43 protein-coding genes and 1 pseudogene (1 of these 44 running past the window's edge) are annotated in these 57,671 nt (G+C 60.7%); 28 read left to right on the forward strand and 16 right to left on the reverse strand.

Translation table 11 applies throughout. The features are described from left to right. Positions 1-595: 595 nt before the first annotated feature. A complete protein-coding gene (locus A6A03_RS08595) occupies positions 596-1,459 on the forward strand; it encodes an alpha/beta fold hydrolase (RefSeq protein ID WP_066786435.1) in 864 nt (287 codons plus the stop codon). Between the two features lie 65 nt (positions 1,460-1,524). Then, entirely contained in the window at positions 1,525-4,338 is a 2,814-nt protein-coding gene (locus A6A03_RS08600; protein ID WP_066786438.1) for a helicase C-terminal domain-containing protein, read from the forward strand. Between the two features lie 1,054 nt (positions 4,339-5,392). Here A6A03_RS08600 and A6A03_RS19970 read toward each other — a convergent pair. Beyond that, complete coding sequence (locus A6A03_RS19970) at positions 5,393-5,623, reverse strand: type I restriction enzyme endonuclease domain-containing protein (protein WP_076798237.1); 231 nt, start codon at positions 5,621-5,623, stop codon at positions 5,393-5,395. Between the two features lie 169 nt (positions 5,624-5,792). Here A6A03_RS19970 and tcmP point away from each other — a divergent pair. The 3 genes and pseudogenes from tcmP to A6A03_RS08610 form a co-directional block, all read left to right on the forward strand. Further along, positions 5,793-6,296 (forward strand): annotated as a pseudogene (gene tcmP / locus A6A03_RS20830) (three-Cys-motif partner protein TcmP); the annotation flags it as partial. Positions 6,297-6,499: 203 nt separating this feature from the next. Next, complete coding sequence (locus A6A03_RS08605) at positions 6,500-7,234, forward strand: DUF5131 family protein (protein ID WP_066786440.1); 735 nt, start codon at positions 6,500-6,502, stop codon at positions 7,232-7,234. Between the two features lie 718 nt (positions 7,235-7,952). Continuing rightward, complete coding sequence (locus A6A03_RS08610; protein ID WP_066786444.1) at positions 7,953-9,251, forward strand: PQQ-dependent sugar dehydrogenase; 1,299 nt, start codon at positions 7,953-7,955, stop codon at positions 9,249-9,251. Here the strand turns inward: A6A03_RS08610 and A6A03_RS08615 are convergent. Then, entirely contained in the window at positions 9,225-9,989 is a 765-nt protein-coding gene (locus tag A6A03_RS08615; protein WP_066786446.1) for an alpha/beta fold hydrolase, read from the reverse strand. The two genes, A6A03_RS08610 and A6A03_RS08615, sit on opposite strands and share 27 nt — an antisense overlap. Before the next feature lie 69 nt (positions 9,990-10,058). Between A6A03_RS08615 and A6A03_RS08620 the strand changes: the two genes are divergently transcribed. Next, positions 10,059-10,709, forward strand: coding sequence for a Crp/Fnr family transcriptional regulator (locus A6A03_RS08620; protein ID WP_066786449.1), 651 nt, complete (start codon positions 10,059-10,061; stop codon positions 10,707-10,709). A 61-nt stretch (positions 10,710-10,770) separates the two neighbouring features. Here A6A03_RS08620 and A6A03_RS08625 read toward each other — a convergent pair whose 3' ends face one another. After that, the gene (locus A6A03_RS08625; RefSeq protein WP_066786453.1) at positions 10,771-10,953 is read right to left on the reverse strand and encodes a Flp family type IVb pilin; all 183 of its coding nucleotides are present in this window, start codon (positions 10,951-10,953) and stop codon (positions 10,771-10,773) included. A gap of 170 nt (positions 10,954-11,123) precedes the next feature. On the opposite strand from A6A03_RS08625, the gene A6A03_RS08630 reads away from it, so the two are divergent. The 9 genes from A6A03_RS08630 to A6A03_RS08670 all read left to right on the forward strand — a co-directional run bounded on the left by A6A03_RS08630 (position 11,124) and on the right by A6A03_RS08670 (position 20,119). After that, complete coding sequence (locus tag A6A03_RS08630; RefSeq protein WP_066786456.1) at positions 11,124-12,257, forward strand: DegT/DnrJ/EryC1/StrS family aminotransferase; 1,134 nt, start codon at positions 11,124-11,126, stop codon at positions 12,255-12,257. Beyond that, the gene (locus tag A6A03_RS08635; RefSeq protein ID WP_066786459.1) at positions 12,254-13,270 is read left to right on the forward strand and encodes an NAD-dependent epimerase/dehydratase family protein; all 1,017 of its coding nucleotides are present in this window, start codon (positions 12,254-12,256) and stop codon (positions 13,268-13,270) included. The genes A6A03_RS08630 and A6A03_RS08635 overlap by 4 nt, the downstream gene beginning before the upstream one ends. 79 nt (positions 13,271-13,349) lie before the next feature. Then, positions 13,350-14,300: a UDP-glucuronic acid decarboxylase family protein gene (locus A6A03_RS08640; protein ID WP_066786462.1), complete on the forward strand. Its 951-nt coding sequence runs from the start codon at positions 13,350-13,352 to the stop codon at positions 14,298-14,300. Between the two features lie 24 nt (positions 14,301-14,324). Continuing rightward, positions 14,325-15,098, forward strand: a complete 774-nt coding sequence (rfbF, locus tag A6A03_RS08645; protein WP_066786465.1) for a glucose-1-phosphate cytidylyltransferase — start codon at positions 14,325-14,327, stop codon at positions 15,096-15,098. 135 nt (positions 15,099-15,233) lie between these two features. After that, complete coding sequence (locus A6A03_RS08650; protein WP_066786468.1) at positions 15,234-16,262, forward strand: NAD-dependent epimerase/dehydratase family protein; 1,029 nt, start codon at positions 15,234-15,236, stop codon at positions 16,260-16,262. Positions 16,263-16,264: 2 nt separating this feature from the next. After that, positions 16,265-16,795: a dTDP-4-dehydrorhamnose 3,5-epimerase gene (gene rfbC / locus A6A03_RS08655; protein ID WP_066786473.1), complete on the forward strand. Its 531-nt coding sequence runs from the start codon at positions 16,265-16,267 to the stop codon at positions 16,793-16,795. Positions 16,796-16,945: 150 nt separating this feature from the next. Then, complete coding sequence (locus A6A03_RS08660) at positions 16,946-18,259, forward strand: NAD(P)H-dependent oxidoreductase (protein WP_066786476.1); 1,314 nt, start codon at positions 16,946-16,948, stop codon at positions 18,257-18,259. Between the two features lie 197 nt (positions 18,260-18,456). Continuing rightward, positions 18,457-19,245, forward strand: coding sequence for a DUF4397 domain-containing protein (locus A6A03_RS08665; protein WP_066786478.1), 789 nt, complete (start codon positions 18,457-18,459; stop codon positions 19,243-19,245). Between the two features lie 679 nt (positions 19,246-19,924). After that, positions 19,925-20,119, forward strand: a complete 195-nt coding sequence (locus A6A03_RS08670) for a hypothetical protein (protein WP_066786480.1) — start codon at positions 19,925-19,927, stop codon at positions 20,117-20,119. 15 nt (positions 20,120-20,134) lie between these two features. On the opposite strand, the gene A6A03_RS08675 is transcribed toward A6A03_RS08670, so the two are convergent. The 4 genes from A6A03_RS08675 to A6A03_RS08690 all read right to left on the reverse strand — a co-directional run bounded on the left by A6A03_RS08675 (position 20,135) and on the right by A6A03_RS08690 (position 25,405). After that, the gene (locus A6A03_RS08675; protein ID WP_066786483.1) at positions 20,135-21,097 is read right to left on the reverse strand and encodes an AvaI/BsoBI family type II restriction endonuclease; all 963 of its coding nucleotides are present in this window, start codon (positions 21,095-21,097) and stop codon (positions 20,135-20,137) included. After that, entirely contained in the window at positions 21,078-22,493 is a 1,416-nt protein-coding gene (locus A6A03_RS08680; protein ID WP_066786486.1) for a DNA methyltransferase, read from the reverse strand. The genes A6A03_RS08675 and A6A03_RS08680 overlap by 20 nt, the downstream gene beginning before the upstream one ends. Positions 22,494-22,545: 52 nt before the next feature. Continuing rightward, positions 22,546-23,604, reverse strand: a complete 1,059-nt coding sequence (locus A6A03_RS08685) for an ATP-binding protein (RefSeq protein ID WP_066786488.1) — start codon at positions 23,602-23,604, stop codon at positions 22,546-22,548. A gap of 91 nt (positions 23,605-23,695) precedes the next feature. Continuing rightward, positions 23,696-25,405 carry a peptide ABC transporter substrate-binding protein gene (locus tag A6A03_RS08690; RefSeq protein ID WP_245668912.1) on the reverse strand — a complete coding sequence of 570 codons (1,710 nt, stop codon included), beginning with the start codon at positions 25,403-25,405 and terminating at the stop codon, positions 23,696-23,698. Positions 25,406-25,525: 120 nt separating this feature from the next. Here A6A03_RS08690 and A6A03_RS08695 point away from each other — a divergent pair, with 120 nt between their 5' ends. Beyond that, on the forward strand, positions 25,526-26,182 hold the full coding sequence (locus A6A03_RS08695; protein ID WP_066786490.1) for a Crp/Fnr family transcriptional regulator: 657 nt from the start codon (positions 25,526-25,528) through the stop codon (positions 26,180-26,182). Positions 26,183-26,193: 11 nt separating this feature from the next. Here the strand turns inward: A6A03_RS08695 and A6A03_RS08700 are convergent, their stop codons facing one another. Then, positions 26,194-26,958 (reverse strand): glycosyltransferase family 2 protein, encoded by a 765-nt coding sequence (locus tag A6A03_RS08700; protein ID WP_066786492.1) that lies wholly within the window; start codon positions 26,956-26,958, stop codon positions 26,194-26,196. 449 nt (positions 26,959-27,407) lie between these two features. On the opposite strand from A6A03_RS08700, the gene A6A03_RS08705 reads away from it, so the two are divergent. The 5 genes from A6A03_RS08705 to gpmI are packed head-to-tail and all read left to right on the forward strand — an operon-like array spanning position 27,408 to position 32,386. Then, on the forward strand, positions 27,408-27,758 hold the full coding sequence (locus A6A03_RS08705; protein ID WP_066786494.1) for a hypothetical protein: 351 nt from the start codon (positions 27,408-27,410) through the stop codon (positions 27,756-27,758). Positions 27,759-27,798: 40 nt separating this feature from the next. Beyond that, positions 27,799-29,247 (forward strand): FAD-binding oxidoreductase, encoded by a 1,449-nt coding sequence (locus A6A03_RS08710; protein WP_245668913.1) that lies wholly within the window; start codon positions 27,799-27,801, stop codon positions 29,245-29,247. Positions 29,248-29,265: 18 nt separating this feature from the next. After that, positions 29,266-30,450 (forward strand): FAD-binding oxidoreductase, encoded by a 1,185-nt coding sequence (locus A6A03_RS08715; RefSeq protein WP_245668914.1) that lies wholly within the window; start codon positions 29,266-29,268, stop codon positions 30,448-30,450. Between the two features lie 54 nt (positions 30,451-30,504). After that, complete coding sequence (locus A6A03_RS08720; protein ID WP_066786501.1) at positions 30,505-30,753, forward strand: hypothetical protein; 249 nt, start codon at positions 30,505-30,507, stop codon at positions 30,751-30,753. A gap of 13 nt (positions 30,754-30,766) precedes the next feature. After that, positions 30,767-32,386, forward strand: coding sequence for a 2,3-bisphosphoglycerate-independent phosphoglycerate mutase (gene gpmI, locus A6A03_RS08725; RefSeq protein ID WP_066786504.1), 1,620 nt, complete (start codon positions 30,767-30,769; stop codon positions 32,384-32,386). 99 nt (positions 32,387-32,485) lie between these two features. Here gpmI and A6A03_RS08730 read toward each other — a convergent pair whose 3' ends face one another. After that, the gene (locus tag A6A03_RS08730; protein ID WP_245668915.1) at positions 32,486-35,566 is read right to left on the reverse strand and encodes a response regulator; all 3,081 of its coding nucleotides are present in this window, start codon (positions 35,564-35,566) and stop codon (positions 32,486-32,488) included. Then, positions 35,563-36,519 (reverse strand): polyamine ABC transporter substrate-binding protein, encoded by a 957-nt coding sequence (locus tag A6A03_RS08735; RefSeq protein ID WP_342673056.1) that lies wholly within the window; start codon positions 36,517-36,519, stop codon positions 35,563-35,565. Before A6A03_RS08735 ends, A6A03_RS08730 begins: the two co-directional genes overlap by 4 nt. A gap of 267 nt (positions 36,520-36,786) precedes the next feature. On the opposite strand from A6A03_RS08735, the gene recJ reads away from it, so the two are divergent. Then, a complete protein-coding gene (recJ, locus tag A6A03_RS08740; protein WP_066786507.1) occupies positions 36,787-38,508 on the forward strand; it encodes a single-stranded-DNA-specific exonuclease RecJ in 1,722 nt (573 codons plus the stop codon). Positions 38,509-38,568: 60 nt separating this feature from the next. On the opposite strand, the gene A6A03_RS08745 is transcribed toward recJ, so the two are convergent. Both A6A03_RS08745 and gmd read right to left on the reverse strand, forming a co-directional pair. Then, positions 38,569-38,772, reverse strand: a complete 204-nt coding sequence (locus A6A03_RS08745; RefSeq protein WP_066786510.1) for a hypothetical protein — start codon at positions 38,770-38,772, stop codon at positions 38,569-38,571. After that, on the reverse strand, positions 38,769-39,743 hold the full coding sequence (gmd, locus tag A6A03_RS08750) for a GDP-mannose 4,6-dehydratase (protein ID WP_066786513.1): 975 nt from the start codon (positions 39,741-39,743) through the stop codon (positions 38,769-38,771). The genes A6A03_RS08745 and gmd overlap by 4 nt, the downstream gene beginning before the upstream one ends. Positions 39,744-39,859: 116 nt before the next feature. Between gmd and A6A03_RS08755 the strand changes: the two genes are divergently transcribed. Beyond that, on the forward strand, positions 39,860-40,315 hold the full coding sequence (locus A6A03_RS08755) for a helix-turn-helix domain-containing protein (RefSeq protein WP_245668916.1): 456 nt from the start codon (positions 39,860-39,862) through the stop codon (positions 40,313-40,315). Between the two features lies 1 nt (position 40,316). On the opposite strand, the gene sucC is transcribed toward A6A03_RS08755, so the two are convergent. From sucC to A6A03_RS08770, 3 genes are all read right to left on the reverse strand, one after another. Continuing rightward, positions 40,317-41,459, reverse strand: coding sequence for an ADP-forming succinate--CoA ligase subunit beta (gene sucC, locus A6A03_RS08760; protein WP_066786516.1), 1,143 nt, complete (start codon positions 41,457-41,459; stop codon positions 40,317-40,319). A 223-nt stretch (positions 41,460-41,682) separates the two neighbouring features. After that, complete coding sequence (locus A6A03_RS08765) at positions 41,683-42,561, reverse strand: DNA adenine methylase (RefSeq protein WP_066786908.1); 879 nt, start codon at positions 42,559-42,561, stop codon at positions 41,683-41,685. Positions 42,562-42,623: 62 nt separating this feature from the next. Next, complete coding sequence (locus A6A03_RS08770; RefSeq protein WP_066786519.1) at positions 42,624-44,204, reverse strand: DUF885 family protein; 1,581 nt, start codon at positions 44,202-44,204, stop codon at positions 42,624-42,626. Positions 44,205-45,128: 924 nt separating this feature from the next. Between A6A03_RS08770 and A6A03_RS08775 the strand changes: the two genes are divergently transcribed. Continuing rightward, entirely contained in the window at positions 45,129-45,902 is a 774-nt protein-coding gene (locus A6A03_RS08775; RefSeq protein ID WP_066786524.1) for a hypothetical protein, read from the forward strand. 26 nt (positions 45,903-45,928) lie between these two features. Here the strand turns inward: A6A03_RS08775 and A6A03_RS08780 are convergent, their stop codons facing one another. Next, positions 45,929-48,367, reverse strand: a complete 2,439-nt coding sequence (locus tag A6A03_RS08780; protein WP_066786527.1) for a hypothetical protein — start codon at positions 48,365-48,367, stop codon at positions 45,929-45,931. Positions 48,368-48,585: 218 nt separating this feature from the next. On the opposite strand from A6A03_RS08780, the gene A6A03_RS08785 reads away from it, so the two are divergent. The 4 genes from A6A03_RS08785 to treZ form a co-directional block, all read left to right on the forward strand. Then, entirely contained in the window at positions 48,586-50,625 is a 2,040-nt protein-coding gene (locus A6A03_RS08785) for an alpha-1,4-glucan--maltose-1-phosphate maltosyltransferase (RefSeq protein ID WP_066786530.1), read from the forward strand. A gap of 75 nt (positions 50,626-50,700) precedes the next feature. Next, positions 50,701-54,063: a maltose alpha-D-glucosyltransferase gene (gene treS / locus A6A03_RS08790; RefSeq protein ID WP_066786536.1), complete on the forward strand. Its 3,363-nt coding sequence runs from the start codon at positions 50,701-50,703 to the stop codon at positions 54,061-54,063. Positions 54,064-54,909: 846 nt separating this feature from the next. Beyond that, positions 54,910-56,943: a 1,4-alpha-glucan branching protein GlgB gene (glgB, locus tag A6A03_RS08795; protein ID WP_066786539.1), complete on the forward strand. Its 2,034-nt coding sequence runs from the start codon at positions 54,910-54,912 to the stop codon at positions 56,941-56,943. Between the two features lie 319 nt (positions 56,944-57,262). Further along, on the forward strand, positions 57,263-57,671 hold the start of the coding sequence (gene treZ, locus A6A03_RS08800; protein ID WP_066786546.1) for a malto-oligosyltrehalose trehalohydrolase. Its footprint extends 1,367 nt past the window's final position; only the first 409 of its 1,776 coding nucleotides appear in the window; it begins with the start codon at positions 57,263-57,265; its stop codon lies off the right edge, out of view.

Raw genomic sequence — 57,671 nt, forward strand, 5'->3', positions numbered from 1 at the left:
CGGGCAAGGCCGTTACCCCGTGGTGCGGGCCAGCGGCCCGCGCTCCGTGCTGGTTGGGGCGCGGGCGGCTCGCCCGCGGGCAAGGCCGTTACCCCGTGGTGCGGGCCAGCGGCCCGCGCTCCGTGCTGGTTGGGGCGCGGGCGGCTCGCCCACGGGCAAGGCCGTTACCCCGTGGTGCGGGCCAGCGGCCCGCGCTCCGTGCTGGTTGGGGCGCGGGCGGCTCGCCCGCGGGCAAGGCCGCTACCCCGTGGTGCGGGCCAGCGGCCCGCGCTCCGTGCTGGTTGGGGCGCGGGCGGCTCGCCCGCAAGAATGGCCCATACCCTGTGCATGCGGGCCAGCGGCCCGCGCTCCGTGCTGGTTGGGGCGCGGGCGGCTCGCCCGCGGGCAAGGCCGCTACCCCGTGGTGCGAGCCAGCGGCCCGCGCTCCCCGTTGCAAACGTGCATCGCCACCTCTCTCCGCATTATACCCCGCCTTTCCTTCCTGTGCAGTCTTTGCATATAAAACAAATCATTGCATTTCATTTGATTTCAGCGCATAATAGCAGCGGGATCCGCATTCTTGCCTCCCGGCAGCCAACAGACAGGAAGATACTCTATGGCGCAAGATACTGCGTTACCCCTGTTACCGGTGGCCCCCACCTACTTCGGCTGGCGCGATCAACGGATTGCTACGTATCAGGCGGGTGCTGGCCGGCCAGTGCTGCTGATCCATAGCATCAATGCGGCGGCATCGGCATTCGAGATGCGCGAGCCGTTTCAACGGCTGAGCCGGCAATTTGCCGTCCATGCGATTGATCTGCTCGGGTATGGCAATTCGAGCCGCCCGCCTTGGCGGTATCGCGCTGCAATCTATGTCGATCTGATCACAGCAATGCTTGACCGGATCGGCGAACCAACCGCGTTGGTGGCTAGTTCGCTCGGCGCGGCCTATGCAGTGCTGGCTGCCGCGCGCCGTCCGCAGTTGGTGAGCAGGCTGGTGCTGATCTGCCCAACCGGGATCGGCCAGCTTGATCGCGGCCCCGGCATCGCGGCGTACACGGTCTACCAGTTGTTGCGCAGCCCGTTCGGGCGAGTGCTCTACGAGGCGCTCACCACTCGCGCCAGTATTCGCATCTTCCTCGCCAGCCAAGCCTACGCTAACCCAGATAACATCACTCCAGACCGGCTGGAAGGCTTCTACCAGACGTGCCGCCGCCCCGGTGCGTACTATGCGCCGATCTGTTTCCTCAGCGGCCTGCTCAATTGCGATATTGCGCCTACGTTTGCGACGCTGCCGCAACCCACGCTGGTGGTGTGGGGGAGTGACGCGAAGACCAGCCCGTTAGCCTTAGCCAGCAACTTTGTGCGGACGCGCGTGGCGACCAAGGTGGTCACGATCAACCAAGCCAGCCTGCTGGTGCAAGACGAGCAGCCGGAAGCGTTTATGGCGCAGGTCGGGCCGTTTTTAGCGTCACCGTGACCCTCGTGGTACAATTGCTCTAAATCGACCGGCCATCATCTGCCCGGCAGACGAGCGATGTACCCATGAATAACCGCATTTACGTTGCGATTGATGTCGAAACGACCGGCTTGCAGAGCGGCCTCGATGAGATTATCGAGGTCGCTGCGGTTACGTTTCGCGGGCGCGAGATTCTTGACCGCTTCGAGCGGCTGGTACGTCCGCGCCAATCGGTGCCGCTGAAGATTACCCGCCTGACCGGGATCGATCCGGCGGCGCTGGCGAAAGCGCCCCGCTTTAACGAGATTGGCGCCGAATTGGCCCGCTTTATCGGCAATCGCCCGATTGTCGGCCATTCGATCAGCTTCGACCTGACCATGCTGCGGGCGCAGGGCATGAATTTCAACCAGCCGGTGTACGACACGTTCGATCTGGCAACGCTGCTCTTGCCGCAGGCGACGAGCTATAAATTGTCGGCGCTGGCTGCCCGGCTCGGCATTCCCCATCCCGATGCCCATCGCGCTCTCAACGACGCCGAGGTGACGGCGCAGCTCTTTGCTGAATTGACCGAGCGCATGTTGCAGCTCGATTTGGCGACGTTGGGCGAGATGGTGCGGTTGATGGGCAAGATTGGCTTGCCGTTGCGCGATCTGTTTGAAGAGGCGTTGCGCCAGAAGGCGCGCAATGCGTTTCATGAGCCGATCGCCGCTCCGCCCGAACCGGCAGAGGCGCTCGCGCCTGATCTGCCGCCGTTGCGCCCGACCGGCGATGCCCGCCCGCTCGACCTTGAGGCGATTGGCGCATTTTTCAGCCCCGATGGCCCCTTTGGCCGCACTTTTTCCGGTTACGAACCGCGCCCGCCGCAGGTTGAGATGGCGCGCGCCGTGGCGCAGGCGTTTAACCAGAGCGAGCCGCTGATCGTTGAGGCCGGCACCGGCACCGGCAAGAGCATGGCTTATCTGGCGCCGGCGACGATGTACGCGGTGCAACGCGGCGAGCGGGTGGTCATCTCGACCAACACGATCAACCTACAAGATCAGCTCTACAATAAAGATATTCCCGATTTGCAGCGCATTTTCGCCGCCGCTGGCTTGCCCCCCTTTCGGGCGGCGTTGCTGAAGGGGCGCAGCAACTATCTCTGTCTCAAGCGGTATCACGAGCTGCGCCGCAGCGAGAATCTGGCGATCGAAGAGGTGCGCGCGCTGCTCAAGATTCAACTCTGGCTGCCGACGACTACGAGCGGCGATCGCACCGAGCTGCCGCTGGTTGATCGCGAGCAGGCGGCGTGGAATAAGGTGAATGTGTCGGTGGAGACTTGTACCGGCGCGCGTTGCCCCCACTTCCGCGAATGTTACTTCTTCCGCGCCCGCCGGGCCGCCGAGGCAGCCCATGTGGTGGTAGTAAACCATGCCTTGTTGATCGCCGATCTGGCCGCCGCTTCGCAAGTCTTGCCGCCCTACGACCATCTGGTGATCGACGAGGCGCACAACTTAGAGGATGTCGCCACCGACCAGCTCAGTTTTAATCTCGATCAAGCCGGTTTGCTCAAGTTTCTCGATGATCTGTTCCAGACCGGCGGGGCGCAGGTGGTGAGCGGCTTGCTCAGTGAGTTGCCGGTGGTCTTGACCGAGCTGGGGGGCGGGGGCGCAGCCGGCGAGCGGATTGCGGCGGCGATTGAGCGGATGCGCCCGACCTTGATCCGCGCCCGCACGGCAGTGTACGAGTGCTTTAACCTGCTCACCCGTTTCGTTCAGCTCGATACCGAAGCAGGCGGCCAGTACGACCCGCGGTTGCGGTTGACCAAGGGGGTGCGGCAACGGCCCGAATGGCAAGAGATCGAGCGGGCATGGCAGAACTTGAGCGATATGCTGGCGGCGATCGGCAACGAGCTGGCCGTGATCGAAGAGCAGGTGCGCGAGCTGAACGAGGCGAGCGGCGAGCTTGACGATGTGTTGGTGCGCACCGAGGTGTTGCGCCGGTTTGCCACCGATGCCCGCGTGCGCAGCGGCCACGTCATCTTCGGCGATGACGACAGCATCTGTTGGCTAACGTATGACCGCCAGCGCGATACGCTCACGCTGACTGCCGCGCCGCTGAGCGTGGCTGAAATCTTGCAGAGCCAGCTCTTTACGCAGAAACAGACCAGTATTCTCGCGTCGGCAACCTTGAGCATCGCCGGCGATTTCGCCTTTGTCAAGAGCCGGATCGGTCTCGCCGAGGGCCAAGAACTGATGCTCGATTCGCCGTTCGATTACGAGCAGCAGGCGTTGGTGTACATTCCCAACGACATTCCCGAACCGAACCAGCGCGGCTACCAGCAGATGATCGAACAGGCGATCATCGATCTGGCGCTGGCTTCCGGCGGGCGGATGCTAGCGCTGTTTACCGCCTCGAACGCGCTGCGCCAGACCTACACCGCGATTCAAGAGACGCTCGAAGATCACGGGATCGGCGTTATGGCGCAGGGGATCGACGGGTCGCGGCGGGCGTTGGTTGACCGGCTGAAAGAGTTTCCCCGCTCGGTCTTGCTCGGCACCAACAGCTTCTGGGAAGGGGTGGATGTGGTTGGTGATGCGCTGTCGGTGCTGGTGATTACCAAACTGCCCTTTGCCGTGCCGACCGACCCGATTGTCGCGGCGCGCAGCGAACAATTTGCCGACCCCTTCAGCGAGTACAGCGTCCCGCAGAGCATTCTGCGCTTTAAGCAAGGTTTTGGCCGCCTGATCCGGTCGCGTGACGATCGTGGGATCGTGGTGGTGCTCGATCGCCGGCTGCTGACCAAGAAGTACGGCCAGCAATTCCTCGATTCGCTGCCGCACACGCGGGTGCGCACCGGGCCGCTGGCCAACCTGCCGGGGTTGGTCGCGCGCTTTTTGCAGGCGAAGAATGGCGGGGCGTAGGTTGGGTGTTGACCGCCGCGGGCGTGGGGGAAAGCAATCGCCGCAAAAACGCGCAAAAGGCACAAAAAGATGATGTTACACTCTTGTGTCTGTTAGTGGCTGTTCCCACAATCTCTGTGCGCCCGCTGCGGAGGCGGACAGCCGTCCGGCTCTCCTGCGCCTTGGCTCACTTTGCGTCTTGGATAGTTGCCCCCACCCCAACCCTTCCCCGCTAGGGGAGGGAGGAGGTTGTTGACCGCAGAGAGCGCAGAGGATGCAGGGGATGATCCCATTCCCAAGCCTGTGCGTCCTTAGCGGCTTTGCGTTTACGTCCTCTACGCCTTGGCTTGCTTTGCGGCTTGAGTAGTTGCCCCCACCCCAACCCTCCCCCGCCGGGGGAGGGAGTAGGTTGTTGACCGCAGAGGGCGCAGAGGATGCGGGGGATGATCCCATTCCCAACTCGTTGCGTCCTCTGCGGTCTTGGCGGCTGTGCGTTTTCAGGCTTTGCGGCTGTGGGTCGGCCCTCACCCCCTTCCCCCTCTCCCAGCGGGAGAGAGGGCGCGACGTACTCCCTCCTCCAGCGGCTTGAGAGACAGACAGAACGTTTGATCGCGTACAACCGTCGATCGCTGTGCAATGCCGTGAAGTCCCGTGCTGCGCTCCCTATCACCCCTCCCCCAGCGGGGGAGGGGCAAGGGGTGGGGGCATCACAGAGTCGGAGGTTGTGTGGTACCCACCGGGAGAGGAGTCGTACGCCTCTCCCAGTGGGGGAGAGGGCAGGTTGTTTACCACAGAGAGCGCAGAGGGCGCGGGAGATGAGAATCAGTTCAACCCGCTGTGCGGCCTCTGCGGTCTTTGCGGCTATGCGTTCAGACTCTCTGCATCTTGGCTCGCTGTGCGGCTTGGGTAATTGCCCCCACCCCAACCCTCCCCCAGCGGGGGAGGGAGGAGGTTGTTGACCGCAGAGAGCGCAGAGGATGCGGGGGATGATCCCATTCCCAAGCCTGTGCGTTTACGTCTTCTACGCTCTCGGCGATTACGAGCGCGCTCGTAATGTTTTGAGCGCGCTCGAAAATTACGTTGCGCGCTCATAATAGGTTAGCCGCAACAGTCTAACCCCTGCTCGTGCTACCCACTTCAATGACAGCGCCTCGGCTTGTTCGAGCACGGTTTGGGGCACCCATTCTTGTTTGTCGGGCGGATAACCGTAGCGACGGAGTACCCGCTTCACCATTCTGCGCAAGTGAGCGCGAGCGGTTGCGCGCAGTGTCCAATCGAGGGTGACATTGTTGCGCACTGTGTTCACGAGATCACTACTTTTAGCTATGCAGGATACTCAACGACATTGTATAATAGCTCATTATCAAGTTTTAACCTGCTAAAACAAGAGGTATACTATGACGATTCAGCATCAATTTGGCGGCGATTGGACACGACAAAAACTGAACGTACTACGTAAGTATCTCGATGCGTACATGACCATCTTTACCAGTAATCCAAAAGCGCAATCTTTCCACACCGTCTACGTTGACGCCTTTGCCGGCACCGGTTACCAGACAATGGCTGAGCCATCCGAAGCGCCGCTATTCAAGGAACTAATCGAATCAGATACGCAAGCCTTCTTGCAAGGCAGCGCGCGGATTGCGTTAGAGATGAACAAACCCTTCGGCGAATATCTCTTTATTGAGAAGCAAGCCGGTCACGTCGCTGAATTAGAACGGTTACGCGCAGCATTTCCTGACCGGCGCATTCGCATTGAGCAAGGTGACGCAAACCACGTCTTACAAGCTTGGATTCAGCGCACCGACTGGAAACGCACTCGCGCGGTCGTGTTTCTCGATCCGTATGGCATGCAAGTCGAATGGTCACTGATCAAAGCAATTGCCGATACGAAAGCGATCGATCTCTGGTTACTCTTCCCGCTCGGCATGGGTGTCAATCGCCTGTTAACGAAAGAAGCGCCGCCGCCGCCGGCTTGGGAGGAAAAATTGACCCGCTTCTTCGGCATCGATACGTGGCGTGATCGCTTCTATCCACCCCGAACTGACATGTTTCGCTGCCGGCAATCCGAAGGGCGCTCGGACGGCGCTGAAGATCGCTCAGCATATTCTCAGCCATACACCTTAAACATTTGTGCTAAAATACAAACTGATCGGTTTGTTACGTATCCCGGAGTACGCCAATGGCGCGGAGCAGCATCGAGTGGACCGAAGCGACGTGGAATCCGCTCACCGGCTGCACCAAGATCAGTCCCGGCTGTAAGCACTGCTACGCCGAACGGATGGCGCTGCGCTTGCAGGCGATGGGGTTGGAAAAGTATCGCAACGGCTTTCGCCTGACCCTCCACCCGGCGACGCTAAGCGAACCGTTGCGCTGGAAGAAGCCACGTATGATCTTTGTCAATTCGATGAGCGATCTCTTCCATCGTGATGTGCCGGCAGCGTTCATTCAACAGGTTTTTGCGGTGATGGCGCAAGCCCATTGGCATACGTTTCAGGTCTTGACCAAGCGGGCCGAACGGTTGCGCGAACTCGATGCGTTGCTAGAGTGGCCGCCGAATGTGTGGATGGGGGTGAGCGTCGAGCGAGCCGATTATATCGAGCGGATTGATCTGCTGCGCGAGACTGGCGCGGCGACCAAGTTTCTGTCGTGCGAGCCATTGCTGGGGCCGTTACCCAACCTGCCGCTTGACGGCATCGACTGGGTGATTGTCGGCGGCGAGTCGGGGCCGGGAGCGCGGCCTATGGATCCGGCATGGGTGCGCGATATTCGTGACCAGTGTCTGGCTGCCGGCGTGCCATTCTTCTTCAAGCAGTGGGGTGGCCCGCGCAAAGATCGTACCGGACGCCTGCTCGACGGGCGGACGTGGGATGAATGGCCGCGACGCGCAGTCGCACCGGTGGCGCAAGATGGTTAGCTGGCTATCGGCTTGGGGTTGGCCCTCACCCCCGGCCCCTCTCCCGCTGGGAGAGGGGGCGGACAGAACATCTGTCCGGTACCCGGCCCTAAAGGGCCGGGCTATGGTTACGAAGCCCGCTGCGCGGGCTGCTGGCCCTCATCCCCGGCCCCTCTCCCACCTAACGGCGGGAGAGGGGAGCGGAGCGCCGGGCTTTGAAGTATCACACAGCGATCAATGGGCATGGTCGAACACATGTTCTGTCCATCCCTCAACCCCGCTGGGAGAGGAGGCGCGACGTACTCCCTCCCCCAGCGGGGGAGGGAGTAGGTTGTTGACCGCAGGGGATGTCGAGGGCGCGGGGATGATCCCATTCCCAACCCTTTGTGTCCTCTGCGGTCTTGGCGGCTTTGCGTTCAGACTCTCTGCATCTTGGCTCGCTTTGCGGCTTGGATAGTTACCCCCACCCCAACTCTCCCCCGCTGGGGGAGGGAGGAGGTTGTTGACCGCCGGGGACGCCGAGGGCGCGGGGGATGATCCCATTCCCAACCCTTTGCGTCCTCTGCGTTCTTAGCGGCTTTGCGTTTTCGTTCTCTGCGCCTTTACTCACTTTGCGCCTTCACGTTGGCCCCCGCGCCTCCATTCGCCCCGAGGTAGCGCGCCGCCGGCAAGGTGTGGTAAGAATAAGGTAGCAGCCTTTTTGCGTTCTGTGGCGATGCTTAACCTAGACAGGAAACTCATGCCGCGGTGGATATGGATCGTCTTGATCGGTCTCGTCAGTTTGGCGGCCTGCACCAGCGCAACCGGCAATCCGGCTGCGCAAGCGCCGTTGCCCCCCACAGCGCCGGTGATCACGCCGGAGCCACCTACGCCCACGACCCGGCCCACGACAGCGCCGGCCACCCCGGCGCCGTCACCATCGCCGGCGCCGACCACGCCGGCAGCAGTGGTTGACCCGACTCGCCTGACTTACGCGCTCGAACGGATTGCCGATGGCTTTAACCGACCCACCCATCTGACCCACGCCGGCGATGGCAGCGGGCGCTTGTTTGTGGTTGAACAGGCGGGACGAGTATGGATTCTCCGTGATGGGCAGCGGCTGGCTGAGCCGTTTCTCGATATTCGCGCACTGGTGGGATCGCGCGGCAACGAGCAGGGCTTGCTGAGTATCGCGTTTCACCCGCAGTTTGCCGCCAATGGCCGCTTCTTCGTCAACTATACCGATACTGGCGGCGATACGGTGGTGGCCGAATATCGGGTCAGCGCCGACCCTAACCGGGCCGATCCGGCTAGCGCGCGCGTGCTGTTGCAGATCGCGCAGCCGGCGGCGAATCACAACGGCGGCCTGCTGCTGTTTGGCCCTGACGGCTACCTCTACATCGGCACCGGTGACGGCGGCAGCGCCGGCGATCCGCTTGACGCCGGGCAGCGGCTCGATACGCTTTTGGGTAAACTGTTGCGGATCGATGTTGATAATGGCCAGCCATACGCCATTCCTCCCGATAACCCGTTCATCAACCGCGCCGGCGCGCTGCCGGAGATTTGGGCCTACGGTTTGCGCAACCCATGGCGCTTTGCCTTTGATCCGGCGGCGGGCATGCTCTTCATCGCCGACGTGGGCCAAAATGCGTGGGAAGAGGTGAATGTCGCGCCGGTAGACGCTGCTGGTCTCAATTACGGCTGGCGCTTGATGGAAGGCGATCAATGCTACCGGCCAACCAATTGCGATCCAAGTGGGTTAGTGCTGCCGGCAGCGGTATACGGCCACGACAACGCCACCGGCGGGTGCTCGGTGACTGGTGGCGAGGTCTATCGCGGGATGCGCCAGCCGGCGCTGGCCGGTGTCTACTTCTATGCCGACTTCTGCACCGGCAATTTGTGGGCCTTGTGGGAGAATGCCGGTGCATGGCAGCACGCGCTGGTGGCGCGGCTCACCATTCAGACCACCTCGTTTGGAGTGGATGAGGAGGGCGAGATCTATCTGCTGGATCGGGCAGGTGGCGTCTACCGGTTAGCTAGTCAAAAACTGCCGGATTAACCGGATCAACACCGCCGGTTGATCATCTTGAATGCTATGGCCGCTATTGGCGACAAACTCAAGGCGGCAATTGGGAATGGCGGCGGCCAGCCGTTGCACATCTTCCGGCAGATTATTCCGCTCGCCATCGCCGTTGATCAACAGCGTCGGGCAACGGATCTGCGGCGCTTCACGCAAGCAAATATCGCCGCCGGCAGCGACAATCGCCTCTGCTGCCCGCACCCACCCCTCGATCATCGGTTCGAGCTGCTCGCGCCCGTGCAGCTCGATAATCTCTTCCCGCCATGCGGCTCGCCGCTCATCCCACTCCGACACTGGCAACCAATCTTGCACTGCCTCGACCATCGCTTGGCTCATCACGCCGGCTACCCCCCACGCCACCACGCCGCGCACCAGATCGGGCCGGCGCGCCGCCAGCACCAGCGCGCTCTCGGCGCCGTCGCTGAATCCCAGCACCACCACCGGCCCCGGCTGCAGGATATCGAGCAGTTCGGCCATGTCAGCGGCATCGCGCTGATAAAAATCGGGCGGGAAGGTGCGGTTGGGCGGGCGGCTGGCGCCATAGCCGCGCAAATCGGGCGCAATCACACGATAACCGTGCTTGAGGTTGTCAATCAGCACCCCCATGTGCGAGCGAGCTGTGCCAGTGAAGCCGTGGATGAGCAGCAATGGCGGGCCGCTGCCGAGATCGTGATACGCCAACAGAGCGCCATCGTGGAGCGTAACATTGTGCATCATAAAAGTCTCTATAATGGTGTTGAGAAACAATGCCGGATCCAACGACGATCTGAGATTGAGAGCGGCGCAATGACGATTGAAGACCTGCGCGCCATTCCGTTGTTTGCCAGCCTTGATGAAACGACGCTGGCCGACACCGCGCGGCGCGTCCATATCTGCCATTACCGGCCCGGCCAACATATCATACACGAAGATCAGCCGGCGCATGCCATCTTTTTTGTGGTGCGCGGGCGGGTGCGTCTCGCGCGCACGGCCCCTGATGGGCGCGAGCAAGTCTTGGCGATGGCCGGGCCGGGGGAATATTTCAATGCAGTGCCGATCTTTGATGGTGGTCTGAGTCCGGCAACAGCACGGGCCATGAGCCATGTGACCTGTTTGTTGTTAGCCCGTGATGATCTGCTGGCCTTGATCCGCAAGCATCCCGATCTGGCGCTGGCCGCGCTCTCGGATTTGGCCGGCCAACTGCGTGAATTAGTCACCTTGGTTGAAGACCTTGCCTTTCGTTCGGTACGAGCGCGGCTGGCGCGGTTGTTGCTGGCCGAGGCTGCAGAAGGTGCTGCCGAAGTGACGCATCAAGAACTGGCCGAGCGCACCGGTACCGTGCGCGAGATCGCCGGGCGAGCGTTGCGCCAGATGGCTGAAGAGCGATTGGTGAAGTTGGAGCGGGGGCGAGTGATTGTGCTCGATCGCGAGCGCTTAGCAAAAGTGGCGGAAGAATAGCTGGCGCAAAGGCGTACATGCACAAAAGGGAGACATGCACTCCTTTGCGCCGGCCAAACCCTTACCGGAAAATGTCGGCAACGATGTTATACATATCCGACAGTGTATTGCCGAGGGTGCTGACTGCTGCAACAACAACTAGTGCAATTAACATGATGATCAGACTATACTCAACTAATCCTTGTCCGCGCTCGTGGTGAGTAACAGCCACACGCACGGTTTGGAGCCAATGGTTGATACTCATCTCTTGCTCACCTCCTTTCTACATAATGATGTGTGTCTCCACTGTACTGTGAAAATTGGCAACGTGCAACCAGAATCGGGTACTATTGCGCTATGGTACCGGCTCATTGAACGGTGACAATCTGGTGCATGTGCGGAAAAAGCCGCCGTTTGCAGCTCAGGAGTAAGCGTATGACCATCACATGGCGGGTGCCGTTTGGCGATTTGCAGCGCAGCCATCAGGCTTTGCAAGCCGAGTTGCTGGCTGCTGCCGGGCGGGTGATTGCGAGCGGCTGGTATATTTTGGGCGCCGAAGTGGCCGGTTTCGAGCGCGAATTTGCCGCGCTGTGCGGTGTTGCGCACTGTGTGGGTGTCGCCAGCGGCGCCGAAGCCCTCTATTTAGCGTTAGCCGCGGCTGGGGTTGGGCCGGGTGACGAGGTAGTTACGGTGGCGAACGCTTGTATGTACGATGTCGCGGCGATCCTCCAAGCCGGCGCGCGGCCAGTGTTAGTGGATGTCGATCCGGTGACGCAAACCATGGATCCGGCGGCGTTGGCAGCGGCGATCACCCCGCGCACCAAAGCTGTCATCCCAGTGCATTTGTTTGGGCGGCTGGCTGATATGCCGGCGATTCTGGCGATTGCCGAACAGCATGGTGTGACGGTAATTGAAGATGCGGCGCAGGCGCATGGTGCATGGCGGCCTGATGCCGGCGGCACGCCGCGCATGGCCGGGCAATGGGGGCATTTGGCTGCGTTTAGTTTCTACCCCAGCAAGAATCTCGGTGCATTGGGCGATGGCGGTGCGGTTGTTACAAATCATGCCGAGTTTGCTGAGCGCTTGCGCCGGTTGCGGATGTACGGCTGGGAGCGTAAGTACTATACGACCGAAGCGGGTGGCCGTAATTCACGGCTCGATGAGTTGCAGGCAGCGCTGCTGCGAGTGAAGCTGCCGCATCTTGCCGCCGCCAACGAGGCGCGGCGCGAACGGGCCGCTTGGTACGCCGCCGCGCTGGCCGATCTGCCGGTTGGGTTGCCGGTTGATGAGCCGGGGCATGTCTATCATCTCTACGTAATCACGCTGGCTGATCGGGCGACCCGCGATCGCTTGCGCGAACACCTGTTAGCGCACGGGATTGGGTGCGATGTTCATTATCCGGCGCCAACCCATCTCCAACCGGCTTATGCCGATCTTGGCTATCATCCGGGCAGTTTGCCAGTGACTGAAGATTTGGCCGGGCGGATTCTCTCGCTGCCGATGTATCCGGAATTGAGCTACGACGACGTAATGCTCGTCGCCGAAACGATACGCATGGGGTTCGTATGATTGATCGCAATCCATTTGCTGGCGCGCGGGTATTGATTACCGGTGGGCTGGGGTTTATTGGTTCAAATTTAGCCCATCGCTTGGTTGATTTGGGCGCGCAAGTGACGTTAGTCGACTCGCTAATCCCGGAATACGGCGGTAATCTCTACAATATCGCCGGGATCGAGGATCGGGTGCGGGTGAATATTGCCGATGTGCGCGATGAATACTCGATGGACTATCTGGTGCAAGGGCACGATTTTCTCTTTAATCTGGCCGGCCAGACCAGCCATCTCGACTCGATGCGCAATCCGTATATCGATCTTGATATCAATTGTCGCGCACAACTGTCGATTCTCGAAGCTTGCCGCAAGAACAATCCACGGATTACGATTGTGTACGCTTCCACTCGCCAGATCTACGGCACACCTGACTATCTACCGGTCGATGAGCGCCATTTGCTCCATCCGGTTGATGTCAATGGGATCAACAAGATGGCCGGCGAGTGGTACCACATCCTCTATAACAATGTGTACGGTATTCGCGCCTGCGCCTTGCGCCTAACCAATACCTATGGCCCGCGGATGCGGGTGAAAGATGCGCGCCAAACCTTCCTTGGCATTTGGATCAAGAATGTCATCGAAGGTAAGCCGATACAGGTGTGGGGCGACGGTATGCAATTGCGCGATTTTACCTATGTGGATGATTGTGTGGAGGCGATGTTGCTAGCCGCTGTCCATCCGGCAGCAGCCGGCCAGATTTTCAATCTGGGCGGGCTTGAGGTGATCAATCTGCGCGATCTGGCAGCGCTCACGGTCGAAGTGGCGGGCGGCGGCAGCTTTGAGATCATTCCTTACCCTGCCGATCGCAAGCCGATTGATATTGGTGACTACTACGCCGATGATCGCCGTATCCGGAGCATGCTTGGCTGGCAGCCGCGGATCGATCTGCGTACCGGATTGGCGCGTACCATTGCCTTCTATCGCGAACATCGCCAGCACTATTGGGAGTCATCCACTGCGGAAAGTGAATAAATAGCAGCCGGATGTTCATCAAACCTTCACGATCAACCACTACAATGCAAGCCGATAGCAACAGAGGAGAACGTCAGCTATGCGCGTGTTAATTACTGGTGGGGCAGGGTTTTTAGGATCGCACCTGTGCGATCGCTTTCTGGCCGAAGGGCATACGGTGATCGCGATGGATAATCTGATTACCGGCAGCACCGATAATATTGCCCATCTGGCCGGCCATCCCCGCTTCCTCTTCATTCATCACGATGTGACTAACTATATCTACATCGAAGGCGCGATCGACGCTGTCCTTCACTTTGCTTCGCCGGCGTCGCCGATTGACTATCTCGAATTGCCGATCCAGACCCTCAAGGTCGGCGCTCTGGGGACGCACAAAGCGTTGGGTTTAGCGCGCGCCAAGGGCGCGCGCTTCTTGCTAGCCTCAACCTCGGAGGTCTACGGCGACCCGCAAGTCCATCCCCAGCCGGAAAGCTACTACGGCCACGTCAATCCGGTCGGGCCGCGTGGCGTCTACGATGAGGCCAAGCGTTTTGCCGAAGCGATGACCATGGCTTATCACACCTACCACGGGGTCGAGACGCGGATTGTGCGCATCTTCAACACGTACGGCCCGCGCATGCGGCTGCGCGATGGTCGGGTCGTGCCCAACTTCATTGCGCAGGCGCTGCGCGGCGAGCCGCTGACCATCTATGGCGATGGCAGCCAAACCCGCTCGTTCCAGTACGTCTCTGATCTGGTTGAGGGAGTCTACCGGTTGTTGTTTAGCGATGAGGTCGAACCGGTCAACATCGGCAATCCCGGCGAGTTCACTATCGCCGAATTTGCGCAGATCGTCAACGAGATTACCGGCAATAAGGCCGGTGTGGTCTACCGCGATCTGCGTACCAAAGACGATCCGCAGGTGCGCCAGCCTGATATCAGTAAGGCGCGCCGGATCTTGAATTGGGAGCCAAAGGTGACGCTGCGCGAAGGTCTTGAACAGACCATCCCGTGGTTCCGCCAAGAGTTGCAGCGCCGCGGCGAATTATAACCAACGAGGAGGCAAGATCACGGTATGAAGGCGGTCATTCTAGCCGGTGGCTACGGTACGCGCATTAGCGAAGAGAGCGCCATTCGCCCCAAGCCAATGGTCGAGATCGGCGGCAAGCCTATTCTCTGGCACATTATGAAGATCTATTCGGCCCATGGCATCAACGAGTTCATCATCTGTTGCGGCTACAAAGGGCACATGATCAAGGAGTATTTTGCCAATTACTACCTACATCACGCCGATGTGACCTTTGACATGCGCGAAAACCGGATGACCGTCCATCAAACGCAGATCGAGCCGTGGCAGGTGACGCTGGTTGATACCGGTGAGCATACGATGACCGGCGGGCGGATCAAGCGCATCCAACCGTATGTCGGCAATGAGACCTTCTGCTTGACATACGGCGATGGCGTGAGCGATGTCGATATTCGCTCGCTGATTGCCTATCACCGCGAGCAAGGTGTGACTGCTACCCTCACCGCGGTGCAGCCGCCGGGACGCTTTGGCGCCTTTACCTTGGGTGAACACCAGACCTTGATCGAGAGCTTTAAAGAGAAGCCGAGCGGCGATGGCGCGTATATCAACGGCGGTTTCTTTGTGGTTGAACCGGCGGCGTTTGATCTGATCGCCGGCGATGAGACAGTGTGGGAACGTGAGCCGCTGGAGCTGTTGGCCCAAAGCGGCCAATTGGCCGCCTACCGCCATCACGGCTTCTGGCACCCGATGGATACCCTGCGCGACAAGAATTATCTCGAAGGCTTGTGGCAGAGCGGCCATGCGCCGTGGAAGATGTGGTAAACGTCTTTCCAGCGCTGGCGCGCCGGGATGGGAGATATCATTGCTCACCGTTCACTCAATGCGACAGCCAACCACTAGATCGCTGATGTTGTCACGATTGTACACCGGCAGCCTGCTCACACTAAGGAGACCAACATGAAAGTGCTCCTCACCGGCAGCGGCGGCTATATTGGCATCGTTACCGCGCCGTACTTAATGGAACGCGGCCACGAAGTCGTCGGGATTGATACCGGCTACTATGAAAGTGGTTGGCTATACCACAGCGGCCAGCGCCAACCCCAGTTGATCGTGCAAGATATTCGCCGGCTGGCAGCGGAAGACCTCGCCGGTTTTGATGCCATCGTTCACATGGCCGAACTCTCGAACGATCCGCTCGGCCAGCTCAATCGCGCATTGACGTTCCAGATCAACCATCAGGGCAGCGTCACGCTTGCCCAAGCCGCGAAAGCCGCTGGCGTCACTCGCTTTGTGTATATGTCGTCGTGTTCGGTGTATGGGATTGGCGAGGAGGGCGAGATTAAAACGGAAGAGTCCGCGGTTAATCCGCAGACGGCGTATGCCGAGTGCAAAGTGCTGGTCGAGCGCGATCTGGCGCAGATGGCGGATGACGACTTTTCGCCGGTCTTTCTGCGCAACGCCACCGCCTTTGGGCCATCGCCGCGCCAACGGTTCGATGTCGTGCTCAACAATCTGGCCGGTTTAGCGTGGACGACCGGCAAGATTGCGATGATTAGCGACGGCACGCCGTGGCGGCCCTTGGTGCATATCCTCGACATTGCCCACGCGGTGGCCTGCGCACTCGAAGCGCCGCGGGAAGCGATCCATAACCAGATTTTCAATGTCGGCGATAGCCGGCACAATTACCGTGTACGCGAGATTGCCGAGATTGTGGCCGAGGTGTTTCCCGGCTGTGAGTTGACATTTGGCCGCAACGACGGCGATAATCGGAGTTACCGGGTTGATTTTAGCAAGATTGCCACGCGCCTGCCCGGCTTCGCCTGCCGTTATGATGCCAAGGCTGGCGCTCAGCAATTGCGCGCGGTGTTTGAGCGGATCGGCATGACGCGCGAAATCTTTGAAGCGCCGCCGTATACGCGCCTCAAGATGTTGCGCCATCTGATCGCGACGAATCAGCTTGATGCCGAATTGTTCTGGAGGAGTTGAGTATGCGCTTCATTCCGACTGAGCTGAAGGATGCTCATATTATCGAGTTGGAACCGCGGGAAGATAATCGCGGCTTTTTCGCGCGGGTGTGGGCCAAAGATGAATTCGCCGAGCATGGATTGGTTGATCGGGTTGTGCAGATGAATCTCTCGTACAATCGGGTAGCCGGCACCCTGCGCGGCATGCACTTCCAGCACGCGCCCTACGCGGAAACCAAGCTGGTGCGATGCATTCGCGGCGCGATCTACGATGTCATCATTGATTTGCGTCCCGACTCACCAACCTACAAACGCTGGATCGGCGTCAAGCTGACTGCTGCCAACCGGTTGGCGCTTTATGTGCCGGAAGGCTTTGCCCATGGTTTCCAAACACTGGAAGACGATACCGAGGTCTTCTATCAGGTTTCGCAGTACTACACGCCGAGCGCCGAAGGCGGCGTGCGCTACGATGATCCGGCGTTCGGCATCGAGTGGCCGTTGCCGGTCACCGAGATGAGCGAGAAAGATAAGCGCTGGCCGTTGTTTCAAGGGTAACACGCCGGCAGGTACGGGTATGGAGTGCGGCAGTTAGACTGCCGCACCCACTCGCTTGCTCTTTATTGACTGCTGTCTGCCACACATCGACTTGCATATCGTAGTATGCCGGACGTTGCTAGATGAGCGTTCGCACGCAAGGATTCCGCTATGATCCTCATTGACACTGCGCTTGAACGCGCTGAAACTGAAGGTCGCCCGATTCGGGTGGGCATGGTTGGCGCTGGTTTCATGGCGCGCGGGATCGCGCTCCAGATCATTCGCTACACCCGAGGGATGCGGCTGGTGGCGATTGCCAACCGCACGATCGAGCGAGCAGTGCAGGCCTATACCGAGGCTGACGTGCCGGCAGAAGCGATCCGGCAGGTCGATTCACCGGCGGCGCTCGCGGCGGCGCTCGCAGCCGGCGCACCGGTGGTGACCGATGATGCGCTGTTGCTCTGCACCGCCGATGGCATCGATGTGATCCTCGAAGTCACTGGCGCAGTGGAGTTTGGTGCGCAGGTGGCGTTGGCAGCGATGCGCCACGGCAAACACGTGGTGACGATGAATGCCGAACTGGATGGGACGCTCGGCGCAATGTTGCAGGTTTACGCGCGCCGCTATGGGGTCATTTTTACCTTGTCAGATGGCGATCAACCCGGCGTGACGATGAACCTCTACCGGTTTGTGCGCGGGTTAGGCGTGAAGCCGGTGTTGTGCGGCAATATCAAGGGTCTGCACGATCAGTACCGCAATCCGACCACACAGGCCAACTTTGCCCGCCAGTGGGGGCAAAACCCGTATATGGTCACGAGTTTCGCTGACGGCACTAAGATTTCGTTTGAGCAGGCCGTGGTGGCCAATGCGACTGGCATGCGGGTTGGGCGGCGCGGCATGTTCGGTCCTACCGTGCCCTCCGGCACACCGCTGGCCGATGTTGTTCACGACCTCTATCCGCTCGAAGCATTGTTGTCAGGGCCGGGAATTGTTGATTACGTCGTCGGGGCGACGCCGGGGCCGGGGGTGTTTGTACTCGGCACCCACGACCATCCACGGATGCAGCATTACCTCAATCTGTACAAATTGGGCAAAGGGCCGCTCTACCTGTTCTATACCCCCTACCATCTCTGCCACTTTGAAGTGCCCAATTCGGTGGCGCGGGCCGTGTTGTTTGGCGATACCGTGTTGGCCGCCGCTGGCCGGCCTTCTGTCGAGGTGATTACCGCCGCCAAGACTGACTTGCAGGCTGGGCAGACGATCGACGGGCTTGGGGGGTATATGACCTACGGGTTGGCCGAAAATGCCGATATTGTCCACGCGGAACGGCTGTTGCCGATCGGGTTGGCTGAGGGTTGCACGTTGCTGCGCGACATCCCCAAAGATGGGATTATTACCTACGATGATGTGCGCCTGCCGGAAGGACGGTTGAGCGATCAGTTGCGGGCCGAACAGGATGCGCTGTTTTGGGGAACGCGGGGGTAGGGGTAACGCACGCGTTACCCCTACCCCCGCGCTGTTGATGCTTCGTTCCTAAATAGTTGAACTTCCCGCCATTTCATACATCCACTTGCTCCTCCCCTGCGTAAAGAGAAGTGAAGCCGGAAATTGTGCAAGAGATTTGCAAAAGATTGCCAATACCGGTAAGTGAGGAAGCGTTGTATTGTAGGGAGGAGACATCCGTGTTTCGTAAGCTGTCGATTGCCCTGACCACTGCCCTCTTGTTCGCCCTGTTGGTGGTGCCGGCTGCCTTTGCCCAGAGCGGCGCGGCGAAAGTGCGCGTGATCCACGCTTCGCCCGATGCGCCGGCGGTGGATGTATTCGTCAACGGGAATGCCGTATTGACCAACGTCGGCTTCTTTGCCGCGAGCCCCTACCTTGATCTGCCGGCAGGCACTTACCGCGTGCAGGTCGCGCCGACGGGCGCTGGCGCCGGTTCGGCGGTGATCGATGCAAACGTGACGATCGAGGCGGGCCGGGCCTACACCATTGCCGCCGTGGGGCCAGTGGCGAGCATTCAACCGCAAGTGATTGTTGATAACTTGAGCGCGCCGGCGGCTGGCCAAGCCAAGGTGCGGGTGTACCACTTCTCGCCCGATGCCCCAGCGGTGGATGTCAAGCTGGCTAGTGGCGCAACCTTGATCAGTAATTTGGCATTCCCCAACGCCAGTGATTACCTCGAAGTTCCGGCAGGCACCTACGATCTGCAGGTGACGCCGGCGGGCGGCAGCGCGGTGGTGATCAACTTGGCGGGCACGACCGTCAACGCTGGCCAGATCTACAGCGTCTTTGCCACCAATTTCGTTGCTAACATCACCCCGCAGCTCGCGGTGACTGCGCCGGTGGCTACGGCGGCGCCGGCGGCGCTGCCCACCACTAGCGGCGAGACGCTGCCACTGGCGGCGCTAGCCCTGATCGCGCTGGCCCTGACCGCGCTCGGTGGGATGGTGGTGCGCCGCAGCATGCGGTAAATCGATCGTTGCGTTCGGTTGAGGGCGGCTGCATTGCAGCCGCCCTCGTTGTGTTTTGCGCGGTTTCGGGCATGTTTACCGCAGCAGGCGCGGAGGACGCGGAGGGTGTGAACGCCAAGCCGCAGTAGAGCCGGACGGCTGTCCGGCTCCGCAAAGGGGTTTGAAATGAGTCTCCTCCTCTGCGCCCGCGGCCCCGGTGGGAGCGAATCCTGCTCCCTCCTCCAGCGGGGGAGAGTTGGGGTGGGGGCCAACGTTCAGGCGCCAAGCGGGCAAAGGCGCAGAGGATGTAAACGCGAAGGCGCCAAGAACGCAGCGGGCGCAAAGGGGTAGGAATGGAATGACCCTCCGCGTCCGCGGTTTTCTCTATGGTAGAAACTGCCGAGAACGGGAACCAGCAACGTCCCCTCTCCCGCACCAGTGGGAGAGGGGGCCGGGGGTGAGGGCCATCAGCCTGTGCAGCAGGCTTCGTAACCCTAGCCCGGCCCTTGAGGGCCGGGTTCCGGATCAGAGATCCTTTCCGCCCTTGAACCCAGCGGGGAGGGGCAACATCCACCCCAGCGCATCATCATACCTCTTGACAAGCCCATACCAATAGTGTAAAATTAACACTAGACGGGTATAGCCCGTCTTTCGACCGGCACTAATTAGTGTCAATAAGACACTTACAAGGAGGCGCGCCATGATGACCATCTTCCTGTTGGGGCTGACGGCGCTGGTGGGTGTAACGGTGGTCAGCGCGGCGCTGCCGCGGCCCACACCGCCGCCAGTGGTCTATCTGCGTGCCGAAACTCCGGCAGAGGCGGGTGGCGGTGATTTGGGGTTTGCGTTGATTATCTTTGTGGTGCTGGCGTTGGTGGTGGCGATGGCGGTGTGAGTGAACTAGTCAAGTTTATAGGCTGCACAACCACTGGGCGATGGCAGTTAATTGGTGATCGTTAGTCAAGTTAGCCGCATTGCTCAACCGTCCGGCAGAGAGATCAGCCCATATTTCGTCCGCCATCCGCTGTTCAATTGCAGCGCCGATGAAGAAGAGGTGCGGTGTCGCATTGGCCGCAGCAAAAGTGTCACGAATCCGGTTTAGCGCCGCCCGCGCCGTTTTCCAGTGTTCGTCGGCGCCAGCCGGATCGATACCACCTTTGAGTTCTCCCAACGCGAGGTACGCTGTTGCCGATGCAGCCGTGGTCGCTATGTGCTCAGGAGCGCAATGCAGAAGGCACATATCAACATTGTTTTTGACGATTGGCGGGGTAAAATTATAGAGCATCGTTCTGAATCCCTTGGGATGTTGCCAAGACAACCCTCGTAGGGTTTGGTCAATCTCAACATCGGCATCGCTCTGCGTAAACCATTTCCCGCTGCGCCCATCTTGCCACTTATACCGTAGACCAGCATTGCTCAAGATGGCCATTATCGTTCGGGTGACTTTGCGTTGGGCGAGGGCGCCAGCGAGATTGCGCATTGTACCGCCAAGCGCATCACCACGAAATAGTAAGAACCGAAAAACTAACTCTTCCGCAAACGTGTCACCTGCGGGCCGCAAGAATTCGTTGATGAGATGTTCGATAGCTCGCTTTTTATCATCCGGCTGGAGATGTTTTTGGGCCTTGTCAGACAGTCCAGCGGCAGTGAGTAACGCTGCTTCGATTTCCTGCATGGGCAACAAATGATCTGGATTGTTCACTGTCGCTATTTGATGGCGCAAGGCGCGCGCTCCATCAATATATGGGGTTGCGCGTCGATTCTTTTCTAGCGCCATAGCAATAAAACCGGCCCGTACCGCTTCATACGAGGTTTCTAGATCTCGGCTTGATGTAAGATGTTTTTGATACGCCTTATTGTTTAACCCAGACATAGACACACTTTCGTAACGGCGCTTTTCCATGCGCCCCCATCTGCTGGCTGCTATTTCCTTTGGAATCTGGTAATACCACAATCTGTTCGATCGAAAAGCCTAATTGCTCGGCAATACTGGATAAGATCAGATCGACTGAAATGCTAGCGCCGGCATAGCGCACGTTATCGTTCACCATAATAAGCGGTGCGCCGGGCCGGAGAACCCGTGCGCTTTCGGCGATGATGCAGGCCATTTCATAAAAATAGCCACGAACCATGCGCGGAATACCGCTATTATTGAGTCTGCCGCTCTCTTTTTGGGCAGTTAAATAGTTAAGAATTGCTTGTAACAGTTCCTGCCGGTCGGTTATCTCAATCGCCTTACGCCAAGCAGGATTCAGACTCAGCAGGTCTTTCGCCCGATTTTCAACCGTGCAACTAAGCATGTCTTGGCGTAATCTGATCAGCTCAGATTCGGTAACATTAAGAATAGCCAATTCCAAAGCGTATGTTCGTGTATAGTCGTAGCGGTTGCAGTATGGCGGAGAGGTAATAATAGCACTGTAGCTTTCGGATGGAATTTTTGGTAAAATTTCAAGTGATGATCCATGGTATAGTGTAATCGTTCCTGTGGAACGGTCGGTCGAAAAAAGATCAAGTTGAAGCGATGGTTGCAAATCACGCACAATTTCATCAATTTTCTGCGTCATTGCTTGCACAAAACCCGGTATCTCGCCCTTATTGAATATTTTCTTGCCCTGCTTACGGCCCGAACGATAGTCCCAACGTAGGTATTGGCCGTCTTTGCGTGTAAAGCTAACGCTTTCGAGCACGCACAGCAAGGCGAAACGAAGAACAAATGCTACTCGCTCATTTTCGTGTTGGCACGCGCTGAGAAAGCGCTCAATCGCGTCTTTCGTCGCTTCCGCATATGCGCCGCGCGTGATGCGCAATTCCGGTAAGGTCACAGTTTTGGGAGTATCCATCCAAACTTGGGGGTCGCGCCAACGTTGGAGGGTGTTGAAATCGCTGGCGGTAAATGCGGTATCAAGCAATTGCTTCGTGGCAATGATGTATTGGCCAATGGGCAACAACTCAATGCCTTCCGCATCAAGCCCTTTGGCGCTAGCAGCAAAGAGGGTAGTGCCGCTGCCGGCGAATGGATCGAGCACGGCACCTTGAGTGATTTGATATTTGTCGAGAATGTATTCAACAAATGGCGCTGAAAAGGCTTCTTTGAACTTGTACCAACGATAGACTGGCAGTTGTTTGTTGGCTTGAAAGCTGACCAGCGATCGGTTAAGCGCTTGGTCGATGACGATCTTAGCACGAAACCGTTGGTGGAGCGCCTGATCGAGATCGTCTATCTCGGCGAGGCTGGCGTTTTGGCATACTATGTGTTCAGTCGTTGTCATGATGCGACGCCTTAATTAGAACGCAAGTACTAGATTTGTATTATACACGACTTCACCCCTCCCCGCGCCGCCAGTTCCAGATGATGACCGAGAGGTAGCCGGCGGCGCCAATCGCGACCCCAACCGGCCACGAGTTGCTGGCTTGCATGCCGACGAGGCCGGCTAGCAGCGGCCCGACTGCCGCTAACAGCGGGCGCAGATCGTCGTTGGGGGTGAGGCTAGCGCGACGGCGGCGCTGGCGCGGCGGCGCTTCGGTTGGCGGCAAGTCAGGTTGCTCGGTTTCGTCATCGTCTTCGTCATCATCTTCAGCCTCGAAGATAGCCGGCGGGAGCGGGTTCTCGACCGGCGGGTTCTCACGCAGTTCGGCGCGGTAGGCTTTGCGCCAGCGATAGGTTGGCCGGCGGCGCGTTTCGTAGAGGTGGTAGGCGGCGCGCTGCAAGAAGGCTGGCTGGCCAGCGCTGAGTGCCATCAGTTCACGCACTTCGTCGGCGCTGAAGAGTGGTTCGCCTTCCTCGAGGTAGCTGTCGAGCAGCATGCGCGCTTCGGCAAAGCTGAGCGGGCCGAGCCGCACGGTGGCGAACGGTTCGCTGAGCGCTGGCGGCACGCCACGCACGGCCCCAACCACCATCAGATCGTAAGCCATGCTCTGGCCGGTCGGCCCGGCGACGCCGTGGTAGCCGGGGGCGCTGCGCCGGGCCAGCCGGCCTAACCGTTCGAGCAGGTCTTCGCCCCAGCCAGCAGCAATCGCCGACTCGACCCCATCGAGGCAGATCAGCACCGGGCGGCCATTGGCGGCCAACCGCCGCTCAAGCGCAGCGATGGTTGGTTCGCTGCCGCCGAGCGCGCGCACAATCAGGCCGTAGGTGGTGGCGGCGTCGGGCAACACAGCCAGATCGAGGTAGAAAGCGTTGAGGTTGGGAATTTCGAGCACCGCACCGGCGGCTTGGGCCAGATGGGTAAGCAGCGACGAGCGCCCGCTGCCGCTCGGCCCGTACAGCAAAATGGGGCGCCGCCGTTCGAGTTGTTCGCACGCCGCGCCGAGCTCGCGCCAACGCCCGACAAACTTGCCCGGATCGGTGATGCGCCCGCGTTCGCTAAAGGGGTTGATCATACGTTCCACCTGCGGGGGAATAGGGAGGTCGGGAGCAGGCAGATAGGGCATATTTCTATTGCCTGCTCCCTATTCCCCACTCCCTATCTCGCTACCGTTCCAGATACCAGCGTTCAATATTCCACAAATACCGCGGCGTGTTCAGATCGATCGGGCCGTCAAGCGTGCGCAAGCGGGTATCGAGTACGACCGCGGTGCGGTCAACCCACAGGTACAAGTAGGGCAACTCGCTGGCAAGGCGGGCCTGCGTCTGGGCAATCGCGCTGCGCCGTTCGTCGCGCCCATAGAGCTGGCGGGCAATCAGCGCCTGCTCATCGTAGACCGGATCGTTGAAACCGACGAAGTTGCGCGTGGCCCGCGTGTCACCCGGCCCCTGTTCGAGCTGGCTGGAATGGAACAGGGCGAAATCGTCGGGATCGTAAAACATCGTATCGGCGAAGGCTGGATCGCCAGCGCCGTTGATCCAACTGCCCAGCAAGAGGTCGAAATCGTAGGGCGCGACATAGCGGGCGAGAATGACGGTGGCAAAGTCGGCTGGTTCAACCACAATCTGAATGCCGATGCTGGCGGCAATTTCAGCGATGCGCCGCGCCGCCACCAACCGCCGCTCGTCGTCGTTGCGCACGTAGAGGCGGGCTATCAGCGGCACCCCCTCGCGCTGGCGAATCGTCGCCCCGGCCGGCAATGTCCAGCCGGCGGCATCAAGAATTTCACGCGCCGCCGGCAAGTCGCCGGCTGTCACCGGCGGGGTCAGGTCGGCCCAGCTTCCCGGCAATGCGCCATTGCCAACCGGAATACCGGCGCCTTTGGTGGCGGTCTCGACAAGGCGGGGGAGATCGATGGCGGTAGCGAGCGCCTGCCGCAGGCGGACATCGGCAAAGGGCCGGCCGGGGCGCAAGTTGAAGGCGAGAAAATACACCCCGTTTTCGGGGATGCTGCCACTGCGCAGCGTCGCCACATCGGCGAGCGCGTCTTGGCTGCCCCACGGCAGCTCGGCGGCTTGCAGCCGGCCATCGCGCAGCGCGCTCTGGCTAAGACTGTTTTCGGGAATGACGGTCAAGACCACCCGATCGAGCAGCGGTGCGCCGTGGTGATACTGCTCAAACCGGTCGAGAACGAGGCTCCCGTTGGCTTGCCGTTCGGTCAGGCGAAACGGCCCGCTGCCGACCGGCTGGTTCAGGAAATTCATCTGGCTCAGCTCGCGCCCGGCAAAGAGGTGGCGGGGCAGGATCGGCACGGCGAGCAAACTGAGCATTGGCGCATAGCGGCTGCGCAGCTCGATCACCACGGTGCGTTCGTCAGGAGCGGAGGCGGTGGCAATGTAGCGCAGATCGGCTAGCAGCGCCGTGCTGGTTTCGGGCAAACTGCGCAACGCTTCGAGGGTAAAGAGCACATCAGCCGCGGTCAGCGGCTGGCCGTCGTGCCAGCGCAGATCAGGGCGCAGGGTAAAGGTGAGCGTCCGGCCTTCGGCATCGATATCGAGCCGTTCAGCGAGATCAGGCGTAGGCCAGAGATCAGCGTCGAGGCGCATCAAACCGCTGTACAGCAAGCCGATCAGGTGTTCTTCAGCCCGCGAGCGCGGTTGCCATGGGCGCAGATCGGTGATATTGGCGGCAATCCGCAGGTTGAGCGTGCCGCCGCGTGGCAGCGGCGTTGCCGTCGGCGGCGGTGTTGCGGTCGGCGGCAGGGTGCTGGTCGGGGTTGGCGTTGCCGGCATTGCACATGCTGCCAGCCAGATGCTCAACCCCATCCACCATACGATGCGGAACCAGCGCTGCCAAGGAGGGTTGCGATGCTTCATAAAATTATTATACCAATGCTCATTTTATCGGGGGGCGATGAACGAAAGCTTGTGGTACAATACCATAGCAACGAAACGCTCCACACTGGCCGGTCGAGATGGCGCGGAAAGGGATAAGGCATGGCATCACGGCTGCATGAAGCGGAATCCTTCGTCTGGCATCGCTTGGCCCCATTCGGGCAGGCGCAGTCATTCCGCCGGCACAGCACAATTTATACACCGGCCCAACCGGCGCAAACATTGTACCTGCTTGCCAACGGGCAAGTAGGATTGCACCTTGCCTCAAAAGAAGGGCGTTTGTTGACCGTGCGCGTCGTTGAGAACGGCCAAGTGTTTGGCTTGAGCGCCCTCGAGCGTGAGACCGCCTATGACACCTTTGCTGAGGCGTTGACGCCGGTGCGCGCGTTGGCGGTGCCGCGGGCTGAAGCGTTGCAGGCAATTGCGAATGATGGCGCGTTAGCGACAGCAATGCTCGAATTGCTCGGCCAGCAACGGCTGATCGTCAGCCGCCGGATCGAAGAAGTGGCGTTCAAGTCGGTGCCGGCCCGATTGGCTTCAGTGCTGCTCGAAATGTCTGAGACGCAGCCGGTCGCGACGCCGCAACCGGCCCGGCTACCGCGCCGTACCCATCAACAACTGGCCGACATGATCAATGCCTACCGCGAAACCGTCACCAAAGTGATCAACCAGTTCCGCGATGCGCGCCTGCTCGATGTGGATAGCTCCGGCATCACGCTGCTCAACCCATCGCGCTTGCGCGAATTGGCCCAGAGTTAGTTTGCGACGTTTCAGCGCGTCGTCTGCTCGGCTTCGGTACGCGCGCGGGTTTTGCGTTTGCGCAGATGCTCGCGCCGCACCACCAACTTCCACCACAATTCGATCAATTGCACAAACGTGCGCCACAGCCGCGGGAAGTTGAAGAACTGGCTCTTGCCGTAAGTGCGGTGATAGTGATGCACCGGCACTTCGGCAAACCGGTAGCCGGAGTCTTGCAATTTCTTGACTAGTTCGAGGCAGATGGTGCCGCTGTCTGATTCCAGCTCGATGTCGTCGAAGACATGGCGGCGAATCAGGCGGAAATCGCAATCGACATCACGCAGTTTGAAGCCGAAGAGAAACTTCACGGTATGGTGATAGATCCGCCCGATAATGACCCGGTGCAGCGGATCACCACGATCGATCTTCCAACCGTTGACAATATCAACATCCTCGCGCAGCGCCGGCAAGAGCAGTTTGAGTTCGCGCGGATCGTATTGGGCGTCGCCGTCGGTGTAGAAGACCAGATCTTTCGTCGCCTTGGCGAAGCCGACCCGCAACGCGCCGCCGTAACCGAGTGCCTGCCGGTGCGTATAGACCCGCAGCTTGTCGTAGCGTTTGGCCAGCGACTCAAGCACCTCGACCGTGTAGTCGGTGCTGCCGTTCTCAACCACGATCACTTCGTAATCATCGGTAATCTCTTCGAGCGTCTCGATCGCTGCGACCACCATACTGCCGATTGTGCCGGCGTCGTTGCAAGCGGGGAAGAAGACGCTGATACTGGGCCGATTGTCCATGCTGTAGAACTCCCTGCGCCATTGGGTTCGTTGCCGGCTGATTATACCATAGGGGTGTTGTTCGTGGCGGTGAGGGCGAGAACCGCTGTGTCTTTGCGTTCAAACCTTCACGTGCTTGGCGTTATCTGCCCTCACCCCCCGGCCCCCTCTCCCACCTGAAGGCGGGCGAGGGGGAGCCGCGTGGTTGGCGAGAAACCATCATCGAGCGACATGCAGCCGCGCCTCTCTCCCGCGCCAGTGGGAGAGGGGGATACATGGTGTCTACCGTAGAGAACGCCGCGGACGCGGAGGATGATCACCATCCCAAAACCTCTTCGCGCCCTCGGCGTCCCTAGCGCCTTTGCGTTAAAACCCTTTGCGCCTTTGCGCCCTCTGCGTCGTTGGATCGCTGTGCGAGCGCAGGTGTGTTATCATGCCCCTGCGGCGTGGCGGGCGTAGCGAGGACGGCTATGGAGACAGTACTTTCGTGGCTCTTGCTGATGATGATCCTGCTGTCGGTCTGGTATGTGATCGCATATCTGGTCGCGTTTGTTCATCTGCGCGAACGGATGCTATTCTTGCCGATGGCGCAGTGGATCCTCGTCGGGGTAGGGCTTGGTTCAATTGTGCTCAACAATGGTACGCCGGTGTTGGTGTGGGTGATGACGCCGCTCTTGATCGGGTTGGCGCTAGCCGGGATCTGGCGGCGGCATCCGCGCGGGTTGGCGCTGATCTTGCGGTCGTACCCCCGTGGCACGCTTGACGTACTCTCGTTTCGGCGTCCGGTTATCGATCTGAAGCGCCGGGTGCGCACGAAGTAGCATTCAACCGGCCCGTGGCGGCAGTAAGGAATTGGCGAAGATGATGAAGGATGCTCTGGTCGCGGCGCTGCTGCGCGTCGTCGATCCCGCCATTGTGTTGCGCCGGCCTGAAGAGCTGATGCTCTACGAGTACGATGGCTCGGTGCTCGATCAAGGGATGCCGGAGGTGGTGGTAGCGCCGCGCACTACTGACGAGGTGGCAGCCTGCGTCAAGGTAGCTGCCCAGCTCGGCGCGCCGATCGTGGCGCGGGGCGCCGGCACCGGTCTGGCCGGCGGTTCGGTGCCCGAACAGGGGGGGTTGGTCATTTCGCTCACGCGCCTCAACCGCATCCTCGCGATTGATCCAGTAGCCCGCACGGCCCGCGTGCAAGCTGGTGTGGTCAATGCCGATCTGAGTCTGGCCGCCGCACGCTACGGTCTCCATTTCGCCCCTGATCCGAGCAGCCAGCGTTCGAGTACGATTGGCGGCAATCTCGCTACCAACGCCGGCGGGCCGCATTGCTTGAAGTACGGTGTGACCACCAACCATGTCTTGGCCGCTACGGTGGTGTTAGCCGATGGCCGGGTGGTGGAAATGGGCAGCGCCGCGCTCGATGCCCCCGGCTACGATCTGCTCGGCGTGATGATTGGCAGCGAAGGCACGCTCGGCATTGCCACCGAGGCGCTGGTCAAGCTGACGCCAAACCCGGAAGCGGTGCGCACGTTTCTCGCCATCTACGATGATCTCGATGCCGCCAGCACGACGGTGTCGGCGATTATTGCCCACGGCATTCTGCCCGCAGCGCTTGAGATGCTGGTCGGGCAGGGGATTGCGGCGGTGGAAGCAGCGGTGCGGGCCGGGTATCCGGCTGATGCGCGGGCCGTGCTGTTGATCGAGATCGACGGTTTGAGCGAAGAGGTGGCGGCGCAGGCTGAGCAGATTGCGGCCTTGTGCCGGCAGTATGGCGTGCGCGAGTTGCGCGCCGCCCACGATGAAGCGCAGCGGGCCAAGTTGTGGGCCGGGCGCAAGGGGGCATTGGCCGCCTGCGCACGGATTGCGCCCCACTACCATATTCAAGACGGGGTGGTGCCGCGGTCGCGGTTGCCCGAATTGCTGCGATTCACTGAAGAGGTAGCGACGCGCCATCAGATCACCATCGTGAATATCTTTCACGCCGGTGACGGCAACCTGCATCCGTTGTTGCTGTTCGATCTGCGCCACCCCGGTGCGCTCGAGCGGGCAGTGACGGCGAGTGAAGAGATTTTGCAGGCCTGTGTCGCTGCCGGCGGTACTATCAGCGGCGAACACGGGATCGGAATCGAGAAGCGCGATTATTTGGGATGGATCTTCGGCCCGGCTGATTTGGCCGCTTTTGCCGATGTGCGGGCGGTCTTTGATCCGGCTGGCGTGATGAATCCGTGTAAACTCTTGCCCAGCGGCAGTAATTGTACCGATATTCGCCGCGCCCACGGCGCGTTGCGCGCGGTTGATCGCGGGGCATGGATTTGATGCCAAGGCAAAGGCGTGATGATGAACGTGGCAGCTTCCCAACCAACCCTCCAAACTGCTGCGTATGCGCTCGGTGATCGCTTGCCGCGCCACGTGGCGCAGCCAGCGACCGTGGCCGAAATGGCTGAAGTGCTCGCTGCGGCATCCCGTGCGCGCTCGGCGGTGGCGCCATGGGGCGCCGGCACGCGCCAGTTTGTGACTAACCCGCCGACACGCTATGATCTGGCCCTCGATCTGCGCCGCCTCGATCGGGTGATCGAATACCATCCCGCCGATCTGGTCGTGATGGTCGAGGCTGGCATCTCGTTGGGCGCACTGCAAGCGGTGCTGGCCGAGCGCGGGCAATGGCTGCCGTGGGATCCGCCGGCGCCTGCGACCGCTACCATCGGCGGGTTGTTGGCGACGGCGGCGTGGGGGCCGTTGCGGCTCGGCTATGGCGGGCCGCGTGATTGGTTGCTCGGCATGCAGGTGGTGCTCGGCGATGGCCGGATCGCGCAGAGCGGCGGGCGGGTGGTGAAGAATGTAGCCGGTTACGACACGCACAAATTGCACCTTGGCGCGTTTGGTACGCTCGGCGTCATTGCTACCGTCACGTTCAAGGTCGCACCGTTGCCGGAACGCATCGCATCGGTGCGGGCCGTCTTTGCCACTCCTGCCGCAGCGCTGCACGCCGCCGCCGCCATCCGGCAACCGCCGGTGCAACCGGTCGCGTTGGCCATCACCGTGGCCGAGACGGTCACGCTGGCGGTTCGGTTTGCCGGCGTTGCCGCAGCCGTCGAGCGCCAACTGGGGTTGGCGACCGCCGCTTGCGATCGAGCTGAGGAGGTCGCGCTCAGCGTCGATGATCGTGAACTGTGGGCAGTGCCATCCACGCCCGACGATGCTCTTGTATTGCGCATTGGCGTGCCTGAGCGAATGCTGGCCGCCGCCGTCGATGCGGTGACGGCGCTAGCCCCATCCCAGCTCACCATCTGCCCCGGTCTTGGCCTGATGGTTGGGCGCTGGCCGATGGTGGCGGTAACGCACCTGCCTGCCCTCCGCCAAACCCTTGCCGGGATGGATGGCTACGCGGTGGTTGAACGCGGCCCCGCCGGGATCGAGCGCTGGGGGCCGCCGCCGCCAACGATCGATCTGATGCGCGTGTTGCGCCAGCGGTGGGATCCGGCGGGGATTCTCAATCCGGGGCGGTGGATGGTGGAATAATTGCGATTTCATTCCGATAAGGTGGTGAGACGGTTCGCAGACAAGGAGAATCGTATGGCGCTGCTCGGTTCACTGATTGCGTTGGGTGCGGCGCTGGTCTTTGCCGCATTAGCGATTGCGACCCTCTGGGGTGGTTGGCAGGCGGTACAGCGCGAACTCGTACGCGGGTTTGTGAGCACCAATCCGCCCGTGGGCGAACGAATCTGGAGCATCCTCTTCACCGTTGTTCCGCTCTTAGGCGCGGCGCTGCTTGGCCTGCTGGCGGCATGGCGAATCGCGCAAGTAGCCTTTGGGCTTGGATAAGGAGAAAAACCGTATGACCCGTCCCCGTCCGGTGGTGTTGATTATTATGGATGGCTGGGGCGTTGCGCCTCCCGGCCCCGGCAATGCGGCTGATCTGGCCGATACGCCGCACGTTGATGCGTGGATGGCGACCTGCCCCTTCACGACACTAGGCGCTTCGGGGTTGGATGTGGGGTTGCCGGCAGGGCAAATCGGCAACTCGGAAGTCGGCCATCTCAACATCGGCGCCGGCTTCGTTGTCTATCAAGAGCTAACCCGGATCAGCAAAGCGATCGCTGACGGCGATTTCTTTACCAATCCGGCCTTATTGCAGGCGGTCGAGCACGTCAAGCAGCGTGACTCGGCCCTGCATCTGATGGGTCTGTTCGGCCCCGGCGGCGTCCATGCCCACGAGGATCACCTGCATGCGCTGCTTGAGTTGGCCCACCGCCACCAACTGCACCGCGTCTACCTGCACCTCTTCCTCGACGGGCGCGATGTGTTGCCGCGCAGCGCGCTGGGTTTTCTCGATACCTTGGAAGGGGTGATCAACCGGCTCGGCACCGGCGTGATCGCGACGGTGTCGGGGCGTTACTACGCGATGGATCGCGACAAGCGCTGGGAGCGTACCGGCAAGGCGTATGCCGCGTTGGTTGATGGCGTTGGCGAGCAGGCGCCCTCGGCGCGGGCGGCGATTGAAGCCTCGTATGCAAAGGATGTCAGCGATGAGTTTGTCTTGCCGACGGTGATCGTCGGTGCTGATGGCGCTCCCATCGCTACCGTGCGCGACGGCGATGCAGTAATCTTCACTAACTTCCGCCCCGACCGGGGCCGCCAGTTGACCCGCGCCTTCGTTGATCCAGACCTCAACGAGCGCATTCGCCAGCATTACGAGCGGCAAAAAGCCGAGGGCCAGCCGTTGCCGCCGCAGATTTGGCAGCGCGACCGGCAGTTGCGCGATCTATGCTTCGTGACGATGACCCAGTACGAAGAGGGGTTGCCGGTATTGATCGCCTTCCCGCCGCGGTATGTCACGAGCCCGCTGGCGGCGGTGATTAGCCAAGCCGGTATGCGCCAATTCCACATCGCCGAAACCGAGAAGTACCCGCACGTCACCTTCTTCCTCAACGGCGGGCGCGAAGAGCCGTTCCCCGGCGAGGATCGCCAGCTCATTCCCTCGCCGAAAGTCGCTACCTACGATCTCAAGCCGGAAATGAGCGCGCCGGAAGTGACCGAAGCGCTCTTGCAGGCGATCGAGAGCGACCAGTACGATTTCATTGTGGTCAATTACGCCAACCCAGATATGGTCGGCCATACCGGCAGCATTCCGGCGGTGATCAAGGCGTGCGAAGCGGTCGATGCCGGGTTGGCGAAGGTGGTGCCGGCGATTTTGGCCCGCGGCGGGGTGGCGCTGGTGATTGCCGACCACGGCAACGCCGAGCAGATGATCGATCCAGAGACAGGCGGCCCGCATACGGCCCATACGACCAACCCGGCGCCTTGCTTTTTGATCGGCGGCCCCGGCTACGGTAAGGATGACGTGAGCCTGCGCAGCGGCGGGCGGTTGGCCGATGTGGCGCCGACGCTGCTAGAACTGTTGGGGTTGCCGCCGGCAGCCGATATGACCGGGCAGAGCCTGATTGTGCGGCGGTAGGTGGTTTAGTCGCGTGGGAGGCAAGGGCGGGTTTGCAACCCGCCCTTATCATTCGGCATTCATCTGGTTGGTGCCAAGCCAATTGGGGATGGATCCCGCTCATTTCGCCAAGGCACGCACTGCGGCGATCAAATCACTGCGCCGGTAACGACCCTTTTGCAACACGGTTGCGCCGATGTTGGTGAGTACACTCTGCTCATCGTGATGGAGCGTTTTGGCAGTCACTACCACCACCGGCGTGGTCATGGTTTGCCGTATATGATGCAAGAGGGTTAATCCATCGCCATCAGGCAGCATCAAATCAAGAATCACCAGCGCCGGCTTCGCACTAAGCCAGATCGTTTTCCCGGCGGCGCCATTGCCAGCTTCAAGCACATGCCACCCATCGCTTTCTAACGCATGCCGGATCATCAAGCGAGTTGGGGTATCGTCTTCAATCAATAAAATGGTGTTTGATGGCTGTTGGGGTCGTGGCAGTACTGTTTTTACGGTGCGAATCACCGCCTCTACCTCACCCGGCCACCGCGCGCAGCGTATCGCGCCCTCACCACTATCAGCACTGCACAGCCAGATTACAGGGACGGCATCCCAACCGGCGGTAAGCAGCATTGCTTCTACTGATGCGCGTTCATGCGTGGTATCAATAAGCAACGCTGATGGCGGCCGGCGCACGTGAGCAATTGCTTCGGCCAATGATGCTGCCCGTTGGACATGCCAGCCTACTTGTTCGAGTGCGTTTTGGAGGGTGCGGGCTTCGATAGCTGTCACCAATACAATGTCAGGTTGCGGCCAATAGCGAGTTTGCGCAACGGGATCGTCAGGCTCACGCGGGAGCACGATCGGTATATGGATCATGAAACTGATCCCGGCTGGCGTGCGCGGATAGGCGGCCAGTGAACCTCCCATTAACTCGCACAACTGGCGACTCAACGCTAACCCTTGCCCCTCGCCGGCGCGACGCGACTCGGTGGAGGGTAGTGCGAATGGCGTGAGCAAAGCTTTAAGGTGCTGTTCGTTTAGGGTGGCGCCGGTATCGCTGATGGTGACTGCCAGCACATCACGTTGCGCATCTGCCGTTTGTCGCTGCACTTGCACCGTGATAGCGCCATGTCGAGTTGTGGCGGCGGCAAAGCGCAGCGGATGGATCAGCACATGGCGCAGCCGGTTCAGATCGGCGACGATCAAGCCCAAATGCGACGGTCGCTCAACTTCGAGCCGGTTGTGATTATGGCGAATCAGTGGCGCGATCTCGCTCAGCACATCATCTAACAGGGTGTCGAGCGAGAACGGTTCGGGCTGCAAGGTGAGCATCCCCGACTCGATCTTGGCGCTATCGAGCAGAATATTGAGCCGGCTCAGCAAGCGACGACCAGCGCGGGCAATCGTGCCGGCATCTTCGGAGGCTGCCGGACGGTCGGTAAGGGCCTCGCGCAACATTTCGCCCATCGCAATAATGGTATTGAGCGGGTTACGCACATCGTGGTCGAGGCGGGCCAGAAAGGCGCTGCGCTCGCGATTGATGGCTTCGGCGGCCTCTTTGGCTTGTTGCAACGACCCCACCAGCCTCACTCGCGTCAGCGCCTGTCCGGCCAAGCGCGCGGCAATGCCTACATAGGCGATCTCATCGTCGGTAAACGCGTTGGGTTGCGGGCGATACAGGGCCAACAAGGCATAATCTTGCTGATACAATTGGATCGTCGCTGCTACCACCGATCCCTGTAGGTCGGGAAACCCCTGAATTGGATAAGCGCTCAGATCAGCGATATAGCACGGGTTGGCGTGCATCTGTTCGAGGGTCTTGGATGCGACTACTTTGAGGAAAGGATCGCGCCGGTAGCCATGGGTGACTTGCGGGATCCAGAACGTTCCATCTGCTTCGCGGGTGTAAATGCCGATGCGATCATCGGGTTCTTTGCCGGTAGCCAGTGTATCAACCACACACCGATAGATCGCCGCTTCATCAGTCAGATGACTCAAGGCAAGGCTCAGATCGATCAGAACCTGTTCGCTGCGGCTGCGCCGGCGTTCCTGAGCGAGCAAGGCCTCATTTTGGGCGAGCGTACGTTGCAGTTGGAGGGTACGTTGCGCGACCCGATCTTCAAGTTTGACAATCGTTTCATTCAATTCATTGGTTAGCTGGGCGAGAGCACGGGACAGATCGCCGATCTCGTCAGCGCCAACAATTGGGATCGGCGTCTCACGCCAGCCGCTCGCCACCCGTTTGGCCGCGTAGGTCAATGTGGTTAACGGGCGCGTGATATGGCGATTGACGAGCCAACCGAGCGTCACAAAGATGGTGGCACTGCTGCCGATCATCCACAGGATTAAGCCATAACTCATCCAGTCCGCCAGATTGAGCATCGCAGCCGCCTGATCTTGTTCGGTCGCCATCGCTTGCTGGAAGCCATCGATGGCGCGCAGCATATCATCGGTGTGATACTGCAAGGTGATGGCATACTGTTGCAGTTCCCGATCAAGTGTGGTCAGTTGCAAGAAGGTGTTGAGATAGGCGGTCAACCGCTGTTGGAGCAGGGTGTTATCCGGTTCAGGCAGATCAATGGCTGCCGTTCGCAATTGATTAATCTGGATGCGTACCCCATCAATATATTCCTGCCGGCGGGTGCTTAGATATGCTTGCTCCTCCAGTGCGAGCCGCAACCCTCGTTCGCGGAATGCGCTCTCGTGCTGATCAAGCGTTAACCACAAGGCGCGCCGCGCTTCACGAAGTTGATGCTCGATACCATCGATGCGGCGACGCTGCTCAATCTGGGCCGTGATCTGCGCAAGGGTGGCTTGATAGGTATTGAGGATCTGACCCAATTCGTGCGTGGATGGGGTGAGCGAGGTGAATTCGCCGCTCAATGCCTCAAGCTTGCCAAACGCTTGGCGTACTTCTTGCAAGGTGGTCGTGTAAGCAACTACCGTGAGCGGTTCGATAGGTTGGTTGCGATACGCCAGCTCAAGCAGAGCGCTATCATAGCGGTGTGCCGTCAGCAAAGCAATATTGAGCGACAAGGCCGCTTCACGGGCTTGTGCTGCTTTCTCTAGGCGATCGGTGGTGTGTTGGTGAAGTGATGCTTGGATCCATAAGCCGCCGATTGACACCACCAACGAAAGCATAATTGCGCTCACGATACCAATTGTGAGCCGGCGGCGCAAGCAAGGGGATGGCTCATTCATCGCCGCACCTCAGCCCAAGCTGCACGGTAGAGTTCGTAGGTTGCTGAGTCAACATCGACTAACCGGAATAACCGCCCCTCTTGTTCAAAGGCCTGATAGCGTTGGATTAAGCGCTGCAGTTCGTTATCAAGCCGGTCAAAGGCGGCGCGATTCGGTGAAATATAGCGGGTTTTATTCGCTAAAGCCGCCCCGTGTTCAGCCGTCAAGAGAAAATTGATAAATTGCTCGGCGGCGGCGTGGTGAGCGGCATCGGCGAGCACGCACATATTATCAGCCGCGAAAATAGCGCCCTCGGCCGGAATGTCAAACCGGATGTCAGGATCGATGCGCGCTAGTTGGAGAATATCGCCACTCCATTCGATCACTACATCGGCTTCGCCGTTGGCTAAGAAGGTTTGCCCATCATCGCCGGCAAAACGAACAATGCGTCCAGCATGGGTGCGCAACCAATCACGGGCAGCGCCAATGGCGGATGGATCACTTGTATTTGGGCTGTAGCCTAGCTTTATCAGCGCTAATCCGAGGCCAAAGCGGGGGTCATCAATCATCACCACGCGATTGCTGCGGGCCGGGTCGAACACGTCGTCCCAACTGGCGATCGGCTGGCTCTGGGTTGATTGGCGGTAGCCAAAGCCAAGCACCCCCCATAAATACGGCACGCAAAAGCGATTGACCGGATCACTTGCGATTCGATTCAATGCCGGATCAAGATTGGCCAGATTGGGGATCCGTCCACGGTTCAGCATGGCCAACCGCTGCTCGCGGATCAGTCGATCGATGAGTACATCGCTGACGATTACTAAATCGTACGGATCTTTGGCGGTGGTCAGAATGTTGTACAGCTCTTCGTTGTTGCTGTAGGTGTGGTAGACAATGGTAATGCCGGTCTCGTCAGTAAACGCATCGAGTAATGCAGGGTCAATATAGGTGTCCCAATTCAGGATGCGGAGCAGCGCAGGGGGGGGGCGACGCTGGCGGTGGCGGCGGCGCGGCGCAACCGATCATGACCCAGCTTACGAACAGTAGTTTGACGAGACGTGACGTCATTGGATAAAAATTTGGGCGTAACTATTCAGCATTCTCTGCGGTATTCATGATAGCACGGTGATATTACCAACCGGCAATCATTTCGTGCCAATACGGTGCTCGTACCGGCAGTGCGAAAGCGGAGTATAATAATTGCCGCCTGCACTCTGCCCCTCACGACAGGAGTGATGTGTATGTCAGCTCGCCGCCAGCGCTGGGAGATTCGCCCGCCAGCGCCTGCCGATGTTCGCGAACGTCTTGGTCTGCCGCCGTTGCTGGCGACGTTGCTGTACCAGCGCGGGTTGCTTGATCCTGCCGCCGCTAGCGCCTTTCTGGCCGCCGATTACGCTACCGGCTTGCACGATCCGTTTCACATGCGCGGCATGGCTGAGGCCGCAGCCCGGATCGCCGCAGCCATCGATCGCGGTGAGTTGATGGCGGTCTATGGCGATTTTGATGTTGATGGGGTGACGGCAGTCGCGCTACTGACCCAAGCGATTGGTGCAATGGGCGGGCGAATCCGGCCGTACATCCCGCATCGTGCGCGCGAGGGGTATGGCTTGAACAACGTTGCAATCGGCCAGTTGGCCGCCGATGGCGTGCGTTTGCTGATTACGGTTGATTGCGGCATCTCGAACTATGCCGAAGTGGTCGAGGCGAACCGGTTGGGGATCGACGTGATCGTCACCGATCACCACCATCCGCCTGCCGAGCTGCCGCCGGCGTTGGCGGTGGTTAATCCCAAGCAACCCGATTGCGCGTATCCGTTTAAAGGATTGGTCGGGGTTGGGATTGCCTTCAAGCTGATACAGGCACTGGCGCGCTACGGTAAGCGTCCGGCCAATTTGCGCGGACGTGATATGCTCGATCTGGTGGCGCTAGGCACGGTAGCCGATATGGGGCCATTGCTCGACGAGAATCGGGTCTTAGTGCGGGCTGGTCTGATCGCGCTTAATGAGACGGCGCGCCCCGGCGTGCGCGCGCTGATGGCTGCCGCCGGGCTAGCACCCGGCTTGATCGACAGCGGCGCGATTGCTTTTGCGCTCGCCCCCCGCCTCAACGCCGCCGGGCGGCTGGCCGACGCCCGCCGCGCCTACGAGTTGTTGTTGGCCGGTGACCGGGAAACTGCCGATGGGTTAGCCGCCGAATTGAATGCCACCAATCGCGAGCGGCAGGCGCTGACCCGCCAGTTGCAGGCGCGGGCCGAAGAGCTGGTCGCGCAGAGCGGGCGGGCTGAGCAGCCGCTGATTGTGCTCGCTAGCCCTGAATTCAACGCCGGTGTGATCGGGTTGGTGGCGGCGCGCATCGCCGAGACCTACCATCGCCCGGTGGTGGTCATCGAGCAAGGCGGTGAAACCTCGCGCGGTTCGGCTCGCTCGATCCCCGGTTTCAGTATTATCGATATCTTCGATCAATGCGCCGACCTCTTCGTGCGCTACGGCGGCCATGCTGCGGCAGCCGGCTTTACGATTGCCACCGCGCAGATTCCGGCGCTTGAACAGCGATTGCTCACCTTGAGCCGGCAATATTTGCGCGACGACCAACTGGCGCCGCGGCTGATGATTGACGCGGTGTTGCCGTTGACCGAGCTATCGTGGGAGCTGTACGCCGGCATCCAGCAACTGGAGCCGTTTGGGCAAGGCAATCCGCAGCCGATCTTGATGGCGCCAAACGTGACCGCCATCGATCCACAGCCGACCAGCGATGGCGCCCATCTACGCATGCGGGTGCGCGCCGGCAATAGCGTCTTTGAGGCGATCGGCTTTCACTTCGGTCGCTTGGCCGAAGCGTTGCAACGCTACCCGACGATTGATCTCGCCTATCAATTGGCAGTGGATGAATGGAACGGGCAACGGCGGATGCGGTTGCTGGTGCGTGATTTCCGGCGGGCGGGAGGCGCGCGAAACGGTGGATAACACAAAACCGCCCTGCCTATCATCGAGGCAGGGCGGTGCAGAGAGACCGGATGCGAGCGGTTAGGCGTCAGACTGGTTGGTAACCGGTGGTTGGGGCCGGCGCGCCGGCAACGGGTTCACGCCCCACAACGACTGCAGGTGTTGGCGCGCGCCGCCGGTGCGCCGATCGAGCAACATCACGAAGCGACTCGCGTTTGCCAGTCCCAGACGCTCAACCAATGCCGCCCATCCTTCCTCGATCAGCCGAGTCTCGGATTGATTCATCGCATCTGCTCCTTAACTAACTGTAGGTCAGCCTCGACCATCATCTGCACCAGTTCGGAGAACGAGGTGCGTGGTTGCCAGCCAAGCTTCTGGCGGGCCTTGGAGGGATCGCCGATCAGCAGATCCACTTCGGCTGGACGCATAAAGCGTTGGTCGATCACCACATAATCACGATAGTCAAGACCGACATAACTAAACGCCAACTCGCAAAACTCGCGGACTGAATGCGTTTCACCGGTGGCGATCACATAGTCTTCGGGTTGATCCTGTTGCAGCATCAGCCACATCGCTTCGACGTAATCACCGGCGAACCCCCAATCGCGCCGAGCCTCAAGGTTGCCCAATCGCAGCTCCTCATCGAGCCCGAGCTTAATCCGCGCCACACCGTGCGAAATCTTGCGAGTGACAAACTCAAGCCCGCGCCGCGGACTCTCGTGGTTAAACAGGATGCCAGAGGTGGTGTGCATCCCGTAGCTTTCGCGATAGTTCACCGTAATCCAGTGCCCATACACCTTGGCGACCCCGTAGGGACTGCGCGGGTAGAATGGTGTTGTCTCTTTCTGCGGCACCTCCACCACTTTGCCGAACATTTCACTGCTCGACGCCTGATAAAACCGGATGCCGGGATCCACAATCCGCACCGCATCGAGCAAACGGGTAACGCCCAACGCGGTGGTTTCGCCGGTAAAGACCGGCTGCGGCCACGAGGTCTGCACAAAGGATTGGGCGGCTAGATTGTAGACCTCGTGCGGGCGATGCTCGCGCAAAATGTGAATCAGTGACACCTCATCGAGCAAATCGCCGCTGACAAGGGTCAGTTTATCTTGAATATGCTTAATTCGCTCGAAATTGACGGTGCTCGAGCGCCGCACCATCCCGATCACCTCATACCCCTTTTCCAGCAAGAACTCGGCGAGATAGCTGCCGTCTTGCCCGGTAATGCCGGTGATCAATGCGCGTTTCGGAGCCATTGTTCGTTATCCTCTCACATGAGCAGGGCGACACGCCAGCGGCTACTGTGCCGCGGCGACTCAAACGATGCTACTATACAACGGATTGGCGGATCGCGTCTGCTAAGTGAGTTACCATGACCGTTACTGATGAACCGATTGGCCAACGAATTGCCCGGTTACGCGCCAACCTCGGCTGGACGCAGCAGGATCTAGCTGAGCGTCTGGCCATCTCGCGGGTGGCAGTCTCTCACATCGAGTTGGGGCTGTCAATGCCCGGCGAGCGCACCATCACGCTGCTAGCCGGTTTGTTCAAATGTGAACCGCTGCAACTCGTCGCCGGTACCGATTACCCGCCGGCGCGGGCGGAGCGGTTGCCGTTTGTGGCCTGCCGCTACACCGAAGTCGAGTTGCAACTGGCGTTGCTGGCCCGCGATCGGGCTTGGTTAGCCGAGATGGGGGCGGCAGCGGGCCCGCGTGCCGCCGCCATCATTGACGAGTGGCGCTGGCGGCTCGACCGGCTCGCCCGTGAGACGCTCGACCACCGCGAACGGGCGCTGATTGCCGCTGCGCGCCGCGAACTAGACGGCTGATCTACAACTCGCCGCGGGCTGCCGCCACTGCCTTCTGCGCACCTTCGGCCAGCGTGGCCGCCGGGATCAGCTTAGAACCGGCCAGCAATGCCCGTCCGGCCTCTTCATTGGTGCCGACCAGCCGCGCCACCATTGGCACATCGGTGGGCACCTCTTCGAGAGCGGCTAGGATACCGCGCGCGACTTCATCGACGCGAGTGATGCCGCCAAAGATGTTGAACAACACCGCTTTGACGTTCGGATCAGAGAGAATAATCTGCAACGCTGCTTTGACTTTTTCCTTGCCGGCCCCGCCGCCGATGTCAAGGAAATTGGCCGGCTCGCCGCCCGACAGCTTGATCACATCCATTGTCGCCATGGCCAACCCGGCGCCGTTGACCATACAGCCGATGTTGCCGTCGAGTTTGATATAGGTAATATCAGCCTCGCGCGCGCGCCGCTCGGCTTCGGGGTCGGCGGAGGGGTCGCGGAGCGCTGCTAGTTCGGGATGGCGGAAGAGGGCGCTTTCGTCGAGCAGCACTTTCGAGTCGAGCGCGAGCAGGCTGCCATCAGCTTTCACCACCAGCGGGTTGATCTCGGCCAGCGAAGCGTCGTTCTCGACGAAGGCGCGGTACAGGGCGCTGGCGATCTGGGCGAATTGGCGCGCTTGCTTGCCGTCGCGCAACCCAATGCGGAAGGCCAGCTCGCGGGCTTGAAAATCGAGCAAGCCCATCGTCGGGTGGGCGGAAATCTTGATAATGGCTTCCGGGTTCGTCTTCGCGACCTCTTCGATCTCGACGCCGCCTTCGGCTGAGGCGATCATGGTGATCCGCTTGCTGCCGCGATCGAGGATCGCCGACAGATAGATCTCGCGCTCGTAGCTGACCGCTTCGGCGACCAATACCTTCTCGACGGTCAACCCTTTGATATTCATGCCCAAAATCTGCCCGGCCACTTGCTCGGCCTCGGCTGGCGTCTGGGCCAACTTGACGCCACCCGCCTTGCCGCGCCCGCCGACATGTACTTGCGCTTTCACCACCACTGGTCCGCCGATCTGATCGGCGATGGCGCGCGCCTCAGCGGGCGTGACCGCCACGCCGCCACCGGTCACTGGAATGCCGTAGCGCGCCAAGAGATCGCGCGCCTGATATTCGTGCAATTTCATGCCAGATCTCCGCTGCCCGCAACGGGCTTGTCTTGTCGTTTCGGCGTAACCATACCCTTTAAGATCTGTGCGTGATAACTTCGGGAATAGTAGCACAGAAATCGGCGAACTGTCAAATATTTTGCTTGTGCAAAAGTTGTGCATGAGGTAGATCTTTGCTGGATCCCATGCCTTGCTGCGCAGCAAAAGGACGCAGCAAAATGTTTGACACTTCAAGCGTCATTCAATCGCTGGCGAGGTCGTACCGCACCACAATGCCGGTGGGAAAGCTGCACGCGATCAGCTCTTCAACCAGCCCGCGCCGCTTGCCGTCACAGTTGATTTTGCGGCTGGCCAGCACCACATCCACCTCGTAGGCATTGGCATATAATTGATGGGCTAGCGTTGTCGATGAATTGGAAAGCATCACGTAACAGCCGCGCTCGGCGAGGCGGTGGAAGACGGCGGCTAGCCGGCGCTGCTCGGCTTCGTCGAACCCGCGCCGGGTGTAGCTGGTGAACGAGGCGGTGGGGCTCACGGGGACGTAGGGTGGGTCGAAGTAGATGAAATCTCCCGCGTGGGCATGGTCGAGCACGGCGGCGAAGTCGGCGACGCGCAGTTCAGCATGGCGCAAGGCCCGGCTCACTTCGCGCAGGTTGTCGCTATCGACGATCAGCGGGTTTTTGTAGTAGCCGAACGGCGCGTTGAATTGGCCTTTGTTGTTGAGGCGGTAGAGGCCGTTGTAACAGGTGCGGTTGAGGAAAATAGTACGAGCGGCGCGCTCGACGAGCGGGCGCTGGGCAAAGTCGGGCCGGCGATCCCAGCCGCGAATTTCGTAGAAGAAGTCGCGGTCGGTGGCATACGGGCGCAGGCTCTGAAGCAGGTCGATCAGCTCTTCGGCTTGGTCGCGCACGGCCCGGTAACAATCGATCAGTTCCGGGTTCACATCGCTCAAGATCGCGCCCTGCTGCAAGCGGCCTTGGTTCCAGAGGTAGAAGAAGAGGGCGCCGCCGCCCACGAACGGCTCGTGATAGCGGCCAAAGCGTTCGGGAATCCGCCGTGATAGCTCTGGCAAGAGTTGGCTTTTACCGCCAGCCCACTTTAAAAATGGACGCGCAGGCACACATGGCTCCCCGGCAGGCGCGGCGGGCGCGCCCGTCCCCCAGACGCGATTGTAGAAACGCATTATAACACATCGGTCGCCGCCAGCAGCCGGCTGAGCACCGGCAAGGGCGGTGCGCCAAATGACAGGACGGCGTCGTGAAAGCGGCGCAGCGAAAAGTGTTCACCCCAGCGTTGGTGCATCCGTTCGCGCAGCCGGATCAGCGCCAAGCGGCCCACGGTATAACAGATGACTCCCGGATCGAGCGCGGCCCGGCGCGCTTCGCGCAGAGCGAGCGGCGGCTCGATCCCGGCCTCGGCGCGAAATCGCTCGGCGGCGGCGGCGAGATCGATCGCGCCGGTGTGCAGATCCACCGCTACGACCAGCCGGCAGGCGCGCAAGAGGGCCTCACCGGCCACTGCCGCCGCGAGCCGGGGATCGTACCCATCAAGGCCGGCAGTTACTGTCATTTGCTCGACATAATGCGCCCAACCTTCGAGGTGGCACATGCTCCAGAAGTGGCGGGCCAACCGGCCCGGCGCGCGCGCGATGAAGGCAAGGTGCAGGTAATGGCCGGGGTAGGCTTCGTGGAGGGCGGCGACTGCCAGCGCTGGCCGGCCAAAGGCGCGCAACCATACCGCTTGTTCGTGGGTTGGCCATGTGGGATCGGGCAGGCTGACGGCCACCTGTGCCGGCCCGCTCCGTCCCGGCGGGATGAGACTCAACGCCGCCCAGCGGGCAAACGGCGGCGAGATCGCCACTTGCGGTAACGTTGTGTCGATCAGACTCACCAGCTCGTGGCGCGCGAGCAAGGTGCGGGCGTGGGCAATCCAGTGGCGCAATTCGTCCAACACGTGGTCAGCCGGCGGATGGTCGGCGGCCAGCTCGCGTAGCAGCCGGCGATAGTCGCGGTGTGGCGCGAGCGCGCTCAAGACATCGCGCTGCCGGCGCAGTTCGGTTTCGCCCAAGGCGCGCAGTCGTTCCGGCGAGAGGCTGATCTGCTCAGCCAGCCGCAGCCAATCGCTGAAGTAGGCGGCGCCGAGACCCACTTCCTCAACGGCGGCAGGCAGGTGTTCCACCTGTAAAAAATGGCTAAACGCTGCCAGTGCGGTGAGCGCCGCGCGCGCAGCGGCCCGCAACTCGCGGTTGGGCAGATGGGTGCTATTGAGCGTGGCTGCGGCGAGCTGGAGCGCAATCAGCGCCTCTTCGATCGCCAGCCGGCTCAGGGGACGGCGGAGGTTGGCGCGCGCGGTTTCCAACAGGCCGGGAATGGCGCGCAGTTCGGCCAAGAGCGCGTTACATTCGGCTGCATCACTGGTCTCTAACCGGCGCGGGTCAAGAAAGGCCAGTCCGGCATAGTAGCGGGGATCGCGGCGGTGCGGCTGCAACGTGCTCAGTTGCCAGATGGCCCATTCGAGTTGCCAACTCAGCAAGGCATGATCGAGCCGTTCGGCGACGGTGTGCGGCGTAAGGTGCTGCAACGCCGCGGCTAAAGCCCGGTAACGGGCCAGCCGGGCCGCGATTGCCGCTGGGCTATGTTCGCCAATCACCGGCGGCGGCGGTAAGCCGCTCGCGGCGGCTTGGGCCGGATGCGCTGCGGTATATTCGGCCAAAAACTCTTCGATCAGGCCGGCGAGGGTTGTCGCAGAGAGTGGCGCAACCACGAATGATAGCCCTCCAAGCGCAGATGTTTTCTGGTTCTCGATGGCATGCGAAAGGATTGCCGGCTACTGGCCGGTTGCGGCGTATGGTGGCCACGTTGCTGTGCGCCATCTTGTCTCTCTAGTATCAAGACAGAAGGGGGCATCTGTCAACAGGGTTTGTTCACGGTTTTGCGCTGAAAGGGCGGCAATCCCCCGCGAGCACGGGAGATATGCCTGTACAGGTTGCTTACGCTGAAGTGGGGAGATTGCTTCGGTCGGGCGGCTCCCAGCTTCGCTGGACGCCGCCGCTCCCTCGCAATGACAACCGGGCACGCCTCCTCCGCTCCCTTCAAGGGCGGACAGAACCTCTGTCCGGCACCCGGCCCTGAAGGGCCGGGCTAGAGTTACGAAGCCCGCTGCGCGGGCTGGCCCTCACCCCCGGCCCCTCTCCCACTGGCGCGGGAGAGGGGAGCGCAGCGCCGGACTGTAAGGCATCGCACAGCGATCAACGGTTGTGACCGGCTACATGTGCTGTCCGCCCCTCAACGCGCGCACGGGAGAGGTGCTGAAAGAGGTTGCTTGCGCTGAAGCGGGAGATTGCTTCGGGCGCTGCGCGCCTCGCAAGGACAGATAGCCCATGTCATTGCGAGCCGCCGGAGGCGGCGAAGCAATCCCCCGCGAGGACGGGAGGGATGCCTGTAGGCCATTGGTCTGCGCTGAAGCGGATGGAAGCGGGGCCGAAAGAGGTTGCTTGCGCTGAAGCGGGGGATTGCTGCGGTCGGGCGGCTCCCAGCTTCGCTGGACGCCGCCACTCCCTTGCAATGACAGTCGGAAAGCGCCGCTGCGCCCTCGCAAGGACAACCGGGCACGCCCCGCTGTTCCCCCTTTGTTGCTATAATGCGGCGTAGTTCTTCAGGAAGCAGTCACCTATATATTGAGGACACCATGCAGATCACTATCCGGCCAGTAGCCACATACGCCGAATATCGGGCCTGCGAACAACTTCAGCAAGTGGTGTGGGGCGATGAGTTTGTGGTGCCGCTCAACCTGCTGGTGACGGTGCAGCGCAATGGCGGGTTGGTGTTGGGCGCGTTTGCCGGCGATGAGCTGGTAGGCTTTGTCTTTGGCTTTTTGGCCCGCACTGCCGATGGCCGCTTGAAGCATGCCTCGCACATGGCGGCGGTGCGGCCTGATCTGCGTGATGCGCGCATCGGCGAGCGACTGAAGCGGGCGCAGCGTGAGTTTGCCTTGGCGCAAGACCTCGAATTGATGACGTGGACGTATGATCCGCTTTTGGCGCGCAATGCTCATCTCAATATCCACAAGCTGGGCGCGATTTGCCGCACCTATTTGCGCAATGTGTATGGGCCTGAGCCGGAGCTGGTCGATGGCGTGTTGCCAAGTGATCGGTTTCAGGTTGAGTGGTGGTTGGTGCAATCACCGGTGGCGCGCCCGTCTGCCGAGCAGGTGGCGGCAGCGCCTGTGATCAATCCGTCGCTCGATGCGCCGCCGGCTATGACAGGTGAAGCGGTGGCGCGTTTGCGCATTCCGCTCGATTTCAGCGCTGTGCAGCAACGCGATCCGAGTGCGGCGCAGGCGTGGCGTTACCATTTCCGCGCCTGCGCCGAAGCCGCCTTTGCCGCTGGGTATGTGGTGGTGGATTTTGGCCGTGCCGATCACCACTATGGCCACTATACGTTGGTGCGGCCCGCGCCGTAGGGGCGCGGGCGCAGCGCGCTGCGCCCCTACGGCGCGATCGGGCGCGGTGGTGCGGTTGGGCGCGGCGGCGCGGTCGGGGTGCTGGTTGGTGCGGGAGTTGGGCGCGGCGGCGCGGTCGGGGTGCTGGTTGGTGCGGGAGTTGGCCGCGGCGGCGTGGTCGAGGTGGCAGTGGGTTCCACGGGTGGGCGTGGCGGCGTGGTCGAGGTGGCAGTGGGTTCCACGGGTGGGCGTGGCGGCGCGGTTGGGGTGGCGGTGGGTTCCACGGTTGGGCGCGGCGGCGTGGTTGGGGTGGCAGTGGGGGTACTGGTCGGCACGGGCGTGGCAGTGGGGGTGCTGGTCGGTACGGGCGTGGCGGTCGGGGTGCTGGTCGGAGGCAGCGGGAGGCCATCACGCGCGCGCGCATAGTTCAAATCGCCAGCGATCGCGCCGTGGTAGCCAATGTGGGGGCGATTGGCCCGATCAAGAGCGAGTGACGCATCAATGCCCGCTTGTGCGTTGCCATCAACGATCTGCTGCATCCATACGGCGCCGTTCCAGTAAGCGTATTGGAGGACGCCGTTGGTAGCGTCGTAGTACGCGAGGTGCGGTTGTTCGGCTCTATCGAGCGCAAGGGAGGCGTAGCGGCCCACATCCTCCGCGGCGGCCACCGTTTCGATCTGCCAGCCGTTGCCATTCCCCCGCGCGTATTTCAAATCGCCATTGGTGGCATCGTAGTACGCGATGTGCAGATTCCCAGCGCTATCAAGGGCCAGTGAGGCATAGCGGCCTACATCCCCCTCAGCATCCACGGTTGCGATCTGCCAGCCGTTGCCGTTCCAGCGGGCATATTTCAGATCGCCATTCGTGGCGTCGTAGTAGGCGATGTGCGGATAGTCGAACCGGTCGAGCGCCAGTGCCGTATACTGCCCAACATCACCGCTCGCATCGACGATCCGGATACGCCAACGCTGGCCGTTCCACTGCGCATAAAGCAGATCGCCATTCGTGGCGTCATAGTAGGCGAGGTGCGGCCAATTGCGGCTATCGAGCGCCAATGTGACATACTCGCCCGTTTGGCCGTAGCTATCCACCCGTTGGTATTCCCAGCGATTGGCGCGCCAGCGCGCATATTTGAGATCGCCATTGGCGGCGTCGTAGTACGCAATGTGCGGCTGATCGGCGCGATCGAGTGCGAGGTGGGCAAACTGCCCGACCCGCGGCGCCTGATCGACGATTTGCGTCACCCAGTAAGCGCCCGTCCACCGTGCGTATGCCAGATTGCCGCTGGTCATGTTGTAATAGGCTAGCTGCGGATGGCCGGCGCTATCAAGAGCGAGTGAGGCGTAGCGGCCAACCTGACCGGACTGTTCAACCAGCTCGATCTGCCAGAAGCCATTGCTGGGGCGGGCGTACCAAATGGCATTCTGATCCCAACTGTGTTCGGTGAACAAGCTGAGTTGCGGTTGGTTGGCTGCATCAAGGTCGAGACTGAGGGCACGGATGGCGTTGTTGGCCGCGATGACGGTTTGCCGCTGCCATGCGGCGCCATTCCAGAACGTATACTGCACGCTTGCTTGCGAGGCGTTGTAGTATCCGATATGCGGCTGATCGAACGAATCAAGCGTCAGTGTGACATACCAGCCGGTGATGTCTGTTTCATCAACCACGTGGATGACCCAACCTGCGCCATCCCAGTACGCATATTTCAGATCGGCATTAGCCGAGTCGTAGTAGGCAAGATGAGGGTGGCCCTGCCGGTCGAGGGCCTGTGACAAAAACTGGCCGGCGTGGCGGTCAACCGTTTGCACCTGCCACGCGCTGCCCGTCCACAGCGCATGCTGTAAGGTGGCGGTGGCGGCAGCAAAAAAGCTGATGTGCGGGCGATCGCTGGCGTCAAGAGCGAGGGTGACGGCGACGCCGGCATCGTGTTGGGTGTCAATGGTCTGAATTTGCCAACCTTGCCCATCCCAGCGCGCATACTTCAGCGCGCTATGCGTCCAGTCGTAGTAGGCAAGGTGCGCATAGCCGGTGCGATCGAGGGCGAGGGCCGGGTAGTGGCCGGTATAAGTGGTGTCATCAACGGTTGCGATCTGCCAGCCGGCGGCGGTGCGATGGGCATATTTCAAGACGCCGTTGCGCCAGTCGTAGTACCCGATGTGCGGCTGATTGGCTTGATCTAACGCGAGGGCAGCGTATTCGCCGGCGCCGGGGTTGTCATCGACGACCTCAATCCGCCAGCCAGCAGCTTCGGCGTAAGCGTAATAGAGCGCGTCGCCGCCAAAGGCGAGATGCGGTTGGCCGGCGCTGTCGATGCGCAGCGTGCGATCGCGCAGCCGGGTGAAGTGGCGCGGCCCATCGACCGTCTCAATCTCCCACGTGATTGTTGCAGCGGGGGAAGGAATAGGCGCGCTGCCGGCCAGTATCTGGCCGTTGAGCATGCCCGCAAGCGCGAAGATAAAGGCGATGGCCAACACAATGCGCAGCAACTGCGACTCCTTTCAGACAGTTGTCCTGCGCACAACCGGGGACGCGGGAGAATGAGCGATGGTGATAGTATAGCACAAGGCCAATGTTAACCAATCAGTACCGCATGCAACCAGTTTGACACATCCCGCCGAGCACCGTACAATCGAAAGTGGGGAAGGGTGAACAAGGCATCACCCCACGCGCAAAGTCACGATATGTCATACGTCGAGGAGGCTCCATGACCGTCAAGGCGCCACGTTCTCGCTCGCGCCGCGCAGCGGCGGCAGTCGCTCCTGATCTGGCAGCAGTTGGTGAAGGGCGGCGCCGGGTTATTATCGAGGCGGTTGAACCGGCAATCGATGGCGGGCGGTATCCGGTCAAGCGGATTGTGGGTGATGTGCTGACGGTACGGTGCGATCTGTTTGCCGACGGTCATGATGAGTTGGCAGCGGTGGTGCGCCACCGTCCGGTCGGGGCTAAGACGTGGCACGAAGCGCCGTTGCGCCCGCTGGTCAACGATCGTTGGGAAGGACAGTTTACCCTCAATAGCATTGGCCGCCACGAGTTTCAGATTGTGGCGTGGATCGATCGCTTTGCGACGTGGGTGCATCAGCTTGAGAAGCGGCTGGCCGCCGGTCAAGATGTGCGGGTCGATTTGCAGATCGGGGCGGCGCTTGTTGGCGAAGCGGCGCGCCATGCCAGCGGCGCCGATTCGGCGGTGTTGCACGTGGCTGAGGCGGCGCTGATTGCTGGTGATGTTGACACCGCCTTTGCCGGCGAAATTCATTCATTGATGGCCGTTCACTTACCGCGCCGGTTTGCTACCGAGTCAGAGGTGTATCCGGTGACGGTTGAGCGGGAGCGGGCGCGGTTTTCCGCGTGGTACGAGTTGTTCCCTCGGTCGACCGCCGATGAACCGGGTCGCCACGGCACTTTCCGCGATGTGATTAAGCGCCTGCCCTACGTGGCCGAATTGGGCTTTGACGTGCTCTATCTACCGCCGATCCATCCGATCGGCTATACCTTCCGCAAAGGCCGCAACAACAGCCTCACCGCTGGCCCCAACGATCCGGGCAGCCCGTGGGCGATCGGCAATGCTGACGGCGGCCACATGAGCGTCCATCCCGAATTGGGCACGCTCGAAGATTTTCGGGCATTAGTGGCGGCGGCGCGCACCTATGGCATCGAGGTGGCGCTCGACATCGCCTTCCAATGCTCGCCTGATCACCCCTACGTGCGCGAGCATCCGCAGTGGTTCCGCGCCCGGCCTGATGGCACGATCCAGTACGCCGAGAATCCGCCCAAGAAATATCAGGATATCTATCCGTTCGATTTTGAGTCGGATGATTGGCAGGGGCTATGGCAAGAGCTGCGCCGGATCTTTGCCTTCTGGATCGAGCAGGGCGTGCGCATCTTTCGGGTCGATAACCCACATACCAAGAGTCTGCGCTTCTGGGATTGGTGCCTCAATTCGCTCAAGGCCGAGCATCCCGATCTGATCTTCCTTTCGGAAGCATTTACCCGCCCGAAGGTGATGTACCATCTGGCTAAGATCGGCTTTACCCAGAGCTATACCTACTACACGTGGCGCACTACCAAGCACGAGATTACCCAGTATCTACAGGAACTGACCACGCCGCCGGTGAGCGATCTCTTTATTCCCAACTTCTGGCCAAATACGCCTGATATTTTGACCCCGCAATTCTACGCCGGCCAGCGTTCCGTCTTCCTGACGCGGGCGGCGATGGCGGCGACGCTGACGGCGAGCTGGGGGATGTACGGCCCGGCTTACGAGCTGATGGAGCATGTGCCGGTGCCGGGCCGGGAAGAGTATATTGACAACGAGAAGTATGAGATCAAGCGGTGGAACCTCGATGCGCCGCATAGTCTGCGCGGCTTTATTGCCCAACTTAACCGGATTCGCCGCGAGCATCCCGCGCTGCACCGCAACGATACGCTGCGCTTCCACCGGGTTGACATTGACTTCCACGAGCACGAGTGGTTGTTAGCCTATAGCAAGACCTCGCCCGACGGGAAAGATATTATTCTGGTGGTCGTCAATCTTGATCCCGAACGCACGCAGCGCGGTTGGGTGCAGGTGCCGGTGGCCGAGTGGGGTCTCAATAGCATGTATCAAGCCCACGACCTGTTGACCGATGCTCGCTATACGTGGTCGGGCGAGTTTAATTATGTTGAACTCAGCCCGCAAGCGCCGGTGCATATCTTCTGCATTCGCCGCTTGCGCCGCGATGAGCGCGGATTTGAGTATTTCGCCTAACGGTATGCGCAACGCCGCGCAGAGACGACGACGTTGAATAAGGGGATTACGCTGGACGAATGATGAGGATGCACCATGACCCGTACCCGCCCGGCCAAGGCGCCGACGATTCTGGCCGATGATCCGCTCTGGTATAAAGATGCGGTGATCTACGAGCTGCATGTGCGCGCGTTTTGCGATAGCAACGGCGACGGGATTGGCGATTTTCCCGGCCTGACTAGCAAGCTCGATTATTTGCAGGATTTGGGGGTGACGGCGATCTGGCTGCTTCCGTTCTATCCTTCGCCGCTGCGTGATGATGGCTATGATATTGCCGATTACACCAACATCCATCCTAACTACGGCACCCTCGCTGACTTTAAGGTTTTTATTCGCGAGGCCCATCGCCGTGGCCTGCGCGTGATTACCGAGCTGGTCTGCAACCACACCTCTGACCAGCACCCGTGGTTCCAGCGCGCCCGCCGCGCCAAACCCGGCTCTTCGGCGCGCAATTTTTACGTGTGGTCAGATACGCCCGACCGCTACAAAGACGCGCGGATTATTTTCAAGGATTTCGAGACCAGCAACTGGACGTGGGATCCGGTGGCGCAGGCCTATTATTGGCACCGGTTCTACAGCCACCAGCCTGACCTCAACTTCGAGAACCCAGCGGTACAGCGGGCGGTGTTTAAGGCGATGGAGTTCTGGCTCGATCTCGGTGTTGATGGCATGCGGCTCGACGCCATCCCCTACCTCTACGAGGCTGAGGGCACCAATTGCGAGAATCTGCCCGAAACTCACGCCTTTCTCAAACGCTTGCGCCGGCACATGGACGAGAAGTACCATGGGCGGATGTTTCTGGCCGAGGCGAACCAGTGGCCGGAAGATTCGGTCGCCTATTTCGGCGATGGCGATGAGTGCCACATGGCCTTCCACTTCCCGGTCATGCCGCGGCTCTTTATGTCGGTGCATCTAGAGGATCGTTATCCGATTATTGATATTATGCGGCAAACGCCGCCGATTCCCGATAATTGCCAGTGGGCGATCTTCTTGCGTAACCACGACGAGTTGACCCTCGAAATGGTGACTGATGAAGAACGCGACTATATGTACCGGGTCTACGCCCGCGATCCGCAGGCCCGCATCAACCTCGGCATTCGCCGCCGGTTGGCTCCGCTGCTCGGCAACCACCGGCGCAAGATCGAGCTGATGAATGGCCTGCTCTTCTCGTTGCCGGGCACGCCGGTGCTCTACTACGGCGACGAGATCGGCATGGGTGATAACATCTACCTCGGTGATCGCAACGGGGTGCGCACACCGATGCAGTGGAGCGGTGACCGCAACGCCGGTTTTTCCCGCGCTAACCCGCAGCAGCTCTACCTGCCGGTGATTACCGACCCCGAATATCACTACGAGACGGTCAATGTCGAGACGCAAAGCGCCAACCAGCACTCGCTGCTCTGGTGGACGAAGCGGCTGATCGCGTTGCGCAAGCGGTATGCGGCGTTTGGTCGCGGCACGCTTGAATTTCTCTACCCCGAAAACCGCAAGGTGCTCTGCTTCTTGCGCAAAACCGAAGACCAAATCTTGCTCGCGGTCTTCAATCTGTCGCGGTTTGTGCAAGGCGTCGAACTCGATCTCTCGCCCTACCGCGGCCTGATGCCGGTCGAGCTGTTTGGGCAAGTTGAGTTCCCGCCGATTGGCGACCAACCCTACTTCCTGACCCTTGGCCCGCATAGCTTCTACTGGTTTACGCTCGTGCCGCAGCGGGTGGAAGGGGTGCGGGTGACGGCGCCGCAACCCGAAACCGAGCTGGTTGAGATACCGGTTGATGCGATCGAGTGGGATGCCATCTTTTACGATGGCCGCCAAGAGCGGCTAGAGCGGGTCTTGCCCGACTATCTGCGCAACCGGCGCTGGTTTGGCGCCAAGACGCGCAAGATCAAGCAGGTCAACATCACCGAATTCGCCCGGCTCGATTATGCCGGCGGCCCGGCCTACCTCACGCTGCTGAATGTGCAGTACGTGGAAGGCAGTCCCGAAACGTATTTGTTGCCGATGGCCTACGCCGAAGGTGAGCGGGCCGATCAGATTCTGGCCGATCAGCGCCACGTGGCGATTGCCCGCCTGAAGGTGGGGCGGCGGCCCGAAGCGGGGGTGCTGTACGATCCGCTCGGCGAACGGCGCTTTGCCGCGGCGCTGCTCGAACTGACGATTGGCCGCCGGCGCTTGCGCGGCGAGGCTGGCGGCGAGTTGGTGGGAGGCACGACCCGCGCTCTGCGCAAATTGATCAGCGGCAGCGACGGCCTTGAGCCGAGCCTGATGCGCGGCGAGCAGAGCAATTCGTCGATCAATTTTGGTAGCCGGCTGATTATGAAGCTGTTCCGCAAGATCGAGCCGGGCCGCAATCCCGATCTTGAGCTGGGCCGCTACTTGACCGAAGAGGCTGGGTTTGCCCACACGCCGCCGGTGGCCGGCTACATCGAATACCTGCGCGGCAAAGACGAGCCGCTGACGCTGGCGATTGTGCAGGGATACGTGCAAAACGAGGGTGACGCCTTCGATTACGCGCTCGATGTAGTGCGGCGGTATTACGATACGGTGCTCACCCGGCCCGATCTGACCCCGCCGGCGGTGAAGGGGAGTGTCGCCGAGCTGCTGGCGGCTGCTGAACAATCGCCGGCGCCGTTGGCCGAAGAGCTGATCGGCGGCTACCTCGAAGCGGCGCGCTTGCTCGGCCAGCGCACCGCCGAGATGCATCAGGCGCTGGCCAAAGGGAGCGGGCCGGCGATGGCGCCGGAACCCTTCTCCACCCTCTACCAGCGCTCGATCTATCAGAGCATTCGCAGCCTGATCGGGCGCACCTTGCAAGACCTGCGCAAGTTGTTGCCATCGTTGCCGGCAACGGTGCGTCCCGCCGCCGAGCGCGTCGCGCAGAGCGAGGAAGTGCTGCTGGCCCGCTTGCAACGCATTACCGGCGACAAGATCGAGACGGTGCGCATCCGCATTCACGGCGACTACCATCTTGAGCAGGTGCTCTTTACCGGCAAAGATTACGTGATCATCGACTTCGAGGGCGAACCGCTGCGCCCAATCAGCGAACGGCGGATCAAGCGGTCGCCGCTGCGCGATGTGGCAGGGATGCTGCGCTCGTACCAGTACGCTGCGTATGCCGCTCTCTTTGCCCGTGATAGCGTCGCCAGCAGCGCCGACGAATTCGAGCGGCTGCAACGCTGGGCCGATTTCTGGAGTTTCTGGGTCTGCGCGTCGTTCCTGCACGGCTACCTCGCCACGGCGGGCAACGAACCATTTGTGCCCGCCGATCGCGCCGATTTGGAAGCGTTGCTTGAGACCTTTGTGGTCGAAAAAGCAGTCTACGAACTGGCGTATGAAATGAACAACCGCCCGGATTGGTTGCCGATCCCGGTCAACGGTATCTTGCGCCAGATTGAGCAGTAGCAGGTGCCGCAAAGAAGGCGGAGGGCGCAGCCAGTCTGTCATTGCGAGGGGGCGTGTCCGATTGTCATTGCGAGGGGGCGTGTCCGATTGTCATTGCGAGGGGGCGTGTCCGATTGTCATTGCGAGGGGGCGAAGCCCCCGAAGCAATCTCCCGCTTCAGCGGGAAAAATGTCTGAGCGGGTAGATACCGTGCTCGCGGGAGATTGCTTCGCCGCGCGGTGCGCGGCTCGCAATGACAAGGGGAGAGCGGGAGCGATGGCGTCGCTGTTGCCCCACCATCGCCCTCCCCCTCCGGGGGTTCAAGGGCGGACAGAACATCTGTCCGGAACTCGGCCCTGAAGGGCCGGGCTAGGGGTACGAAGCCCGCTGCGCGGGCTGATGCCCCCACCCCTTGCCCCTCCCCCGCTGGGGGAGGGGTGATGGGAAACGCAGCACGGGGCTTTACGGCATCGCACAGCGATCAACAGTTGCACTCGATCAACCGTTCTGTCCGCTCCTCAACCTCCGGGGGAGAGTAGGAGGGAGCCAGTATGGTGGGGCGTGGAGCCAGTCTGTCATTGCGCGGGCGCAGCCAATCTGTCATTGCGAGGGGGCGAAGCCCCCGAAGCAATCTCCCGCTTCAGCGGGAAAAATGTCTGAGCGGGTAGATACCGTGCTCGCGGGAGATTGCTTCGCTTCGCTCGCACTGACAACCGGGGAGCGGGAGCGATGCCTGAGCGAATGGCTGCCGTGCTCACAAGCGATTGCCTCGCCTCTGCGGTAAAACTAAAACGTGCAGTACGATAGTACGATAGCCTACGAGTTGCGCATGAGCGCAGCCATGAATACCCACAGGAGGAACCACCCATGAGCGATACTGAAAAACCTCGCCGCACCCGTCGCAAGAAAGAGGCGCCGGTCGAAGAGGCGACCGCGCCGATGATCGCACCGGCTGCCGAGACGCCTACCGCCGTGGCCGACGAGCCGTCGGCGGCGACCAAAGCGATGATGGCCAGCATCCTCAGCGAAGATGATATCTATCTCTTCAATCAGGGCACCCATTACCGCCTGTACGATAAATTCGGCGCCCAACCGGTCACGATTGAAGGCGTTCCCGGCACCTACTTTGCGGTTTGGGCGCCTAACGCCGAATATGTGGCCGTGATCGGCGATTGGAATAACTGGGATGCCGGGGCTAATCCGCTGCGCCAGCGCGGTTTTTCCGGCGTGTGGGAAGGGTTTATTCCCCACGTCGGCAAAGGGATGCGCTATAAGTTCCACATCGCCTCGCGCTATTACGGCTACCGTGAAGACAAGACCGATCCTTTCGGCAGCTACTTTGAAGTTGCGCCGCAGACAGCGGCGATTGTCTGGGATCGCGAGTATACGTGGTCGGATCAGCAGTGGATGGCCGAACGCGGCCAGCGCCAGCGGCTCGATGTGCCCATCTCGATCTACGAAGTGCATCTCGGTTCGTGGCGGCGCAAGCCCGAAGAGGATAATCGCCCGCTGAATTACCGCGAGTTGGCCCACGAGCTGGTTGAGCACGTCAAAGAATGCGGCTTTACCCACGTCGAGTTGTTGCCGGTGACCGAACACCCCTTCTACGGCTCGTGGGGCTACCAGTCAACCGGGATGTTCGCGCCGACTAGCCGTTACGGTACGCCGCAAGATTTCATGTACTTTGTTGATTACCTGCACCAAAACGGAATCGGTGTGATTCTAGACTGGGTGCCGAGCCACTTCCCGACTGACGGCCATGGCCTTGCCTATTTCGACGGCACCCACCTCTATGAGCATGCTGATCCGCGCAAGGGCTATCATCCCGATTGGGGCAGCTACATCTACAACTACGGGCGCAACGAGGTGCGTAGCTTCCTGATCAGCTCAGCCCTCTGCTGGCTCGATAAGTTCCATATCGATGGTCTGCGGGTTGATGCAGTGGCGAGTATGCTCTACCTCGATTACTCGCGCCGGCCCGGCGAGTGGATTCCCAATCAGTACGGCGGGAATGAAAATCTGGAAGCGATTAGCTTCTTGCGCGAACTGAACACACAGATTTACAAGTACTACCCCGACGTGCAGACGATCGCCGAAGAGAGCACGGCATGGCCGATGGTCTCGCGCCCGGTCTATGTTGGCGGGTTGGGCTTCGGCTTCAAGTGGGATATGGGGTGGATGCACGACACGCTGCAATACTTCCACCGCGACCCGATCTATCGCCGCTTCCACCACAATGAGCTGACCTTCCGCGGTCTCTATATGTTCACCGAGAACTATATTCTGCCGCTCTCGCACGATGAAGTCGTGCATGGCAAGGGGTCACTGCTCGACAAGATGGCGGGTGATGTGTGGCAGAAGTTTGCTAATCTGCGCCTGCTGTATAGCTACATGTTTGCCCAACCCGGCAAGAAGCTGCTCTTTATGGGCGGCGAGTTCGGCCAGTGGCGCGAATGGTCGCACGATACCAGCCTTGATTGGCACCTGTTGATGTTCCCGTCGCATCAAGGGGTGCTGCGCACGATCAGCGACCTCAACCGGCTCTACCGCAGTGAGCCGGCGCTGCACGAGTTCGACTGCGATCCGAAGGGGTTTGAGTGGGTGGACGCCAACGATGCCGACGCCAGCGTCTATAGCTTTTTGCGCAAGAGCCGGCACGGCGAGACGATATTGGTCGTGCTGAATGCGACGCCGGTGGTGCGCGAGGATTACCGGGTTGGCGTGCCGGCGGGCGGCTGGTGGCGCGAGCTGTTTAACAGCGACTCTGAGTACTATTGGGGCAGCGGGCAAGGCAACGCCGGCGGGGTGATGGCCGAAGAGACGCCATCGCATGGCCGGCCCTTCTCGTTGCGGCTGCGCTTGCCGCCATTGGGGGCGTTGTTCTTTAAACATAATGGCTAAACGGGGGGCGGGGTGAAAACCTGTCCTAACGGGTTCAAGGGCGGACAGAACGTGTGAGTACAGATACAGTTTATGGCTTTGCGATGCACCGTTTCACCCTCACCCCCATCCCCTCTCCCACTGGCGCAGGAGAGGGGCGTGCAGAGCCGGACGTTGAGACATTACACAGCGATCAACGGTTACACTCGACCAAACGTTCTGTCCGCTTGTCAACCCTAACAGGGGCGAGTTGAAAACCCGTCCCAGCGGCCTGTCCATTGTGGCAACATAGGGCGGGTTCCCAACCCGCCCCTACGCGAACCTGTATCGTGGAATGCGTATGTTTGATTTACCCCTGCCCGGCGCGGTCTACCGGGCCGACGGCACAACGGCGTTCACGCTATGGGCGCCAACGGCGACGACGGTTGAATTGATTGTGCTCGATCCAAAGCCGCATGTGGTGGCGATGCAGCCGATCGGCTACGGCTGTTGGCACGTGGTCACGGCAGCGCCTCCCGGTACGTGCTACCGCTACCGGCTCGACGGATCGCGCGAGCGGCCCGATCCGGCGTCGCGCTGCCAACCCGACGGCGTGCATGGCCCCTCAGCGGTGGTGGATCATCGCTTTGATTGGAGCGATGCGGCGTGGCGCGGAGTGCCGCTCGCTGATCTAGTCATCTACGAGTTGCACGTAGGCACCTTCACGCCAGAAGGTACCTTCGAGGCGATTATTCCCCATCTGCCCATGC

Source organism: Chloroflexus islandicus (genome assembly GCF_001650695.1).
Lineage (GTDB): Bacteria > Chloroflexota > Chloroflexia > Chloroflexales > Chloroflexaceae > Chloroflexus > Chloroflexus islandicus.

What these genes read in the sequence shown, in the direction of transcription:
- A6A03_RS08650 (WP_066786468.1), top strand. Translation starts at nt 15,234, where the DNA reads ATGAAAGTGCTCCTCACCGGCAGCGGCGGCTATATTGGCATCGTTACC.
- A6A03_RS08605 (WP_066786440.1), top strand. Translation starts at nt 6,500, where the DNA reads ATGGCGCGGAGCAGCATCGAGTGGACCGAAGCGACGTGGAATCCGCTC.
- sucC (WP_066786516.1), bottom strand. Translation starts at nt 41,459, where the DNA reads ATGAAATTGCACGAATATCAGGCGCGCGATCTCTTGGCGCGCTACGGC.
- gmd (WP_066786513.1), bottom strand. Translation starts at nt 39,743, where the DNA reads ATGGCTCCGAAACGCGCATTGATCACCGGCATTACCGGGCAAGACGGC.
- A6A03_RS08710 (WP_245668913.1), top strand. Translation starts at nt 27,799, where the DNA reads ATGATGAAGGATGCTCTGGTCGCGGCGCTGCTGCGCGTCGTCGATCCC.
- A6A03_RS08610 (WP_066786444.1), top strand. Translation starts at nt 7,953, where the DNA reads ATGCCGCGGTGGATATGGATCGTCTTGATCGGTCTCGTCAGTTTGGCG.
- A6A03_RS08715 (WP_245668914.1), top strand. Translation starts at nt 29,266, where the DNA reads ATGATGAACGTGGCAGCTTCCCAACCAACCCTCCAAACTGCTGCGTAT.
- A6A03_RS08670 (WP_066786480.1), top strand. Translation starts at nt 19,925, where the DNA reads ATGATGACCATCTTCCTGTTGGGGCTGACGGCGCTGGTGGGTGTAACG.
- A6A03_RS08705 (WP_066786494.1), top strand. Translation starts at nt 27,408, where the DNA reads ATGGAGACAGTACTTTCGTGGCTCTTGCTGATGATGATCCTGCTGTCG.
- A6A03_RS08635 (WP_066786459.1), top strand. Translation starts at nt 12,254, where the DNA reads ATGATTGATCGCAATCCATTTGCTGGCGCGCGGGTATTGATTACCGGT.
- A6A03_RS08700 (WP_066786492.1), bottom strand. Translation starts at nt 26,958, where the DNA reads ATGGACAATCGGCCCAGTATCAGCGTCTTCTTCCCCGCTTGCAACGAC.
- A6A03_RS08690 (WP_245668912.1), bottom strand. Translation starts at nt 25,405, where the DNA reads ATGAAGCATCGCAACCCTCCTTGGCAGCGCTGGTTCCGCATCGTATGG.
- A6A03_RS08640 (WP_066786462.1), top strand. Translation starts at nt 13,350, where the DNA reads ATGCGCGTGTTAATTACTGGTGGGGCAGGGTTTTTAGGATCGCACCTG.
- A6A03_RS08615 (WP_066786446.1), bottom strand. Translation starts at nt 9,989, where the DNA reads ATGATGCACAATGTTACGCTCCACGATGGCGCTCTGTTGGCGTATCAC.
- treS (WP_066786536.1), top strand. Translation starts at nt 50,701, where the DNA reads ATGACCCGTACCCGCCCGGCCAAGGCGCCGACGATTCTGGCCGATGAT.
- A6A03_RS08630 (WP_066786456.1), top strand. Translation starts at nt 11,124, where the DNA reads ATGACCATCACATGGCGGGTGCCGTTTGGCGATTTGCAGCGCAGCCAT.
- A6A03_RS08775 (WP_066786524.1), top strand. Translation starts at nt 45,129, where the DNA reads ATGCAGATCACTATCCGGCCAGTAGCCACATACGCCGAATATCGGGCC.
- A6A03_RS08785 (WP_066786530.1), top strand. Translation starts at nt 48,586, where the DNA reads ATGACCGTCAAGGCGCCACGTTCTCGCTCGCGCCGCGCAGCGGCGGCA.
- A6A03_RS08660 (WP_066786476.1), top strand. Translation starts at nt 16,946, where the DNA reads ATGATCCTCATTGACACTGCGCTTGAACGCGCTGAAACTGAAGGTCGC.
- A6A03_RS08600 (WP_066786438.1), top strand. Translation starts at nt 1,525, where the DNA reads ATGAATAACCGCATTTACGTTGCGATTGATGTCGAAACGACCGGCTTG.
- A6A03_RS08745 (WP_066786510.1), bottom strand. Translation starts at nt 38,772, where the DNA reads ATGAATCAATCCGAGACTCGGCTGATCGAGGAAGGATGGGCGGCATTG.
- A6A03_RS08625 (WP_066786453.1), bottom strand. Translation starts at nt 10,953, where the DNA reads ATGAGTATCAACCATTGGCTCCAAACCGTGCGTGTGGCTGTTACTCAC.
- A6A03_RS08730 (WP_245668915.1), bottom strand. Translation starts at nt 35,566, where the DNA reads ATGAATGAGCCATCCCCTTGCTTGCGCCGCCGGCTCACAATTGGTATC.
- recJ (WP_066786507.1), top strand. Translation starts at nt 36,787, where the DNA reads ATGTCAGCTCGCCGCCAGCGCTGGGAGATTCGCCCGCCAGCGCCTGCC.
- A6A03_RS08680 (WP_066786486.1), bottom strand. Translation starts at nt 22,493, where the DNA reads ATGACAACGACTGAACACATAGTATGCCAAAACGCCAGCCTCGCCGAG.
- A6A03_RS08685 (WP_066786488.1), bottom strand. Translation starts at nt 23,604, where the DNA reads ATGATCAACCCCTTTAGCGAACGCGGGCGCATCACCGATCCGGGCAAG.
- rfbC (WP_066786473.1), top strand. Translation starts at nt 16,265, where the DNA reads ATGCGCTTCATTCCGACTGAGCTGAAGGATGCTCATATTATCGAGTTG.
- A6A03_RS08595 (WP_066786435.1), top strand. Translation starts at nt 596, where the DNA reads ATGGCGCAAGATACTGCGTTACCCCTGTTACCGGTGGCCCCCACCTAC.
- A6A03_RS08720 (WP_066786501.1), top strand. Translation starts at nt 30,505, where the DNA reads ATGGCGCTGCTCGGTTCACTGATTGCGTTGGGTGCGGCGCTGGTCTTT.
- A6A03_RS08695 (WP_066786490.1), top strand. Translation starts at nt 25,526, where the DNA reads ATGGCATCACGGCTGCATGAAGCGGAATCCTTCGTCTGGCATCGCTTG.
- rfbF (WP_066786465.1), top strand. Translation starts at nt 14,325, where the DNA reads ATGAAGGCGGTCATTCTAGCCGGTGGCTACGGTACGCGCATTAGCGAA.
- A6A03_RS08620 (WP_066786449.1), top strand. Translation starts at nt 10,059, where the DNA reads ATGACGATTGAAGACCTGCGCGCCATTCCGTTGTTTGCCAGCCTTGAT.
- gpmI (WP_066786504.1), top strand. Translation starts at nt 30,767, where the DNA reads ATGACCCGTCCCCGTCCGGTGGTGTTGATTATTATGGATGGCTGGGGC.
- A6A03_RS08755 (WP_245668916.1), top strand. Translation starts at nt 39,860, where the DNA reads ATGACCGTTACTGATGAACCGATTGGCCAACGAATTGCCCGGTTACGC.
- A6A03_RS08675 (WP_066786483.1), bottom strand. Translation starts at nt 21,097, where the DNA reads ATGTCTGGGTTAAACAATAAGGCGTATCAAAAACATCTTACATCAAGC.
- glgB (WP_066786539.1), top strand. Translation starts at nt 54,910, where the DNA reads ATGAGCGATACTGAAAAACCTCGCCGCACCCGTCGCAAGAAAGAGGCG.